Consider the following 54,770-nt stretch of genomic DNA (forward strand, 5'->3'; position numbering starts at 1 on the left):
TGCACTTGCTGTCGCACTTGCACTTGCTGTCGCACTTGCACTTGCTATCGCACTTGCACTTGCTGTCGCACATGCACCCGCCGTCGCACATGCATCCGCCGTTGCACATGCACCCGCCAGCTTGCCCGGATTTTTCAGACCAGTCGGAACCAGGAAACGTGCTCATCTAAAATCCTCCTCTCTAAAGTCTTGTCGGGGGACCAAAATTGCAGCAACTTCAGTCAGTTCATCATATGAACTTTTTTTTGCTCCACGTGGTCCAAACAACTACTAAACGTAAATCTTCCCCTTAACGGTACGAACCGGGTGATTTGCATGAGCAGAACCATATGGCTATGCTTCTATTGAATACAGGTTCATAGCCGAAAAGAAAGGACGGATGGGAAACAATGAGCACATTCCAAGCGATGGTATTGAAGGACGAGCAGTCACAGCCTGAAATCAGACAGCTGACCATGGAGGACTTGCCTGAAGGGGAAGTCACCGTCCGGGTAGCTTATTCCAGCGTGAACTTCAAGGATGGCCTGGTCGCCCTGAAGAAGCGGATGGTCGGCTCTTATCCGATGGTGCCGGGGATCGACCTCGCCGGGACGGTGATGGCGTCGGCGGACGGGCGCTTTGAGCCGGGCGATGAGGTGATTGTGACGAGCTACGGGCTCGGGACCGGGCATTTCGGCGGCTTCAGCGAAGTGGCGCGCGTGCCGGCTGATTGGGTCGTCCCGCTCCCGGAAGGACTGACGCTCAGGGAGTCCATGATTCTCGGAACGGCCGGCTTTACCGCGGCCCTTTCTGTCCTGCGGCTGGAAGAGAACGGACTGAAACCTGACAAGGGACCGGTCCTTGTGGCGGGTGCCACGGGCGGAGTTGGCAGCATCGCCGTGAATATTCTGGCCAAGCGGGGGTATGAGGTGGCGGCCAGCACCGGAAAATCGGATGAGGAGGCTTATCTGAAATCGATCGGGGCAAACCAAGTCATCCGCCGCAATGAAGTGGTCGACGAGGACGGGAAACCGGTCCGCGAAGAAATGTGGGCCGGAGCGGTCGACCCGGTCGGCGGAAAAACACTCCAGTATATCTTGAGCACGCTGAAGTACGACGGTTCTGTCGCGACTTCCGGACTGACGGGTGGAATTGAAGTCGGGACAACCGTCTTGCCGTTTATTTCGCGGGGCATCAACTGGCTCGGAATCGACTCCGTGCAGTGCACGATGGACCGGCGTCTGAAAGTGTGGGAGCTATTGAGCGGAGAATATAAGCCGACCGTGCTGGACGGCGACCTGGTCAATGAAGTTTCGCTGCAAGAACTGCCGGAGGTGCTCGCAGCCATCCTGGAAGGGAAGGTCAGAGGCCGTACGCTTGTAAAACTGTAACGAACGGGAAAGGGACCCATCCGAGGATGGGTCCCTTTCAGATTTCGGGAGGGTCTTGATAAAAATAGTTCGGAGTCAGCTTTTCATTGTTGTATGGCTTATGGAAGATATGCGTTGAGGCGGGAGACAACGGCGGGATGAGCCAGGACCAGTTTCCGGTGACGTCGCGGCCGTTTTTCCGCTCATTCTCCTCGAACTTCCTGAACTGTTCGGCAGCCGTATGGTGGTCGACTAAGGTGACGCCGGCCTGCTGATAGGAATGCAGAACGGCGATGTTCAGCTCGACGAGGGCCCGGTCGACCCAGAGCGACCGGTTAGAGGAAGTATCCAGACCAAACAAGTTCGCCACGGCCGGCAGGAGGTCATAGCGGTCCTCGTCCGCGAAGTTCCTCGCACCGATCTCCGTGCCCATATACCAGCCGTTGAACGGCGCCATCGGATATTCGATTCCGCCGATCTCAAGCAGCATATCCGAGATCATCGGGACGGCATACCATTTCAGACCAAGCTCACGAAATGCTTCATTGTCCGGATGAATGATCGGCACTTCCATCACGAGATCATCAGGAATCCGGAACAGTTCAGGCGCTTTCCTGTCTTCCCGAATGATGAGGGGGAGGACATCGAACGGCGTGCCGTCCCCCTGCCAGCCCAGTTTTTCGCACTGCCGGGTGAACCGCAAGGATGCCGGGTCGCCGGTCACCCCGTCGCCTGTCTCATATCCGGCGTAGCGGATCAGCTGGTGGTTCAGGACGCGGAGCGGGTCTTTCCTGTCTTTTCTCTGAGGGAAGACGGTAATCGTGGAGCGGATCTTCCCGCCGTTCGTGGCAAAGCGGATATGCTCCAGCAACTGTCCATACGCATCTTCTGCAGTTTGCACATGGCGTGCATCGACAACATGAAGGGTGTGCCATAGCAGGCGCCCGATGCAGCGGTTGCTGTTGCGCCATGCCATCCGTGCACCGTGCGTGAGTTCAATCGACGTGTGGACATACGAGCCGGTCGCTTCCACTTCAGCCCTTATTTCTCCGATCCGTTCTTCCTGCCGGTCCGCCGGGATTCCAAGTTCCGCGTAGCATTCCCGGATAAACTGTTCGGCTTTCGTCATCAGCAAGTTGTCCTTTACCGCCTGTTTCATTTACCTCAACCTCCATTACCCAAAGTGTAGCACGGGCATCCGGCCAAACTGTGGTGAGGCCGTGGAGGTTTGGTGAACTCTTCTCGGGACCCGGCCGTCCATCACATTTTGTCACCGATTCTCGATCTCCTGACCATACATTGAACAATCTATATTGTCAGGATATAATGATTGGATACGCCTTGTAAGCGGTTTATATCAGACGGGAGCGACACTGGGCAAATGGGTGTTACACGAAAAAGGAAACACATCACATTACTGACACAACTGACCATTCTCATCGTCACCGTCATATGCGTCAGTGCTCTGCTGATCATCGTCTTGTTTTCAACCATGCTTGACGATATCGTGGAAAGCTATATGGGCGAACAGGCGATGACTGTTGCCAAATTGACGGCACAGGATGAGGACATCATAAAGGCATTCGAAGATGAACAGCCGTCTGTCGCCATCCAGCCCATTGCGGAAGAAATTCGGCATATATCAGGAGCGGACTATGTGGTCGTCGCCAATGAAAAGGGCCTGCGCTACTCAAATCCCAATCCCGAGAATATCGGCGAACCGACTGCGACGAGCAACGACGCGGTTCTCAAGGAACACCGTTCGATCATTTATCGGGGGGAAGGCGTTTCGGGTCCCGCTATCAAAGCCAAGACGCCCATCCGGAACGAAGAAGGGGATGTGATCGGTGTCTCATCCGTTGGTTTTCTGATCAACCGGATCGAGGCCCAAGTACTCGATTACCGAAGGCACATCATTGAATTGTCGATCATCCCGCTTTTCCTGGGGATCGCCGGAGCGGTTATGATTGCAAGGAGATTGAAAAAGCTAACCTTCGGATTGGAACCGGAAGAGATATCCTATCTCTTTAAAGAAAAAGAAGCGACACTTGAATCGATTCTGGATGCCACGATTACTGTGGACAATGAAAAGAAAATCACATCAATGAACAGACGGGCCCGGGAATTGCTGGGCAATCACCGGCTTTCCGTGGAAAAGATCATCGACCAGCATCAACTGACGGCGTATATCGACCAGGTCATCACGACAAAGCAAAGCGCCAATAACAAGAAGCTGCTGCTCGACCAACAATTCTATGTGCTGGATGCATCGCCGATCCTTAAGGACGATGAAGTCGGCGGGGCGGTCCTGACCATCCGCTCCGTTTCGGAAATTGAGCAGTTGACCGAGGAGTTCTCGAAGATCAAGAATTTCTCCGAGAATATGAGAGCGCAGAATCACGAGTTTTTGAACAAGCTCAACACCATCTATGGGCTGCTCGTCCTGAAGGAATATGATCGGGCGATCAGCATTGTCTCTTCCGAAGTAAGCGATCGGCAAGATGTCATTTCATTTCTGATGTCGTCTGTCAAAGACCCTCTGATCGCGGCATGCCTGCTTGGAAAGGTGAACAGGGCCAAAGAACTGCAGGTCCAATTGGTGATCGATCCCGGAAGTGATTTGAGCAATGAGCTGGAAATGTCGAAATCCAATCAGTTTGTTCCAATCATCGGCAATGTCATCGACAATGCGATGGAAGCTGCCCGGAAAAAGAACCGGAGCGAAGGCAGGGTGAATGTGTCATTTACGGATTTGGGCAAAGAGATTGTGTTTGATATCGAAGATAACGGAGCGGGCGTGCCGGAAAATATGGTGGAAGAGATCTTCCGGGAAGGGTACACGACAAAGAGCGATGGAGATCACGGCATCGGCCTGGCTATCGCCAAAAATGCACTTGGCTCGCTTAACGGCCAGATTTATGTGGCTAAAAGCGAGATGGGCGGTGCGAGATTTACAATCGTGATTCCGCAGGAGTAAAGAGGTGATCACATGGCTGAAGAAAAAATCAATGTCATCATCATAGAAGACGATGAAGATGCGGCAAATATTTATAAGCAATTTACGGATGAGATAGAGCGATTCCATGTGGTTGCAACAGCCAGTACGGGTGAACAGGCTTTGCAGATATTGAAAGTCATTCAGCCCCAACTCTTGTTGCTGGATGTCTTTTTGCCGGACATGAATGGAATTGATCTCCTGAGGGAGATCAGGAAACAGTACCGGGGGATCGATGTCATCCTCATAACCGCTGCAAATGATACGAAAACCGTCAGTGAAGCGATTCACGGAGGGGCTTTTGGTTATTTGGTGAAGCCGGTGATTGTCGATAAGCTGATTGCGACCTTGAGGGAGTATGAAGTCTTCAGAGGACAACTTCGCAAGGAATCAGTCGTGAACCAGGAAAAAATAGATGTGTATTTTCGGAAAAGCCGACAACCGGCCGCTGCCCCGGAAAGTCCGAAAATGACTTATCCAAAGGGAATCGACAAACATACACTGAAACTGGTCAGGGCCGCGACTCAGGAAATGGTCGGAAGCCAGAGCGCGGATGAACTCAGCCGGATGGTTGGAATCAGCTATTCGACAATGAGAAGGTATCTTGAGTATCTGGTTTCCCTTGAAGAAATCGAGGTTGAAATCATTTACGGAAGTGTTGGACGTCCTGAAAGGAAATATAAGCGAGCAGCAAAATGAATCCCCATGCATGCTGATTTTCAGCAGCCCGGGGATTCATTTTTTAATCGTGAAAAATATGAAAACAATAAGAAAAAGGATTAATATACCCATTAAGATTTATATATATCCACCCCTAAAACCCACTGATAAAATAATCACATTACTGAAAGCGTTATCAATTCAGCTGCAATTCAGCGCTCCAGCTTTCAAACAATATTCATATACAGAGGGGGAAGGGAGTAAATGTTAGCACTGCTAGGCTTCTCGATGGTTGCAGTCTTTATGTATCTGATCATGTCGAAGCGGATGTCGGCTTTAGTCGCGATTATGGTGGTGCCGATCGTGTTCGGTATCCTGGGCGGCTTCCTGACCGAGCTGGGGCCGATGATGAAGGCCGGTGTAGAAAACGTCGCCATGACGGCAATCATGATCATGTTTGCCATTCTGTATTTCGGAATTATGATCGACACTGGTCTATTCGATCCTTTGATCGCCAAAATCCTTCAGATTGTAAAAGGGGACCCGTTAAAAATCGTCCTTGGGACAGCGGTGCTTTCGATGATGGTTGCGTTGGATGGGGACGGCACGACAACTTACATCATCACCTGTTCCGCATTGCTGCCTCTATATAAACGGCTTGGCATGAACCGGCTCGTCCTGGCAACCGTAGCGATGCTCTCGATGGGCGTCATGAACATGACACCTTGGGGCGGCGCATCTGCAATGGCCATGGCATCGTTGGGGCTGGACTCCTCGGAATTGTTTATCCCGATGATTCCTGTCATGGGCTTCGGCCTGGTCTGGGTACTCATTGCGGCATTCCTATTGGGCCGGATGGAACAAAAAAGGTTGGGTGTTGTGGAGCTTGAACCCGTAACCAAGAAAGAGGCGGATCTTCAGCTGGCGGCTGCAACTGCAACAGTCGGAAACGCAGATTATAAACGTCCAAAACTGGTATGGTTCAACCTGTCGTTGACAGTTGTTCTGATGGCATGCCTGATTATCGACTTTATGTCATTGGCTGTACTCTTCATGATCTTCTTCGGAATCGCTTTGCTCGTGAACTATCCGGAATTGAAGCTGCAGCAAGAACGGATTGCAGCTCATTCGCGAAATGCGCTGGCTGTCGTATCGATTGTTATTGCCGCAGGTATCTTCTCGGGAATTATGTCAGGCACTGAGATGATCGACGCGATGGCGCAAACATTGGTCGTGATCATCCCGGATGCAATGGGACCCTATTTGGCAGTGTTAGTGGCATTCATCAGTGCGCCATTCACGTTCTTCATGTCGAATAATGCCTTCTACTTTGGGGTTCTTCCAATTCTTGCTCAGGCCGGCGAAGCCTATGGAGTTAGCGCAGTGGAGATTGGCAGGGCGTCATTGATCGGCCAGCCGGTACACGTTCTAAGCCCCTTGGTGGCTGCAGCGCACTTGCTGATTGGTCTGGTCGGGACAGAATTCGGAGACTTGCAGCGCTTTGCGATGAAATGGGCGTTCGGAACTGTCACAGTCATGACAGTTGCTGCAGTTCTGCTTGGAGTCATTACAATCGGATAAATACAAAAAGACGATGAGCCGCGAGGGTTCATCGTCTTTTTTCCTTCTTGGATTCTTGAAAAGTTGCCCCTTCAGGCTTCGGGTTCTTCTTCCCGGTCAAACCACAATAGCTCTTGGTCATCCTCGTCTCCGTTGTAGTTGATGAGGATCTCTTCACCCATTTTGATGGACGTGTGGGCATAGAAGTCGAACGTATGGTTTTCGAAGCTGATCTCATAGGTCGCATTCGGCTCGTACGAATGGTTGAATAGCATCCCGTAGCCGAGAAGGATGGCGGTATGATTAAGGCCGTACTCAAATGCGTAGTCGGCCAGAAGCGTCTGCTCGATATGTTCATGCTGGTCATTCGGGTAGGCGATCACCGGGGCCTGGTGGATCAGCGTGCCTTTGTCGATATCGCACGTCGCAAATACCCCTCTATTGAATTCCCCGTCACTAAGTGTGGATGTTTTAATTTCGATCAAACAATTCACCTGCTCATTTCTGATTTTGTTTCATCCGGCGGATGGTCTATTTAAACTTAGAATGGTCGTCTGTATTCCACCAGTATACAGCAGATTGCATGGGGAAAGGGGGAAGATGGTCTCGGGTTTTCCGCGAAATGAAAAACGGCCATGCAAGGGGCATGGCCTGATGAGGTAGGATGTCGGGCTTAAGGCTGCAGGCTGCCGATCAGCTCCAGCTCGGCGACTTCTTTGGAATCTGCTGTGCCGTTCATGATCTCTTTCACATCACTCAGCGTCTCCTGCAGGCTGACGGATGCACCCGGCTTTTTGGTGAAAGCCTCGGCTACATAAAACGGCTGGGTGAGATAGGCTTCCAGCCGCTCGCCCCTGCGGTAGGTCTGCAGCTCTGATGCCGGTAACCGATCGATTCCGCCGGCTGCCACCAGGGAACGGAGCTCCCTGTAACGGCGGAGAAGTTTCAGGGCTTTCTGCTGAACGGTAAAGTGTTCCTGATTCAGATGGGCACCCTCGAGTACTGAGGAAACGGATCCCAGTGGACTGACGGCCGGATAGCGGTGCCTGGCCACCAGGTCGGCGTCGAACTGCCATAGTGTCTCAAGCGGGCCGTAAGGCAAATTTTCATCCACCACGTCACCGGTCAGGTCGACAAGGAACGTTGTCACAGAATGAATGCCGTTTTCCTGAAGATTCTCCTGCAGCTCCTGGATGCCTCCCGTGATGACATGGGTCCGGTCAGCGACGAAGATCATCTCCTGATCGCCGCCCAGCCCGATGATTTTCTGCTTGGTTTCTTCGATGTTATGGGTGATGATATCAACGTTCTCCGCAAGATCGTCCACTCCCTGATGCTCCCCTTCGGGCATCAGCAGAATTGTATTGTACCCATCCTGTTTCAAGCGGTAAAGCAGTTCTGCCAATACGACGAGCTGGCCCATCCCCGGACGTGCAACCAGACCGACCGTGCCGCCTTTTGCCAACGGCGCAAACAAATCCAGCGTCTTGATCTTCGTCTCAATCATCTCGATCTTCTCCCCCCTGATAATCAGATCATCCAATGTGCAATTGGCCAATGAAGCGAGCGCAGCAAGCGTCCGGACCTCTGCCCGCCCGACGGGTATCTTGCCCGTGCACAGGTTCGACACGGTGGCAGGACGCAGCCCGACCTGACGGGCCGCGCTTGTCAGATTCGGGACCTTCCTCCGCAGCAGACCGACATTCAATCGCAAGTCATCCATTTGAACACCCCTTTCTTACTTTGAAGTGTAAATCAACTTACGTCTTGGCGCAATATTAAATTACTCTAAGAAGAAAAATAGTTACGCTTAAACGTATCAATCTCTGCTTCATAAGAAAACACTCCCTCTCCAATATCATTCGGAGAGGGAGTGTTGCACTCAATACCCTTCTTCGCTGCCCTTCCTGACCAGGGTGAAAAAGGCGATCAGGCCGATAAGGGAGGTAGCGAAAAGGGTCGCTCCCATCGGGACGGCAGTGGCGCCCGCGATGCCGGAAAGCGGGGTGAAGGCCGCACCGAGCAGGCTCGGGAGCATGCCGAGAACGGCGCTGGCGCTTCCGGCGCGGCCTCCCTGTTTGGCCATTCCCAGGGTGAAGGTGCTGGTGATGATCATGCCCATCGTCGTCATGTAGATGAAGATCAGGATCACCAGCGACGCAAGCGGCCCTTTGATGATCGTCATGATCAGCAGGACAAACGTGGATGCCGCAGCGATGGTGACGGCTGCCTGCAGCAGCTTTTTCTCGGATACGATTCCGCCGAACCGCCCGATGATGAAGCTTCCGGTGATGATGGCCACACCGTTGATCCCGAACAGGATGCTGAACACCTGAGGGGACACGCCGTAAATCTGCTGGTAAACAAAAGGGGTGCCTGATACGTAGGCAAAACTCCCGCCATGCACAAATCCGACAACGAGCGCATAGCCGATGAATGACCGGTCTTTCAATAAGCTGCCCATCGTCTTCACCGAGGAACCGATGGAGCTTGGGATCCGGTTTTCCGGCGGCAGCGTTTCCTTCAGCTTCCAGGCCACAATCGCTACGATCAGAACACCAATCAGTGCCAGCGCATAAAAAATTGTTTCCCAGCTTGCCGAAGGAAATGAAAGAATCGCTCCCCCGAGCATCGGGGCAAGGACCGGTGCAACGGCATTAATGACCATCAGCAGCGAAAAGAATTTCGTCATCTCGCGTCCGCTGAAGACATCACGCACCACGGCACGGGAAAGGACAACTCCTGCTGCAGCGGTGAACCCCTGCAGGAACCGCGCAACGATGAGTACCGTGATATTCGGGGCGAGCGCGCAGAAGACGGATGCGAGGGCAAACAGGGAAGTGCCGATGATCAGCGGCTTTCTCCGGCCCTGAGCATCACTGATCGGGCCGACCACAATCTGCCCGAGTGCAAGCCCGATCAGGCAGGCGGTCAGACTGAGCTGCACCTGTGAGGCACCTGTTCCCAAGTCCCTGGAGATCTCCGGGAAGCTCGGCAGGTACATGTCGATATTAAGCGGGCCGAGTATGGCGAGGAGTCCGAGGACGAGCGCCAGTCCGATCCGGGTTTTACCCGTCGGATTATGTAGTATTTCTTGCTGCGGTTTTATACGTCATCACTCCTCATCTGGCCCATTATAAAAGAATCTTTCCCTTTTGTGTGAAGTTAAGTCACAAGGGAATATTGGCTGCGATCCTGATGCTGTATTTGTCCCTTTTATTGACAAACGTCCGCATCCCTAATATAGTTACCTAAGTTAATAGTAATTAAAAGGGAATTGGGAGGCGGGAATTTGGAAGGGATCTTTCGTCAATATCTGGCTGTTTACCGTCCGCTGATCACCAGACTGAATCAATTGCTGGAGCCGCATGGTCTGTCATATTCGCTGTGGCAGGTGATTTTCTATATTGAGCGTGAAGGACCGTCGACGCTCGTGGAGATTTCGAATTATTACGGGGTCGAAAAACCGTCAATCACGAGAAGGGTCCATCGCCTGGAAGAGCAGGACCTGGTCGAGCAGATCCCCGGGAAGGACCGGCGGGTCAAGGTCATCCGGCTGACGGAGGCGGGGGCGTCCGTTTACCGGGAGTGCCGGGAGAAGATTTCCGGGCTGGAGCGCGAAGTCATGGAAGGAATCGGGCAAGGGGAGCAGGAGCTTCTGCACCGTTTGCTGCCTGAAGTCAGAAAGAATCTCATGAGGAAAGGGGGAGCCGGGGATGAAGCCTGACGGCAAGCTTTGGACAAAGGACTTTATCATCGTATCCGGCGTCAACTTTCTCGTGACGCTCGTCTTTTACTTGCTGATCGTCATCATCGGCGTCTATGCAGTCGGTGAATACGGCGCCACGGCAAGCGAGGCGGGGCTGATCACAGGCCTGTTCATTGTGGGGGCGCTGGCCGGACGGCTGTTCACCGGCCGCAGTATCGAATCGCTAGGACGGAAAAGGACACTGTTTATCGGCCTGATCCTCTTTGCTTTGACAACCGCACTGTATTTCATCCAGCTGGGGATTCCATTTCTGATGCTGACGCGCTTTCTCCACGGAGCGGCGATGGGCATGGCGAGCACGGCGACGGGAACGATTGTCGCCCAGATCATTCCGCAGGCGCGCAAGGGGGAAGGGATCGGCTACTACAGCATGAGCGCGACCCTTGCGACAGCGATTGGGCCATTTATCGGCCTTTACATGAGCAGCTTGACCGGGATGACGGCCATATTCGGCCTCTGCCTCGCCGTCAGTTTTATCGGACTTGCGGTCGCGCTGTTCCTGCGGGTGCCTGAATCGGAGAACGTACCGGAAGTTCACGGGAAAAAAGGGTTCAGCCTTTCCGGCATCGTGGAACCGAGGGCCATTCCGATCGCGCTCGTGACGATGGTGGTCGCGTTTTGCTATTCAGGTGTTTTGTCGTTCATCAACAGCTATTCCATAGAGATTGACCTGGTGAGTGCGGCAAGCTTCTTCTTCCTCATCTATTCTGTCTCGGTCCTGCTGTCGCGTCCGTTCACCGGCCGCCTGATGGATGTGAAGGGGGCGAATGCCGTAATGTATCCGGCATTTGTCCTGTTTGCAGCCGGCCTCGTTCTGCTCGGGACCGCGCAGAACGGGCTGATGCTTCTTGCATCAGGCATCCTGATCGGTCTCGGATTCGGGAACATGCAGTCCTGTACGCAGGCGGTCGCAGTCAAGCTCACGCCGCCGCACCGGATGGGCCTTGCCACGTCGACCTTTTTCATCGCACTGGATGCGGGTCTCGGATTCGGTCCGTTTCTGATCGGATTCCTGATTCCGTACATGAGCTTCAGCACGCTTTATCTGATATTGGCGCTGGTCGTGCTCGTTTCGGCGCTGCTGTACTTCTCGATGCACGGCAAAAAAGAAAAGGCTGGCCTGCAGGTGGCCGGGCAATAACGGTCCCTGCGGTTTCCCCAATCAGCTGTTAGGTTTCGTCATTCGACAGTCTGATTTCGTCATTCACCTTCAGAATTTCGTCATTCGATGGCTGCGGGGCTGGCGAATGACGAAATCGTGGCCATGAATGGCGAGATTGAAGCCTTGAATGACGAAACTAAGGCAACGAATGACGAAACTGCAGCGTCGGACGGAGGCATCAGCCACTTTTGTCTCCCGTTTCCATCAATAAAACCACACCATCAAAAAAGAAGCCCATCATCTCGGGCTTCTTTTTCAATATGCCGGATTACTCCGCAGCTGCCGGGTTGATCTGGAGGTCGAGCTGGATCTTGATGTCTTTGCCGACGAGGACGCCGCCTGTTTCAAGGGCAGCGTTCCATGTCAGGCCGAAGTCTTCACGGTTCAGCTTTGACTCCGCTTCGAATGCATACACGTCCACGCCCCAAGGGTTTGTTCCCTTGCCGTTGTACTCCGCATTGAAAGTGACTGGCTTCGTCACGTCCTTGATCGTCATGTCACCGGTGATTTTGTAGTCATCTCCGTCTTTTTCGACTCGGGTGGAGCGGAATGTGATTTCCGGGTATGCCTCCGCATCGAAGAAATCAGCGGAGCGGAGGTGATTGTCGCGGTCTTCGTTTCCGGTATCGATGGAAGCGGTTTGGATTGTGAATTCCACGCCCGCGCCGGAAAGGTCTGTCAGGTCAGTTGCGCTTACGATAGCCGAGTATTCTCCGAAAGATCCGCGTACCTTGGATACCATCATATGTTTGACCGAAAAGCTGATGTTCGAGTGTGCCGTGTCGATTGTCCAGTTTGTCATGATCATAGATCTCCTTATTATCTCGAATTCGAGGTATTAATTTGAATTATAAAAGGAAGGCCGGGGCAAGTCAATCCTTTTATCTCGAATTAAAGATATATAATAAAATAAATCGCATCACCCTCAACAGGGCGATGCGATTTTCTTACAGAGACTGTTCAATATACGAACGCACTTCCTCGCCGGAGGAGAGGGACAGGATATGGTCGATCTTCGCTTCCATCTCCGACTTGGAAAGGCCGGCGATTTTCGCGCGGGCTTTCAGGATGGAAGAAGCGCTCATCGAGAATTCATCGAGGCCCATTCCGAGCAGGACCGGGATGGCGGCTTCGTCGCCCGCCATCTCGCCGCACATGCCGGCATGCTTGCCTTCCCGGTGGGCGGCGTCGATGACCATCTTGATCAGACGGAGAACCGCCGGGCTGAACGGTTGGTAAAGGTACGACAGCTGTTCGTTCATCCGGTCGGCGGCCATCGTGTACTGGATCAGGTCATTCGTGCCGATCGAGAAGAAGTCCACTTCTTTGGCGAACTGGTCTGCCATGAGAGCAGCGGACGGAATCTCGACCATCATGCCGAGTTCAATCCGGTCGCTGACAGGCACGCCGCCTTGTTCCAACTTCTCCTTCTCATCGAGGAAGACCGCCTTGGCGCGGCGGAATTCATCCAGAGTTGCGATCATCGGGAACATGATCTTCAGGTGCCCGTGTACGCTTGCCCGGAGAAGCGCGCGGAGCTGGACACGGAACATGTCTTCTTCCTCGAGGCACAGCCGGATGGCGCGGATGCCGAGGAACGGGTTCGCCTCTTCCGGAAGGTTCAGGTAAGGCAGTTCCTTGTCGCCGCCGATGTCGAGTGTGCGGACGATGGTCGGGCGTCCTTCCATCTGTTCCAGCACGCTTTTGTACGCTTCGTACTGCTCGTCTTCCGTAGGGAACTGGTCGCGGCCCATGTAAAGGAACTCCGTTCGGAACAGGCCGATGCCTTCTCCGCCGTTCTCGAGGACCTTTGCGACATCGGCAGGGGAGCCGATGTTGCCCGCCAGTTCCACCTGATGGCCGTCTTTGGAGCGGGTCGGCTCATGGACAAGCTGCGTCAGCTGTGCCTGCTCTTGGGCATACAGGCGGCGCTTTTCTTCGTATGCCTTGAGCGTGGCGTCGGACGGGCCGACGATCACTTCACCGGCCGTTCCGTCGACAATGACTGTCGTTCCGTTTTCCACCTGTGCCATGGCGGAGCGGCTGCCTACGACTGCCGGGATTTCAAGCGTTCTTGCGAGAATTGCGGAGTGTGATGTACGTCCGCCGATATCGGTCACAAATCCCTGGATGTATTCCGGGTTCAGCTGCACGGTGTCGGACGGGGTCAGGTCTTCTGCGATGATGACCGTCTGTTCGCGGATCATCGCCGGGCTCTGGAGTGTCACGCCAAGCAGGTGGGCTAGGATCCGCTTGGTGACATCCCGCACGTCGGCTGCCCGCTCTTTCATGTATTCATTGTCCATCGACTCGAACAGGGCGACAAAGCCGTCCGCGGTCTGCTTCAGCGCATGTTCCGCATTGACCTGTTCCGAGCGGATCTTCTCCTTGACCGGTCCGATGAGCTCGGGGTCGTCAAGAACGAGAAGGTGTGCACTGAAGATGTCCGCTTCGCTTTGGCTCAGCTGTTCGGACGCCTGCTTCCGGATGGTTTCAAGTTCCCCGCGTGCGGCGTCGATAGCCCGGTCCAGGCGCGCGCTTTCCGCTTCCGCGTCTGCCACGGTGACTTGTTCGGTCTGGAGGTCCGGATGCTCCAGCCGGAAGGCCTTTGCAATCGCGATCCCACCGGAGGCTGCGATGCCTTTGATCCGCTGTTCCATTCAGCCTGCCAGCCCTTCGGATTTCATGACTTCATCGATTTTGGCGATGGCTTCAGTTTCATCTGCGCCTTCTGCCTTGACTGTGATGGTCGCTCCCGATGCGACTCCGAGCGACATGACGCCGAGGATGGACTTCATGTTCACAGATTTGTCTTTGTAGATGAGCGTAATATCGGAAGAGAACGGTGCAAGCGAACCGACAAGAAGGGAAGTCGGCCGCGCGTGGAGGCCTTCGGAAGCACTGATTGTATATTGTTTTTCGACCATGAGTAATTCCTCCCAAATGAAGACAGTCAAAACGAATGACTGTTTTTGATTGTTTGTGAACGATTATGATGGATTTTGGAACCGATTTCAAGTAAAATGAGCTTAATCAACTTACGGATGGGTGATGAAACGTGCTGACAACTGAACGCCATGAATGGATCATGGGCTTGCTGAAACAACGACAGACTGTGAAAATCGCCGAGCTCATGGAAGGCACAGGCGCATCGGAGTCGACCATCCGCAGGGATCTGACGGAATTGGAAGCGATGAACCTCCTGGAGCGCATTCACGGGGGTGCCACAATCCGTGACCGGAATATCCAGGAACTGAGCGTTTCTGACAAATCCGTCAAAAACGAACCGGAAAAACAGCGCATTGCGGCACATGCCGCCGGGCTCGTCGAGGAAGGAGACTTCATCTTCCTCGATGCGGGCACGACGACTTTCCGGATGATCCCGTTCCTTGCGGGCAAGGGGACCGTCGTCGTGACGAACGGTCTGACTCATGTGGATGCCCTCATCGAGCACGGAATCACGACTTATCTGACCGGCGGCTACGTAAAGGGGAAGACGCGGGCACTCGTCGGTCCGCAGGCAACCGGAGCGCTTTCCGAATACCGCTTTGACCGGTGTTTCCTCGGGGCGAACGGCTTCGACCCGGAGTACGGCTACACAACGCCGGACCCCGAGGAGGCGGCCGTCAAGAAACTGGCCGCTTCACTGGCACGGCGGACTTATGTCATTGCGGACCACAGCAAGGCAGGTAAGGTCAGCTTCACCAAGGTCCTTCCGCTCGCTGGCGCCGCGCTGATCACGGATTCCCTGGATGCGGCGATGATGGAAGCCATTGAAAACGAAACAACTGTAAAGGTGGTGACGGAATGATCTACACATTTACGCTGACCCCTTCTTTGGACTATACCGTTTACCTTCCCGGCTTCAGTCCCGGGAAACTTAACCGTTCGGAAGAAGTTTACTACTATCCCGGTGGCAAGGGAATTAATGTCTCCCGGGTTTTGAAACGGCTTGGCACAGACAGCACCGCTGTCGGACTTGCCGGGGGCTTTACAGGCGATTATCTGGAGCAGTTCCTTCAGGGGGAAGGCATCCGGACGGAACTGATCCGGACGGACAGCGTCACCCGCATCAATGTAAAGATTAAATCGGATCAGGAAACTGAACTGAACGGCCCCGGCCCCGAGATCACGGAACAGGAGCGCCGCCAGCTGCTGGACCGTGTGAGACGGATGGAGCGGGGCGACTGGCTCGTGCTCGCAGGCAGGATTCCCGATTCGGCAGGGACGGACTTTGCCGTGGAGTTGGCGGGCATCTGCCGGGACATCGGCATCCGTCTCGCCGTCGATACATCCGGGCCCGCTCTTAAGCAACTCGCCGGCATGCAGCCTGAACTGATGAAACCGAACGAGCACGAGCTCGGTGAACTGTTCGGGACGGTAATCGAAACGAAGGAAGACGCCCTTCATTATGCCCGCCTGCTCGTGGGGCAGGGGGTCCGGCACGTCATCGTATCGATGGGCGGGGAAGGTGCGCTCTACGTTTCTGACACAATGGAAGCCGAGGCGCAGGCGCCGGAAGTCAACGTGGTCAATACCGTCGGCGCCGGCGACTCACTCGTGTCCGGCTTCATCGCCGCGCTCGAGTCCGGAAAGGGTGCGGAACACGCTTTCCGGTACGGTGTCGCAACTGGCAGCGCAACCGTCTCCCGTTCGGACCTGTGCCGGAAGGAAGATGCCGATGCGCTGGCTGAACAGGTAACGGTCACCCGATTGAACGGAGGAGAAAATCGATGAACATCACTTCTTTGTTGACGAAAGATACAGTGCTTCTCGACCTGGCGGCTACATCCAAGGAAGCCGCGCTCTCGGAACTCGTCGGCAAGCTCGACGAGGCGGGCAAGCTCTCGGACCGGGAAACTTTCATGAATGACATCCTTGCGCGCGAGGCGCAGAGCACGACCGGCATCGGTGACGGTATCGCCATCCCGCATGCCAAGTCCTCTGCGGTCCGCGAGCCGGCAATCGCATTCGGCCGCTCCGCCGAAGGAATCGACTATGACTCTCTCGATGGCCAGCCGGCCCATCTGTTCTTCATGATCGCCGCCAGCGAAGGGGCAAACAATGACCACCTCGAAGCACTTTCCCGGCTCGCGACTTTTCTCATGGACGGCAAGTTCCGGGAACGCGTCCTGAATGCGGCGACAGCCGACGAAGTGCTGGCTGCCGTGAACGACAAAGAGCGGGAGCTGGAAGAGCCTGAAGCACCGGCGGAATCCGGGACACCCGTGGAATCATCGCCGCAGGAAGCGGATGCGGCCCCTCAACACGGCAAAATCCTCGCAGTCACCGCCTGCCCGACAGGCATCGCGCACACTTATATGGCAGCCGAAAAGCTGAATGAACGGGCGAAGGAACGGGGTATTCCGATCAAGGTGGAGACAAACGGCTCGTCCGGGGTGAAAAACCGGCTGACGCCGGAAGAGATCGCAGAGGCGGACGTCATCATCGTCGCCGCCGACACGAAAGTGGAGATGGCCCGCTTTGACGGCAAGCCTGTCATCCAGACAAAGGTCGGCAAGGCGATTCATGAAACGGATGTGCTGTTGGACCGTGCCGTAACAAAAGACGCGCCGATCTACCATGCCGAAGGCAAGACGGATAAGGGTGATTCACCCGAGCCGAAAAGCGGCTTCTACAAGCACCTCATGAACGGCGTATCGAACATGCTGCCGTTCGTCGTCGGGGGCGGAATCCTGATCGCCCTGTCCTTCTTCTGGGGCATCAACTCCAGTGACCCGGCAAGCGATGAGTACAATGCCTTCGCCGCCATGCTGAACACGATCGGCGGCGGCAAGGCGTTCTTCCTCATGGTTCCGGTCCTGGCTGGATTCATCGCATCGAGCATCGCCGAACGTCCCGGCTTCGCGCCTGGGATGGTCGGCGGACTGATCGCCATCACCGTTTCCGGAGTGGAAGGGGCGGATGGCGGGTCCGGATTCCTCGGCGGGATCATCGCTGGTTTCCTGGCCGGTTATGTGACGCTTTTCGTCAAGAAAATGTTCGCCAAGCTTCCGGATGCACTTGAAGGGCTCAAGCCGGTCCTCTTTTATCCGGTGTTCGCCATCGCCATCACCGGCATCATCATGATGCTGATCAACCCGCAGCTGACGAAGCTGTACACCGGCCTGTCGTCGTTCCTTGAAGGGCTCGGCGGCACCAACCAGATCCTGGTCGGCCTGATCATCGGGGCCATGATGGCCGTCGACATGGGTGGCCCGGTCAACAAGGCGGCCTATACATTCGGCATTGCGATGCTGGATGCGGGCAACTTCAACTTTATCGCTGCGGTCATGGCCGCGGGCATGGTGCCGCCGCTCGGAATGGCACTCGCCACGACTCTCTTCAAGAAGCGCTTCTCTAAGCCTGAGCGAGAAGCGGGCAAGACGGCTTACGTGCTCGGCGCCTGCTTTATCACAGAAGGGGTCATACCGTTCGCGGCGGCCGACCCGGCACGTGTCATCCCCGCGTCCATCGGCGGCGCCGCGGTGACTGGCGCGCTCACGATGCTGTTCGACATCAGCCTGCGCGCCCCGCACGGCGGAATCTTCGTCATGGGCCTCGTTGACGGCGGTGTCATGAAGGTGCTCCTTTATGCGGCAGCGATCATCATTGGCGCCATTATCACCGCATTCCTCGCCGGCATGCTGAAAAAACCTGCGGTGCAGGCTGCGTGAACGTGAGACGTTGACATAGTCGGGTGAGACGTTGCGATATTTCATTGAGACGTTGACATAGTGGGCTGAGACGTTGCGATATTCCACTGAGACGTTGACATATCGGTCATCACCCCACGCAATCGAAAAAGGACAGTCCATCAAAACGGACTGTCCTTTTTCTGTTGATCCGATACTAGAATCGTACTGTTCAGCAAGTACTTCACGCCATACTTTTCCGCAAGCGTCCGGATAAAGCGGAGGAGTTCTTCTTCACGGGTGCCGCCAGAGGAAAAGCCGTCCAGAAGCCGCCGGTATTCCTGCTTTTCCTCTTCTTCCGCCTGTTTCTTAAAATAGCCCCACATATGCTGGACGGCATTCCGGACCGAACCGTCCGTGGGGGGAGTCCGGATGGCATCGCCGATCAGTGCCTCGATATCCGCGAGAGGCGGATCCCTCTTCAGCGTTTCCCTGATCTGTTCGTAATGAGTCTGACTGTGGTACATGACGCGGTATTTCTCACGGCTCCACAATTCCTCCATCAGGCGGCGGTCATTCTTGGAGAACCTCTTTCTGAGCGATACCATATTGGAGCACTCAGCCGATGTGCCGTTCGTCCAGAAGAGGGAAGCTATCGACAATGCCCTGGATCACCCGCTCGCCCTCTTCTTCCCAACGGGACTTGCGGCGGATCTGGCCATCTTTTTCATCTGGACTCTGGAACTGGTTGAGTCCGGTTGTCGCCAGCAAATCATCTCCTTCGTGGTCCAGGCCGACATTCATCACATGCTTGAGGACAAACGGCTGGCCGAACACAATCTGTGTATCGGGATCTTCCAGCATGCCGGAGATGACATCAAAAGGGATTCGGAGATAAATTGTTTCCCCGCCATCTTTATTCAGGATCCCGTCGAAAAGCGCCTCATCATAATCCCAGTTCCCGCCGAGCGTAATATTTTTCTCAAGCAGGATCGGATAAATGTCGCCAAACCGGGCTTGTTTGCCCTGAAGTTCCGTTTCCAGTTTCAGCATGATTCCACTCTCCTTTTCCATTCATTGGTTTTGTACTCTATTCCCCGTATTGCGGGAAATAACCAAAGTGAAAATGAGGAGGGACCGGAATTCGCCAATTTTCATCACGCTCCGGGTTATTTCCCGGGAAATGTCGAATGCCGCATTCAGTCCTGTGCCGCTTCCTTCAACACGGTCATCGAACGCTGTTTGCTTTCCTGGCTGAACAAGGGGGTGATCGCCATGACCTCATTCACCCCCATTGTGGATAATTCATCCATTCGGTGGCTGAGTGTTTGTTTTGAGCCGATCAAGTAGGTGGACAGGATATCTCTGACCTCCTGCTTTTCCTTTTCTGTCCCGACGCCGGTGAGAGCCTCTGATGGAGCGGGCAAGCGGCCCTGTAGACCACGGTGGAAGCCGAACTGCACGTGTGCCGCACTCCGTGCAATCCATGCCGCTTCGTCGTCGGTATCAGCCGCAAAAACCCGGGAAGCGGCAATGACGTATGGCGACACGGAAAAGGAAGATGGGCGGAAGCTTTCCCGGTACAGCCGGATCGTTTCCTTCATCTCGTCCCATTCCGCATTGATGAAGCGGGCAAAGGCATACGGCAGGCCGCGCTCGGCGGCAAGCTTGGCGGAGCCGGAGCCGGTTCCCAGTATCCAGGGGAGCGGCTTTTGGGCAACAGCCGGGGAAGCTCTCAGATAGCCGCTCATCGGGTGGCTTTCGGGTAATTCAACCTCGAGGTATTCAATCAGCTCATCGATCATCTCCGGAAACTGTTCCTTGTTTCGTGGCTTCGCATCGGTCAGTGCTTGGCCGCCCTGGAGCGCGATGGTAGGAAGATGAGTGCCGCCGGGTGCCTTGCCTACACCGAGGTCCACCCGGCCCGGGGCAAGCGCGCTCATCACCCGGAAATTCTCTGCCACTTTATACGGCGCGTAATGGGTCAGCATGACTCCGCCCGTTCCGATCCGGATGGTTTCCGTTTTTGCCAGCAGGTGTGCCGCGAGGATTTCGGGGGAAGACCCCGCGATCGTGTCCGAACTGTGATGCTCCGACACCCAGAACCGCCGGTAGCCGAGCCGGTCGGCATGACGCGCTGCCTCCACCGTACAGGCGAACCCCTCCTCGGCGGTCTGTCCTTCCGCCAGTTGTGTCTGATCCAGCATGCTTACTTCCATCTGTGCCGCCTCCTTTCTGCAAATGCTATCGGCCTGATACCAAATTTTCAACGAAAGTACACCGAAGAGAAGGGGTGCGGGCTGTATTTATCGAAAAAATTAAGTTACGATGAAAGGTATATATCATTCACTATACGAGGAAGGATCGGGATCAAAATGAGTGGGTTTCCAAAAGATGCGATGCGAGTACTGAAAGAAACAAGCCGGACATTTTATATTCCGATTACTTTTCTGAGGAAAGAGCTGAAGGCTTCCGTCGCCTCCGCTTATCTCGTCTTCCGGGCGATTGATGAAATCGAGGACCATGAGGAGCTTGGCAACGACCTTAAGCACTCCCTCCTCATGCAGGTGAGCGAGCTGTTCACACAGCCGTTCGACAATGAGCGTTACCTCGGAATCCTCGGTCCGGTCAGGGAACGGATGCCGGAAGTGACGCTCAGGCTCGCCGACTGGATGGAGGCCTGCCCGGATGATGTGCGGCCTCGTATTGCGGATGCGGCCCGGGAGATGGCCGAAGGCATGGCGAAGTGGGCGAAAGTCGGCTGGAAAATCCGCACGCGGGAGGACTTGGACGATTATACGTATTATGTGGCTGGGCTTGTCGGTGTGCTGCTGTCCGATCTCTGGGGCCACTATGCGGGTGAGAAAACGGACCGCGAGCTTGCGATCGGCTACGGGCGCGGCCTCCAGGCGGTCAACATTCTGCGCAATGAGAAGGAAGATATGGACGAGCGTGGTGTCCGCTTCGTGCCGGACGGATGGACGCGCGATGACCTGTTCACCTACGCGGAAGACAATCTCGCAAAGGCGGACCAGTATATGAAAGCGCTCGGCACAAAGAGCGTCATCCTGTTCTGCCGCCTGCCGCTGGCCCTTGCCCACAAAACGCTCGGCGCGCTGAAGGACGGGCGCGAAAAGATATCGCGTGACGAAGTGGTCCGGACGGTCGAAGAGGTCAGCGTAGACTGACGCCTCCGGAACCGGTACAGCAAAGACAGAAGGCGGTGTTGGCGATGGCCGGCTCAATTGAACAGAGAAAATCCGAACATATCCAGATTACACTGAATGAAAAAGTCACGGGTGACGCAATCACGACCGGTTTTGAGTCATACACTTTTATCCATAATGCCCTTCCGGAAATCGATTTTGCGGAGATTTCGACAGAGACAGAATTCCTGGGGCACGCCTGCCGGACACCTTTTTTGATCAGTTCGATGACAGGCGGGACGGCGCTTGCCGAAACGATCAACCGAAACCTGGCGGAGGCAGCCGAGGAACGCGGGTGGGCGCTTGCACTCGGTTCGACGAGAGCGCTCCTCGACAGTGACGGCCATCCGCCATCGTTTCTCATGCGCAAGTACGCGCCAAGCGTGCCGATCATCGCGAACATCGGCGCCGTCCAGTTCAACTATGGTTACGGAACCGAGGAATGCAGGCGCATCGTCGAGCTGACGGAGGCAGACATGCTCGTCCTGCACCTGAACAGCATCCAGGAAGTGATCCAGGACGGCGGAGATACAAACTTCAGGGCGCTCCTCGGGAAAATCGAGATGCTCTGTGCGGGTCTTGGCGTCCCGGTCGGCGTCAAGGAAGTCGGCTGGGGCATCGACGGAGAAACCGCACGTCAACTGACAGATGCCGGCATCGCGTTCGTTGACGTGGCTGGCGCCGGCGGCACATCCTGGAGCCAGGTGGAAAAGTTCCGCTCCGAGGATCCTGTGCGACGCGCTGCGGCGGAGGCGTTCAGTGAATGGGGCATTCCGACGGCAGACTCGGTCCGTATGGTGCGTCCCGAAATCGGCGGCCGCCCGCTTGTCGCAAGCGGCGGCATGCGGACAGGACTTGACGCCGCGAAAGCGCTGGCACTCGGTGCGGACTTTGTCGGGTTCGGCCGCTCGATCCTGAAGGAAGCGACGCAAAGCACGGAAGATGTGCTGGAATCGATGGCCGTGCGCGAGATGGAGCTCCGGATGGCGATGTTCGGCATCGGCGCATCGAACCTTCGCGAACTAATGGACACACCGCGGCTTGTTAGAAAAGATTTTTGAGTCAACGTTCCGGCTCCGGCCGGGGCGTTTTTGTTTGCAGCGGGCAGATTGTCAATATTTCAGTGAACTTAATCAACGTCTCACTCATGATTATCAATGTTCCAGCGCAATACGAGACACCGTGGCAAGATTTCTCGGAAAATGTAAACGCTTTATTGATATGTCTATTTATCTGTGGTATTCTGTACCCATAAATTCACAGCGGTCTCATGTGACTGATCCGATCAGGCATGGGGGCAAGAGCGGAGCCTGCGGGCTTTCGCTATGCCCTTATGCCTTTTTTCGTCCGGGAAAGGGGACCGCGCCATGTGACAAACCCGAAAGGTGGAATGTGCGGATGCTATCCAATCTGTTCAAGAAAAAAGACAAGGAAGAAAAAGTGCTTGCACCGGTCTCTGGACAACTGATGCCGATTGAACAAGTGCCGGATCCGGTATTCAGCGGCAAGATGATGGGAGAGGGAATTGCGGTCATGCCGGATTCGGGGAGCGTCGTCTCACCGGTTGACGGAACGGTCGTAATGGTTGCAGACACGGGGCATGCAATCGGCATCCGCTCAGCGCAGGGCACGGAATTCCTGATCCATATCGGACTCGAAACGGTCGCACTAAAAGGGGAAGGGTTCAATGTCCTGGTCCGTCAGGATGAAAAGGTGACGGCGGGACAGCCGCTGATCGAAGCGGACTGGACTTATCTCGGAGAAAATGCCAACAGTACGGTCACGCCGATCGTCGTGACGAACGGAGAAGGAAAAACGGTCCGGCCGGAAGCGGAAGGCACCTGCACGGCAGGGGAAACGGTGATCATGACGGTCACTGCCGGCTGAACCGGTTTTCGACTGGAGGAGGAGTCCGATGAAAATCAGCAAAATCCTCAACAATAACGCGGTGATCGTACGTGACGGGGACCGGGAAAAGGTCGTGGTCGGAGCGGGCGTCGCCTTCGGCAAGAAGCGCAACGATCCCGTCCCGGCCGACAAGATCGAGAAAGTATTCGTCATGACAGAGAACGAGCAGCTCAGCCAGCTCCTCGGCCGGATACCTGAAGAACATTTCACGGTGTCGGAAGCGATCATCTCGCGGGCGGAGAAAACGCTCGGAACCAAGCTGAACGAGCACATCCATCTCGTTCTGACCGACCACCTGTCGTTCGCCATTGAGCGGACAAAAGACGGCATCCACGTCAACAACAAGCTTCTCGGGGAGATCCGCCTCCTGTATCCGAAAGAGTACGGCATCGGGCTTTGGGGAATCGGCCATATCCGCGATACGCTCGGTGTGGAGATGCCGGTCGACGAGGCAGGGTTTATCGCGCTTCACCTCCATACGATGAAGCCTCATGGCGGAGACCTGAACGATACGATCCGCCAGGCGACCATCGTCCGTGATATGCTGCGCTCAATCCGCGCCTGCCTGCGGAACGAGATTGAGGAAGATGATATTTCATACCAGCGGCTTGTGACGCATCTACAGCATTCCGTCGCCAATCTTGGCAGGTATGATGCCCACACGCTCGACAGCGACATGGCGGAACTGATCCGCACCCGCTACGCGGATTCGTATCACTGCGCGAAAGTGATGGCCGCGGAAAGCATGAGGCTGCACGAAATCGATATACCGGAATCGGAACTGGCATATATTGCACTACACATCGAACGGCTCAGGAATCCGGAAAATCAGGGGGACATGACGAAAGGGGGAAATTGAAGATGAAAAAGTATTTGCAGAGGCTGGGGGGCTCCCTCATGCTTCCGGTCGCGGTCCTTCCGGCAGCAGCCATTCTGATGGGGATCGGCTACTGGATCGACCATGACGGCTGGGGTTCCGGCAACGTCTTCGCGGCGTTTCTGATTACGGCAGGGGACTCGATCCTGAAAAACATCCCGATCCTGTTCGCGGTGGGGGCCGCAATCGGGCTTTCCAGGGAAAAGGACGGGGCTGCGGCACTGAGCGGCCTGGTCGCCTACCTCGTGGTCACCTCGATGCTATCGACCAATTCGGTAGGACTCTTGACGCAAACAGACCCGGAAAACGTGGATATGGCATTTGGCCAGATTCAAAACGCATTTATTGGTATTCTTTCAGGGATCATCGCATCCATCATGTACAACCGGTTCAGCCAGGTGAAGCTGCCTGACTTCCTGGCGTTCTTCAGCGGCAAGCGGCTTGTGCCGATCATGTCGGCTGTGGCCATGCTGGTCGCATCGGCGGTCCTGTTCTTTGTCTGGCCGATCGTCTACGGCGCGCTCGTTGCGTTTGGCCAGTCGATCCTGGATCTGGGAGCGGCGGGTGCCGGAATCTACGGCTTCTTTAACCGCCTCCTGATCCCGACGGGGCTGCATCATGCGCTCAACGCCGTGTTCTGGTTTGACACGGTCGGCATCAACGACATCGGCAACTTCTGGAGCAGCACCGGCGAACAGGGCATCACAGGCCGCTACCAGGCCGGCTTCTTCCCGATCATGATGTTCGGACTGCCGGCAGCGGCGCTCGCGATGTACCACACGGCAAAGACCAAACGCCGCAAACAGGCGGCCTCGCTCATGCTGGCCGCCGGGTTCGCTTCGTTCTTCACGGGTGTTACCGAGCCGCTTGAGTTCTCGTTCATGTTCCTCGCACCTGCACTGTACGTCGTTCACGCGGCGCTCACGGGTCTGTCGCTCTTTATCGCGGCTTCGTTCCAGTGGACGGCCGGCTTCGGATTCAGTGCGGGCCTGATCGACTTTGTGCTCAGCCTGCGCATTCCGATCGCCAACATGCCACTCATGCTACTGGTGCAGGGACTGTTCTTCGCGCTTGTCTATTACTTCCTGTTCCGCTTCCTGATCCTGAAGTTCGACCTGAAGACTCCGGGCCGGGAAGACGATGAAATTGTTGAAGAGGAAGCAGAAACAGCAACAGGCGACGACAAGTTCAAGTCGATGGCAGCTAAGATCTACGACGGTCTCGGCGGCAACGACAACATCCGCAGTGTCGACAACTGCGCGACAAGGCTGCGCGTCGAAGTGGCCGACATGGACAAAGTCGACCAGAAGAAAATCAAATCCACCGGCGTCCCGGGCATCAATGTCGTCGGAAAGCACAACATACAAGTAATCGTCGGCACGAGCGTCCAGTTTGTTGCCGATGAAGTCAAAAAACTGCACAAAAAGAACGGATAATCAATACACGTACCAACGGAGGCGTTCCATATGCAAAAGTCATTTAAAATCACAGCACCCGAAGGGCTTCATGCCCGTCCCGCCACACAACTTGTTTCGGCGGTCAACTCGCTGGACGCTGACATCCAGCTGATCCACGGCAGCAAGTCGGCCAACCTGAAGTCCATCATGGGCGTCATGGCACAGGCCGTCCCGCACGGCGCGGTCGTCACAATCACCGCGGAAGGCGCTGAAGCCGAAAAGGCGATTGAAAAGGTGACGGAAGTGTTCGTCTCCCAGTCGCTCGGTGAAGAAACAGAATAAGAACGAAAGCGCTGCGGCAAATGCCGCGGCGCTTCTTTTTATGAAGAAGGGAATGAACCGGCATGTCCCGAAATGGAAGGAAGAAAGGTAAACAGAGGGGGATGCGAAATGTGGATCCAGCAGCCATTCGATGAGTTTTTGGGCTATACATACAACCGGTTGTCAGACGGGGAAGTCGAGGTCGGGCTTGAAGTGAAGGACCTGTACGTGAACAGTGCCGGTGTCATCCATGGGGGCATCATCTCGTCACTTGCCGATGTAGCGATGTCGAACCTGATCCCGGCCGATGATAACGGCGTCCAGCAGATGGTCACGGTCGATTTGAATGTATCTTTCCTGCGGGCGGCGAAAGGACAGTCGCTCCGTGCCGTGGCCCATCTGGAAAAGGACGGCCGCACGCTCGTCCATGCACTCTGCAAGGTCTATGATGAAGAGGGCCGCCAGGTGGCATCAGCCAAAGGGGTATTCTGCAGGATCTGAGGGAAAAGAAGTTGTGAGGTGATGGCATGCCCACATTCAAAAACGGTGACATTTGTCTTTATTATGAAGAGCAGGGAAGCGGGGAACCGCTGATTCTGCTTCACGGTCTCACGATGAACCATCTCCACTTCAGCGTGGACATGGCCCGGCTCCGCCGGCACTTCCGTGTGATCGCCATGGATGCGCGCGGCCACGGGAAATCGGACAAGCCGGATGCCTATACAATCGATGACCATATCGGTGATGTGCTTGCGCTCATGGACCATATCGGACTTGAAAAAACCGACCTGCTCGGTGTGTCGATGGGAAGCTATATTGCGCAGGGTGTTGCAATCCGGGCGCCGGAAAGGGTGGACCGGCTGATTTTGGTGTCGACGAAATCCCATGGGACCACATCTTCATCACAGGCACTGTTCGAGCGCCATGCGGAGGAACTGGAGGGGATGGACTTCCGGGAAAAGATGAATGCCGCCTCCAAGTACATGTTCCGCAACCTGATGGAAGTGGTGGACATCATGCAGAATGAGGATCTGAACGTGCCGCTTACGAGAGAGCAGCAGAAAGCGGCGAATGAAGCACTGAACGGATTCGACTTCAGGCCGGGACTCGGCAAGGTCCGGGCAAAGACACTCGTGATCGCGGGAAGCCATGACGGGCTCAATCCTCCCGAGGCCGGCCGTGAGACGGCGGCACTCATACCGGATGCCGTGTTCATGGAATTCCGGGAATCCGGCCATCTGCCGAACATCGAGGAGCCCCGGCTGTTTTATTCCGTCGTGAAGGAGTTTCTCGATGACGACGGGGGCAATCCGCCACAGGGTTGGTGACTTGCGGGTGTGAGTTTGAAGAAAACACTCCTGAGTTTGAAGAAAGCAGCCCTGAGCTTGAAGAAAACACCTCCGAGTTTGAAGATTACATCCGCTCCACCCGAGAAAAGACGTTCCGCCAGCCAATCCGGCTCCGGAACGTCTTTTTCTATTGCCGAAACCTAAATGGTTTAATGTTAAACTATTTAGTGTTAAACTAGTTGTAACATGAGGAGGGATTGAGATGACAGGAAGACTGCAGGGCAAGACTGCACTCATTACAGGAGCCGGTGGAGGAATCGGTAAAGGGATGGCGCTCGCTTTCGTAAAGGAAGGTGCAAAGGTCGCCATCGTGGACATCAATGAGGAGCTGGGGGCTAAAGCAGAAAAAGAGCTGCAGGCCCATTCTCCGGAGTCATTCTTCATCAAGGGTGATCTGATGGACCACCAAAACCTGTACAAGCTGATTGAGGAAACGGCAGCAAGGTTCGGTAAGCTCGACATTCTTGTAAACAACGCACATGCCTCCCGGCAAAAGCCGTTTGTCGAGACGACGCAGGAAGACTTGGATCTCAGCTTTGGAACCGGATTCTATCCGACCTTCTATCTGATGCAGGCGGCCTATCCTTACCTCAAGGCGTCAAAGGGGTCCGTCATCAACTTTGCTTCAGGCGCGGGTCTCACCGGTCAGGCAAACCAGGCGGCCTATGCGGCCGCGAAAGAAGCCATCCGTGCCATCTCCCGTAACGCGGCGAACGAGTGGGGTCCGGAAGGTATTAACGTCAATCTCATCTCGCCGATCGCCAACTCACCTGGTATTCAGCAATGGAAAGAGCATGAGCCGGAAATGTTCGAAGCCATGCTGGAGAAGATTCCGATGCGCCGGCTCGGTGAGCTTGAGGAAGACATTGGCCGCGTAGCTGTGTTTCTCGCGAGTGAAGATGCCTCTTATATCACAGGCCAGACCATCATGGTAGATGGCGGCTCGATTATGCTTCGCTGACTGCGTCAGCACGCAGAAAAAAATTGTCGCGCTGATTTGGTCATGCGCGGATTGTGGGAGGTTGAATACATGAAGGAAACGGACTTGTTCAGGCTGATTCATTCGACCGAGGCGGTCACAAACGAGATGGTCATCAGATGGACGAAGGCATTCCGTCATAACATCGGCATCTCACCGGTACTGGTTTTGTGGGAACTGAAGACAAACGGTCCTCAGAAGCAGTCGGTTCTTGCAGCCAAGCTCGGTTATACGGCTGCCGCCATTACCAACATTGCGGGGAAGCTCGTGAAGGAAGGGATGGCAGAGAGGCTCGCCGATGAGCAGGACCGACGGATGGTGCTGCTCTCGATTACGGAAAAGGGTGAGTCTGTTCTGCGTGAAGCGCAGGAGACCGGAACACGGCTTCGGTTGAATATGTTCAGTGTACTTTCCGAAGAAGAAGTGGATCAGTATCTCGCCATCAACAAGAAACTGCTGGCTGCCTTGGAACCGGGTGCAGAATGAAAAAGGAGCGGACTTAAATGGGACGTATGGAAGGAAAAGTGGTGCTGGTGACAGGCGGCGCGTCCGGAATCGGACTGTCGGCATCGATGCTGATGGCCAAGGAAGGTGCGAAGGTTGTCATCAGTGACTTTAACGAGGAAGGCGCGAAAGCGGAAGCGAAGAAGATCACCGAATCGGGAGGAGACGCTAAAGGCATTTTCCTGGACGCGGGTGACGAAGATTCGATCCGGGAAGCGGTCGAGTATACAGTGAAGGAATTCGGCAAGCTTCATGTCCTATTCAATAATGTCGGCGTCACTAACCTCAAGAAAGATCTGGACGTGGTCAACATGGACCTGGAGGAATGGGATCGGCTGATGGACGTGAACCTGAAGAGCGTCCTGCTCGGAACACGTTTCACCATTCCGCATATGGTTGAGGCGGGAGGCGGCTCGATCATCAATACGGCTTCGATGGCGGCATTCGCGGGTGACGCCACTCGCTCCGCATATGGAGCATCCAAGGCGGGAGTCGTGAATTTGACACGCTACATCGCAGCCCAGTACGGTAAGGACAAAATCCGCTGCAATGCGGTTGCTCCCGGATTGATCCTGACCCCTGCCGCAAGGAATAACATGCCACAGCAGGTTCTCGATATCTTCGGCAAGTTTAACGCCCTGCCTTACCACGGCGAAGCGGACGACATCGGCTACACAGTCCTGTTTCTTGCCTCCGACGAATCCAAATTCATCACAGGACAGACCATTCAGGTGGAGGGCGGGCATTACATGGCCAATCCTTCAATCGCGGATTTCCAGGCATTTATGGATCAGTCCGGCCAATAAGCGCCGGTTCTCCCCTTCCCGTGCAAGCAGGGAAGGTTTTTTTGTGCAGTCAAACAGAACTGATCTCTCTTTGTCCATTGTTTTCAGATAAACTGGGCGTTCAGGTATGATGAAAGTAAACAGGATGCACGGGGAGCGAGAAGGATGGAAATCGAGAAAGATGCATTGATCATCGATGAACTGATCGAGTTGCTGGAAAGCGGAAACATCCGGCCGGGCGGGAAGCTGCCGTCCGAAAACACATTGGCCGAGCAGTACCGGGTGCCCCGTTATACCGTAAGGAATGCACTCAATCATCTGGAGGAGCGGGGGCTGATCGAGTCCGTACAGGGAAAGGGCCGGTTCCTCAAGCCGGGACCGGCCAGGATTCGGATTCCGCTCAGCGGCAAGACGAGCTTTACGGAGAAGATGGGGGAACTCGGGCACACACTCGAGACGACCATTGTTTCGTGTGAACCGAGTGATAACGGGGAAGCGGCACGGATTCTTACTGCCGACCCGGATGATACCGTCTGGCGGATCGGCCGGCTGCGCGTGGTGGACGGAGAGCCGATCGCCATCCACTACTCCCATGTGCTCGAGTCGCGGTTTCCCGAAATCGGCACGGACGGACCGGGTATCCGGTCCATGTTCAAGTACTACCGGGAACATGGCTACGGGGATTTCGGGAGCGGCAGTGCCCTCCTGAGCGTTGTGTTCCCCTCATCCCGGGAACAGGAACTGCTCCGCTGCAGCCGTCTCGTCCCTCTCCTTGCCCTGGAGAGCAGCTGCCTGGACGGGCATTCCGGCGATACGCTGGAATACACGCGAATCCTGTACCGGAGTGATACCTTTAAATACGACATTTCCGACACACAGTGAAAACACTGAAAGGGGAGCAGAGCGATGCCTGAACAAGGAAAGAGAAGGGTTCTGTTGGATCTTGCTGTCTCACTCGACGGATTCATCGAAGGGAAAAATGGAGAAATCGACTGGTGCATCATGGAGCCGGAGATGAAATTCGAAGAATTCCTCGACGGAATCGGTACAATCCTCTATGGAAGGAAAAGCTATGACCTGTGGGGCCGGTATGTCCCGGAAGAAGGGGCATCCGCAGAAGAAACCGACTTCTGGGAACAAATCAACAGCAAGGAAAAGATCGTCTTCTCAAGAACGAAGGACGGCGATGATGCGGTTTACATCCGGGATGACATTCCTGGTGCGGTCGCGCAGCTAAAGGCGCAGACGGGAAAAGACCTCTGGCTGTACGGCGGAGCGGAGCTGATCACCACCTTTATCAACGAGGGGCTCGTGGACGAATTCAGGCTGTCCGTCCATCCCGTGGTGCTTGGCGAAGGCAAGCCGCTGTTCACGGATGTCAGAGAGCGGCTTGATCTGAAGCTTGCGGATACCCGCACGTTCCCGTCGGGCGTGGTCCAGCTGATCTACCATCGGAATTGAATACGAACAGGCAAGACGGATTTCCGGATAACCGGGGGTCCGTCTTTTTGGAGCTTAGGAAATGATAAAACTTCACTCTGTGGAAGATGATTATCCCCATATCGCCCACGTCGAGCTCCAGCGCCCAGCAACTAGCAAACTTCACCCTCCTCCACTGCGATAAGTCAACATCGGCCCGTACCTCGCCGTGTTTCCTTTATCTCATTACGAAGGGCTCCAGTTTGTACGTTGCTAAGCGGGCGCTTGCGCTTTTGATCTTTACATTTCTTAACACAGCCTTAACCCGCGCTAAGTTGTCGCCAAGTTAGGATGAAGTCAGCAGAGGAGGGAGAGTCCGATATGAAGCGGAGACGCATGACTGAAATCCTGATCGAAGGGAACCCGGAGCTGGCGGCCCGGCTCGCATCTGAAATCAGGCACCACTATCCCGTACGGGAACTGGTCGCCCCCCGGCAAGGCCTGACGATGATCAAAATGCGGGAGACGGCCAAACAGTCCCTGTTTTATCTGGGCGAAGTGCTGGTGACGGAAGCAAAGGTCGAAATCGGGGACCACATCGGCGTCGGCATCGTAGCGGGCGTCCGGGAAGAGCTTGCCGGAAATCTGGCGGTGATCGACGCGGCCTGCCGCGCCGGGCTTTCCGAGACGGCCGGTTGGAGCGCGATGCTGGAGGCGGAAGAGATCCGTTTGGCCGACAGGAAGCGCCGGGAACTGGCCGCGCTGGAAAAGACAAAAGTCCAATTCGACACAATGGAAGAGTGAGGGGAGAGCGCAATGCAACTCGATTCAGTGCATGACATCCAGAAAGTTTACCGTGAACTGCTGCAGTGCATGGCCAGGCCCGGGAAGATCGCGGACATCCGGGAATCGGCAGACAAGGCGGATTTTGTCCGGGAATGCCATCCGGCGACGTTCCTCGTGGTCCAGACGCTGCTGGACGCGGAAGTCACGTTCCATGTGCTCGGGGACCGTACCGACACCATCCGCCGGAAAATCGCGGATTACACGTTTGCCGCGCACACTACTGCTGAAGACGCGGATTATATCATCGCTCCGAAAGGGACAAGTGAGACGGAACTGCTTGAAGCGATGCGGGATTGCAAGGCCGGCACACTTGAGAACCCCCACCAGTCGGCCGCGTGGATCATCGAATCCGAAGCACTGGGGGGTCCGTCGGGCCGAAAGCTGTCGGGTCCCGGCATCCGGGATGAAGCGGAAGCTCCGATTGCCCTCAGCGAGGCATTTGTCAGTACCCGGAACCTGAAAGCGCACGAGTTCCCGACGGGCATCGACCTGATCTTTACGGACGGCGACGGGTACATCTCCTGCATCCCGCGCACGACGGCCATCTCGGCGAAGGAGGAATCGGCATGGGTTATGTAGCGGTCAAAGGCGGCACGGAAGCGATCGAAGCTTCCATCGACCGCCTCAAATACGAACGCCTCAAGGGCGGCAAGCAGGTGGAGGTATCCGCCATCCTTTCCTCGATGAGACTGCTCATCGACCAGGTCATGTCCGAGGCGAGCCTCTACTCTCCGGAGCTTGCGGCGCTTGCGATCAAACAGGCGGAAGGCAGCATGGAGGAAGCCGTATTCCTTCTGAGGGCACATCGCTCGACACTGCCGAGGCTGTATTACAGCGAGACGGTGGAACCGGAGCGGATGGCGGTGGAGCGTCGGATCTCGGCAAGCTTCAAGGACATTCCCGGAGGCCAGCTGCTCGGCGCGACCCATGACTATACGCATCGCCTGATCGACTTCTCCCTCCTCGATGAAAAGGAAGAAGAGCGGAACCAGTGGATGGAGCAATATGAAGCGGAACTGTCCGCACTGGAAAAGGCAACCGGCGACGGCACATATCCGAAAGTGGTGGAGTATCTGAGAAACGAGGGGCTGTTCGAGTCGTTCGAGCCGGACAACACCGAGCCGGATGACGTCACGAAGAATGTCTTCCAGTTTCCCGCTTCGCGCAGCGAGCGCCTGCAGATCCTCACGCGCGGTCAGACAGGCGCCGTGACGGCCCTCGGCTATGCGTCACTCAGGGGTTATGGCCAGGTCCACCCGACGGTCGGCGAAGTCCGCGTGGGCCAATTGCCGATTACGATCCCGGCGCACGGCGGCGAGGATGAAGATGATTCCTACTACATCGGATCGGTCCGGGCGACCGAAGTGGAGTCGTTCGTCCCGATGCCTTCAAAGGGACCGGACGGCAAGCAGGAGCTCCGGTTCGAGATCGGCTATGGCATCTGCTACGGGCAGAACGAAACGAAGGCGATCGCCATGAGCATCCTCGACCAGTGCCTGGAGCACCCTGGAAGCGATGCCCCGCCGCATGACGAGGAATTCGTCCTGACCCATGTGGACACGGTGGAGTCGACCGGATTCATCTCCCACCTGAAGATGCCGCATTATGTCACATTCCAGTCCAAGCTGGACAGCGTGCGCAACACGAGGAAAGGAAGGGACGGACATGAGAGCTGAACCGCAATTCGCCTTCCTCGATGAAGGCTCGAAAAAAGAGATACGCAGGGCGACACTGAAGGCGGTCGCCATCCCTGGCTACCAGGTGCCGTTCGCCTCGCGCGAAATGCCGATGGCACGCGGCTGGGGAACGGGCGGCCTGCAGCTTACCTGCTCGCTCGTCGGGAAAGAAGATGTGCTGAAGGTGATCGACCAGGGAGCAGATGAGTCGGTCAATGCCGTCAGCATCAAGAAACTGGTGCAGGCGACGACGGGCATTCCCGTAACCGAGCGGACGGAGGAAGCGACGCTCATCCAGTCCCGTCACCGGATTCCAGAGATCCCGATGACCAAAGACCAGATCCTCGTCCTGCAGGTGCCGATGCCGGAACCGCTCCGCAAGTATGAGAAAAAGGAATCCATCACGAAGCGGCTTCATGCCGAGAGCGAATACAGCGGAGCATGGCTCATGCTGTTCGAGCAGATCATGAAATACGGGCGGACGACGACGGGTGCCGATCACCCGGTGCTTGTCAATGGCCGGTACGTCATGGCGCCGAGCCCGATCCCCCGTTTTGATAATCAGAAGATGGATCACTCCGAAGCGCTCATTTTGCTCGGAGCCGGCAGGGAGAAGAAAATCTACGCTGTCCCGCCGTATACCGAGATCCGTTCCCTCGCCTTTGAGGACCATCCGTTCAAGGGGGAGGACTTCTCCGGGAAGTGCTGCCGCTTCTGCGGCGCGACCGGTGTCTTCCTGGATGAACTCTACATCGAAGAAACCGGCGTGACGGAGTACCAGTGCAACGACACGAGCCACTGTGCGGACCGGCTGGAGCGCCAGGGCGAAAAAGAGGTGCATCATGCAACAGTTTGAAGAACGTCCCCTATTGAAAGTGGAAAACCTGACCAAACAGTATGGCCCCGGATGCGGCGAATGCAGCCAGCCCGGCAGGCCGGGTCTCATCAAGAACTACTGCCCGTCCTGCGGCACAGTCTACGCCTGCAGCGACGTCTCGCTCAACGTGTACCCGGGGGAGATCCTCGGGATTGTGGGAGAGAGCGGAAGCGGTAAGTCGACCCTGATGCAATGCCTGTATTTTGATCAGGATGTCACGTCAGGCATGCTGACGATCGACGACCCTGAACTCGCGGGTGAGAACCTGTTCGACGTCTCCTCCCAGCGCAAGCGGTACATCCGCAACCACAAATACGGCATGGTCTACCAGAACCCGGTCAAGGGCCTCCGGATGGACTTTTCCTCCATCAGCAACATCGCGGAAAAGCAGATCGCCGCGGGCGGCCGGCATGTCGGCAAGATGCAGTCCGCCGGGGAACGTCTCCTCGACGTCGTCAGCATCCCGCTGTTCCGGATGAAGGAAGAACCGCGCAACTTCTCGGGCGGCATGCAGCAGCGTGTCCAGATCGCCAAAGCGCTTTCGAACGATCCGCCGATCCTGTTCCTCGACGAAGTGACGACAGGCCTTGACCTGTCAGTACGGGCAGCTGTCATCGACCTGATCAAGCAGATCCAGCGCGACCTGGGCATCTCGATGATTGTCGTGTCACACGACTTGGCCGTCATCCGGATGCTTGCAGACCGGACACTTGTCATGCTGAACGGCCGGGTGATCGAGTCCGGCCTGACCGATCAGATCCTTGAAGATCCAAATCACGCATATACCCAGCAGCTGGTTTACTCGCTGCTGTAGGGAGGACGAAGAGTATGCACATTCTGCATAACGGAAAGATCATTCTGGAAGACCGGACTCTTGAGGGGATGGCCGTTCTCGTCGACGGTGACCGCATCGCCGACATCGTCCCGGAAGAAGAAATCGGGCATTGGCCGGACGCGGAGCTGCTCGATGCAAACGGCGGGTACATCACGCCGGGGTTCGTCGACATTCATTCGGACTATATCGAGACGATCGCCTCTCCGCGTCCGACGAGCATCATGGACTTTAACATGGCGCTGCGGGAAGCGGAAAAAATCCTGATCAATCACGGGATCACGACGATGTTCCATTCTCTGTCCTTCTATAAGGAAGACATGTTCAGCCATAAGCCGATCCGGCAGCCGGAAAACGTCCAGCGGCTTGTCGATGCAATCAGTTCACTGCGTGACCGCCTCCACCTGATCCGCCACCGTCTTCACGCCCGGTTCGAGCTGGACAACATAGGCGAAGTGGACACGCTGATCCAAAACATCCGGGACGGCAAGGTGCATCTCCTGTCATTCATGGATCATACCCCGGGGCAGGGCCAGTACCGGGATCTTGAGGTCTACAGCAATACGCTAAAGGGCTACCGCGACATCTCGGACGATGAAGTGGGCGTCCTGATCGCAGAACGTGTCAGCCGGGAGCAGATGACGATCGAGCGCATCCGGGAAGTAGCCGAAATCGCAATTGACCGGGGAATCGCTGTCGCGTCCCATGACGACGACCACGAGGAAAAGCTGGAGCTTGTCCGCTCGTACGGCACGACGATCAGTGAGTTCCCGATCACATTGGACGTCGCCAAAAAAGCGAATGAACTCGGGATGGCCACGATCGTCGGCGCGCCGAACGTGCTGATGGGCGGCTCGCATTCGGGCAATTTGTCAGCAGCTGAAGCAATCCGGGAAGGCTGCGCGGATATTTTGTGCAGCGACTACTACCCGGCGGCGCTCCTTCATTCGATCTTCAGGCTGCACGACGAGTGCGGGCTTCCGCTCCACGAAGGATTCGCCAAGGTGACAATCCGTCCGGCACAGGCCGTCAACATGGAACAGGAAATCGGCTCGGTCTGCCCGGGGAAAAAAGCGGATCTGCTCATCATCGAGCGGATGGACGACGGCTACCCGATGCTGAGCGCGACGATGGTCAACGGCGTGGTCGTCACAAGGACGAATTACCGGAAAAGCTGAGAGGAGGGGGACAAATTGGTCATGCTCGAAGTGAAAGAGTTCGGCAAGCGGTTCACGAGCCATCATCTGAATACCACGAGGAAGGCAGTGGAAGGAATCAGTTTCAGCCTGGAACAGGGCGGATTCATCGGCATCGTCGGCAAGAGCGGAAGCGGCAAGTCGACGATCCTTAAAAGCATCTACCGCACCTATCTGCCCGACGAGGGAGAAATCTGGTTCGACTCGGAGCGGTTCGGGAGGATCAATCTGCTAAAGGCGGAAGAGCGCCAGGTGATCTGGCTGAGAAAGCATGAGATCGGCTATGTCTCCCAATTCCTGAACGTCATGCCGCGAACGACGGCAAGGGAACTTGTCGAGCAGGCGCTCCTCGGGATGGGTGAATCGCCCGAGGCGGCAACTATCAAGGCCGAGCAGTCGCTTCGCCATTTCGACCTGGACGAGCGGCTGTGGGACACCTTCCCGAACACGTTCTCGGGCGGGGAAAAACTACGGCTGAATATTGCTATTGCTACGGTGAAGAAGCCTCGCCTCCTCCTGCTGGACGAGCCGACCGCCAGCCTGGATTACCAGTCCAAGCTGAAAGTCCGGGAAGTGATCGAAAAGCTGAAGGCGGACGGCACGACGCTCGTCGGCATCTTCCACGACCTGGAGTTCATGGAAGGGCTGTGCGACTGCGTGTATGACATGAACGAAAAAGCCCTTCGCGGAATGCCGGAGGTGCAGCGATGAAAGCGGATCTTCATGTCCACAGCCGGTATTCCGACGGTGCCGATACGGTCCGGGAGGTTTTGGAGCGTGCTGTGGATGCAGGCATCACCCATATCAGCTTCGTCGACCACGACACGACAGACGGACTGGAAGAGGCGCTCGCCCTAGGTGAAGAGTACGGGGTTACGGTCATTCCGGGCATTGAAATCTCGGCCTATGACTTTAAACGCAACCGCAAAGTCCACGTGCTGGGGTACAACTACAGACCTGATGCGCGGCACACCAATGCCCTTTGCCGCCCGCTCCAGGAACGGCGTCACAGGCACACGCTCGAGCAGGCCGGAAAAATCCGGGAGACCGGTCTCCGGCTGGATGAGGAGCAGCTGATCGCCAAGGTTCCGGAAGGCGGTGTCGTCTACAAGCAGCACATCATGGATCTGCTGACGGATGCGCCGTTTGATTCGGCAGATTACCAACAGCTGTACCGCTCCCTGTTCAAGGACGGAGGACCCGCGTCGGGGGATATCCGGTACATCGACGTGTTCGACGCCGTGCGCGCCATCAAAGAGGATGGCGGCTTCGCGGTCATCGCGCACCCCGGACAGCTGGATTCGTATGATTTGATCCCGGAACTTGTGGCCGCGGGACTGGACGGAATCGAGCGTCACCACCTGGACCACACGGCAGAGGACCACGAACGGATCGACGGTCTGGTTGCGGAATACGGCCTGTTCACAACGGGCGGATCCGACTGCCACGGCCGGTACGGCACCCCTGTAAACATGGGGGAATTAATCAGTCCGGACAACGCGCTGTTAATGTCTTGTAAACATTCTTAAAACAGTCTAAAGAAGCGGGACAAACCATAGCCCTGCACCCCGGTTCCATGCTTCAATGAAGCTGAACCACGCAGGATCTGCATTAAGGAAAGGCCAAAACATCAGGAAAAGGGGATCGGATGATGAAAAAACGATTCGGGCTGCTGCTTGCGGCCGCAGCCACTGCAGCACTGTTGGGAGCTTGTTCGGAAGGAGATGCGCAAAGCGCAGACAAGGGAGACGACGTGGTCGACATCGTCTGGTATCCGAACGAATCCGGGAACGATCTGAAGGGTGCCCGTGATGCAGTGGGCGAAGCGGTCGGCGAAGCCACCGGCAAAGAAGTCAAGCACCATCTGACGACGGACTATGCCATCGCAATCGAAACAATCGTCAACAACAATGCCGAACTCGCCTTCATGGGTGCGCAGGGCTACATCGAGGCAAAGGAAGGCAACGAAGCCATCGAACCGCTGGCCGTGCCGACCGGCCCGTCCGGCACGCTCGATGACGCCAAGTACCATTCCTGGATCGCAGTCGAGAAGGAAAATGCCGATGAGTACAAAGACGGCGACGGCTATAAGATCGATCCGATCGAAGGAAAGTCGTTCTCCTTCGTCTCGAACAGCTCGACTTCCGGCTTTGTCGTTCCTTCGTCTTCGATTCTGAATCACTTCTCCGACAAGGGGCTGAGCGAGGAAGACCTGATGGAGGGAGGCCCGTTCTTTGAACAGGTCCAGTTCGGCGGCTCCCACCAGGGTTCTGCAGTCAACCTGCTTAAAGGAACCGTTGATGCAGCGGCATTCTGCGATACTTGCGTGGATAACTATGTGGAAGTGGCCGAAGGTGAAGAAAACACACCGGGATCGGTCTACCGAGTCAAGGACGGGGCAGCCGAGCCGTTCCACACCGTACCGGGAGAAGAGTTTGTGCTCATCAGCGTGACGCCTGTCCTGAACGCTCCGTTTGTCGCCAACACGGAAGTGCTGAGCGAAGAGGACTTCAACAAGATCCGAGATGCCTTCACATCTGATGAAATGGCTGAAAATGAGGATGTCTTCGTACCGGCAGACTCGGAAGCGTCCGGCCTCTTCAAGAAGACGGAAGGCGAGCGTTTCGTGGAAGTGGAAGACAGCTGGTTTGACCCGATCCGCGAGCTTTCCAACTGAGTTGCTGAGTTCCCGGCCCGCCGGAACGGCTATTTGCCGGCCGGCGGGTCATTGTGCCACGGCCATCCTATAAAGCAAAGGAGTTTTTTCAGTGCCATTACTGGAAGTGAACGGTCTGACGAAGTCCTACCAGCCGGGTAATCCGATTCTGAAGGATGTTTCGTTTTCAGTTGAAGCAGGGGAGTTTGTCGCGGTGATCGGCCCTTCGGGGGCGGGGAAGTCCACGATGCTTCGCTGCCTGAACCGGATGGTCGACATCGCAGAGGGACAGGTGTTCTTCGACGGCAAGGACGTCGGGGCCCAGAACAAGAAAGGCCTGCGGGATGTCCGCAAGCACATCGGCATGGTTTTCCAGCACTATAACCTCGTCCCGAGGCTGACCGTCATCGAAAATGTCCTGCACGGCCGCTTCGGGTACAAGTCGACCCTGCAGGGAGTCCTCGGACGGTTCACGGAAGCGGAAAAGCAGAAGGCGTTTGAGCTTCTGGAAAAGCTCGGCATCGCCGAACACGCCTATAAGCGGTGTGATCAGCTGAGCGGCGGCCAGCAACAGCGCGTCGGCATCTGCCGGGCACTGATCCAGGACCCGAAAATCATCCTCTGCGATGAGCCGATCGCCTCGCTCGACCCGAACTCGTCCAAGGTGATCATGGACCACCTGAAAACAATCTCCATCGAGTTCGGCATCACGTGCATCGTCAACCTCCACCAAGTGGATGTGGCGAAAGACTATGCGAACCGGGTCATCGGGCTGAAAAAGGGCGAAGTGGTCTTTGACGGACCGAGCCTCTTGCTGTCGGAAAGCTTCACCGATGAAATCTACGGCATGAAAACCGCCGTGGAGACCCGCGAACTGATCACTGTCTGAGGAGCCTGACAACATGAATGAAACCGTGCTGAAAAAACGAAAATTCCAGATGACGATGCTTTTCCTTGGGGTCATCGTCCTCACTTATCTGTCCGCATGGGTCACCGACTACGGCTTCGTCAGCAGTCTTGAAGCAGTTCCGGGGGCAATGGTGTGGATGGCCTCCAATCTGCTCGTGGACGGGGAGGCGCTCGGCAAACTTCCCGACATCATGGGCAAGCTGATCGAGACGGTCTTCATGTCGATTGCTGCCACAACGATCGCCGCTGCATTGTCGCTGTTCCTAGCGATCATGGGCTCGAAGACGACGATGGTGAACCGGGCGTTCGGTGCCGTGTCACGCTTTGTCGCCTCGCTTTCCCGGAACATCCCGGTCGTGGCCTGGTCGCTGATTCTTCTCCTTTCCTTCGGCCAGAACTCGGTGACCGGATTTCTGGCCCTGTTCGTCGGCACGGTCGGTTTCCTGACCAGGGCCTTTATCGAAACGATCGATGAAGCGGCACTCGGGTCTGTCGAGGCGCTGCGGGCGACCGGTGCGACGTACTGGCAGATTGTCAGCAAAGCCGTGGTGCCGCAGGGCCTTCCGCAGATGGTCAGCTGGGTGCTGTTCATGATCGAGACGAACATCCGAAGCGCCACACTGGTCGGCATCCTGACGGGCACGGGAATCGGCTATATGTTCGATATGTACTATAAGACGATGAACTACGAGGTGGTCGCGCTGATCACGATCACGATCGTGCTGTCTGTCATCCTGATTGAACTACTCTCGACGAGAATCCGGAAGGTGATCCTGTAAATGCAGCAGATAACCCGACAACCGACCGTCATCCGGCGAACCCGGGCGGGCAAGATCAACATCCGTTCCGGCAACCGGGTCAGCCTCGTCCTCCGTTCGACGCTCTGGACGCTCGGCGCACTGACGATCCTCGCCTTTTTCTTCTTCGACTACACCGGCTTCCGGCCGCTCCAGGCGATTCCGGAGACCCTCTATAACCTGAAAGCCATGTTCCTGGAGCCGAAGCTCAGCCACTTCGGCTGGGGCGAGGCGGCCATGCAGGTCGCCATCACACTCGGGCTCGGCGCGCTCGCCACGGTGTTCGGCGCGGTATTCGCCTTTTTCCTGGCGCTCGGCGCCGCGGAAAACCTGAGCGTCCCCTGGCTGTCCAAATCGATCCGAGTCGTCGTCGCGTTTGTCCGCGCGGTGCCCACGGTGCTCTGGGTCCTGATTTTCGCCATTGCGGCGGGACTCGGCAGTGAAGCTGCCGTCCTCGGAATGCTGTTCCACTCGGTCGCTTATCTTGTGAAGGCCTTCTCGGAAGCTTTCGAGGAAGTTGACCCGAAGATTCTGGAGGCGCTCCGCTCTACGGGCGCCGGCTGGTGGCAGACCGTCGTCCACGGCGTGCTGCCATCCACATTCACCTATCTTCTGTCATGGACCTTCCTCCGCTTCGAGATCAACTTCTCGGTGGCTGTCGCAATGGGTGCGGCCGCCGGAGCGGGCGGCATCGGTTTCGAACTCTTCATGGCATCCGGCTTCTACTTCGACCTGCGCGAAGTCGGCATGATCACGTATATGATCCTTATCGTCGCCATCGTGCTCGAAGTGTTCTCGACACGTCTCAAGAGCCGCGTCTATTCGGCGGGCTGATGCCGCATCATCCCTTCTCTTTGCGGAGAGGGGATTTTCTGATTTCCGACAGCTTTCGATTCATTTCCCGGGAAATATGGCGAGAAATCCCGAAAAAGATTGCTGTATAATGGGGGTCACCAACAACAAAAGGGGAGGATGAACGATGGGAACAATCCGCTGGTCACAGCTTCAGCAGGGGGACTGGGACCTCATCATCGCAGCGACGGACAAGGGGCTCTGCTGGATCGGCTCGGAAGGTCGCGGCTTCGATGAGCTCGAGGAGTGGGCAGGCGCGCGTCGCCCAGGAGCTGAACTGATCCGCGACGACAGAGCACTTGATCCGTACAGGAAACAGCTTGGCGAATACTTTGACGGCGGACGGACCGAGTTTGACTTGCCGGTCGATCTCGGAGGCACTCCGTTCCAGCAGAAAGTCTGGCAGGCGCTCCGGGACATTCCGTGCGGCGAGACAGTGACATACTCCGACATCGCGGAGCGCATCGGGCACCCGACCGCCGTCCGTGCCGTCGCCGCCGCCATCGGAGCCAACCCCGTCCTCATGCTTGTCCCGTGCCACCGGGTCATCGGCAAAAACGGAAAGCTCACCGGATTCCGGGGCGGGCTGTCGATGAAGGAGCGGCTGCTCGCGCTGGAAGCGGCAGAATAAGCGGACAAGGACAGCGAAAGACCAGGCAAAGCGGTTAAGAGTACAGGCGGAGATCACGAAAGACCAGGCGACTCCCCTGAGAGTCCATGCGGAGACAACGAAAGACCAGGCACTTTCATAAATGGACGCTTGTCCGGAATCAATCTCTGTGCTATTCTGATTGCCCGCTCCCTTTCTGTCCGCAGGCAGAATAAGGGAAATGAAACGCTACCATTTTCATCCTTTTCCCAATTATGGGGAAGGGTTTTTCTTTTGTCTTTGTATGGGAATATTAATCTCATTTTTTCAATTAAATTCCTGAAATACTTCTTGCTTATGCCCTTTTCCGACAGTATGATAAAAAAATGTGATGGCCGGGCGCCGTTGCAACAACTGTAAAAGGAGAGTGGCTGAAAATGGGCAAGTATACACGCGATGACATCTGGAAGTTTGTTGAGGAAGACAATGTGAATTTCATCCGCCTCCAATTCACCGACGTGCTTGGCACGATCAAGAATGTGGAGATCCCGGTCAGCCAGCTCGACAAGGCGCTCGACAACAAGATGATGTTCGACGGCTCTTCGATCGAAGGCTTTGTGCGCATCGAGGAGTCCGATATGTACCTGATCCCGGATCTCGACACGTGGATGGTGTTCCCGTGGACAACCGGCAAGGGCAAGGTCGCGCGGCTGATCTGCGACATCTCCAAGGCGGACGGCACGCCGTTCGAGGGGGACCCGAGGAATAATCTGAAACGCGTTCTGAAAGAGATGGAAGAAATGGGCTTCACCCACTTCAACCTCGGGCCTGAGCCGGAGTTTTTCCTGTTCAAGCTGGACCACAACCTGCAGCCGACGCTTGAGCTGAATGACAACGGCGGCTACTTCGACCTCGCGCCGACCGACCTCGGCGAAAACTGCCGCAGGGATATCGTGCTCGAGCTTGAGGAGATGGGCTTTGAGATCGAGGCGTCCCACCACGAAGTGGCACCGGGACAGCATGAGATCGACTTCAAATACGCAGACGCACTTGCCGCATGCGACAATATCCAGACGTTCAAGCTTGTCGTCAAGACGATCGCGCGCAAACATGGCCTGCATGCGACATTTATGCCAAAGCCGCTGTTCGGCGTCGCGGGCTCCGGCATGCACTGCAACATCTCTCTGTTCAAGGGCGACGAGAACGCGTTCTTCGACGAAGCAGGACAGATGAAGCTGAGCGAGACCGCCTACAAGTTCATGGCGGGCGTCCTTGAGCATGTCCGCAACTTCACCGCGGTCACGAACCCGACCGTCAACTCCTACAAGCGGCTTGTACCAGGCTATGAGGCGCCGAGCTATGTGGCGTGGAGCGCGCAGAACCGCAGCCCGCTCGTCCGGATTCCGGCGTCTCGGGGCCTGTCCACACGGATTGAAGTCCGTTCCGTCGACCCGTCCGCGAACCCGTACCTGGCACTGGCGGTCATCCTGAAGGCCGGCCTCGACGGCATCAAGCGGGACCTTGACGTCCCGGCGCCGGTCGACCGCAACCTGTATGAGATGACACCGGAGGAACTGGAAGAGGCAGGCATCGGAACACTGCCGACCGACCTCGACCATGCACTTAATGCCCTCGCAACGGATGAAACGATCCGCGAGGCGCTCGGCAGCCATATCTACAAAAACTATATGGACGCCAAGCGCATGGAGTGGGAGCAGTACCGCATAACCGTCCACCCGTGGGAGCGCGAGCAGTACATGAAGATGTACTGATACGCTACAATAAACCGCAGGAGGGATTGCGATGAACGAAATTTCGACGAAAGACCTGGAAGCACGACTCGATGCAGGCGAGCAGCCGAACATGATCGACGTCCGCGAGCACGAAGAAGTCGCGGCCGGCATGATCCCCGGCGCGGTCCATATTCCGCTCATGGAATTGCCCGAGAGGCTCGGGGAGCTGGACGCGGACAAGGAATACATCATCATCTGCCGCTCAGGCAACCGCAGCTCGATGGCGTGCAACTTCCTTGGCGGCAACGGCTACAACGTGACCAATATGACCGGCGGCATGCTGGAATGGGAAGGCGAAACCATCGCCTGACCGGACGGACCGGCGCACCTTTTTGGGTGCGCCGGTTTTTCTTATGGAGCGTGGATGGGAGTTCGCGACTGCAACCTGGGATTTCGCGACCGCAACTCGAAGTTTCGCGTCGGCAACGCGGGAATTCACGGCCGCAACCTCAAGATTCGCGGCGACACCATAAATTCACCCGCACCGCCCGTCTCCCGGTCCAAGCATAGCCGGTCCACCACCGGCGTATGATGGTGAAAAAGGCGGTGACCGTTACGCATGGGGAAGTTTAAGAAGCGGGTAGTGGTTCTTGCATTTATCCTGATCGCGTCGGCGGCGTTCCTGGCTTATGAGACGTTCGCGTCCGATCGCGACTTTTTCCTGCCGGAGCCGATGGGCGGGGTGAAGGTCGTGATTGATCCGGGACACGGGGGGCCGGATGGGGGAGCATCTTCGGGAGATATCATCGAAGGCGATATCAACCTGGCGATCGCAAAGGAGTTGGAGAAGCAGCTGAAGAAAAAAGGCGCGACTGTCATCATGACGCGCACAAAGAGCGGAGATGCGCTCGCGGAGCGGGAGCCGGGCAAGGATTTCCCGTCGATCCGCGCAAGGAAAATGGCGGACCTGAAGTTGCGTGAGCAGATTGCGCTTGATGAGGAGCCGGACATGTTCCTGAGCATCCATGGCAACGCGGTTCCGGAGGCAAAGTGGCGCGGGGCACAGGTGTTTTACCATCAGGAAGGGCATCCGAGAAGCGAACTGCTCGCAAAGGCGGTGCAGGGTTCTATCGTCGAGAACGTGAAGAACACGGAGCGGGAGGCGCTTGCCGTGCGGCAGGTATATCTGTTGAAGAAAGTGCCGACGCCTGCCGTGCTGATCGAGACCGGTTTCCTGAGCAATCCGGAAGAGCGGGGCCTGCTGACTGACAAGGGTTATCAGAAGAAAATGGCCACAGCCATCGCGGACGGCGTATCGGATTATCTGTCGCAGGACGTCCAGTGAGCCGTCTGCTCGATTCGGTATTTCCCTATGGTATAATGTAGGCAGAAATGACCGGATTGGGAGTGTCTGAAATTGATCAATGAACAACAAGTCCGGGAACTGGTCGGCGCGCTTCAGGACCCGTTCCTTCACCGTACACTGGACGAGACCGGCGGCATCACCGAAGTCTCGATCAAGGAAGAAAAAGAACACGTGAGCGTTAAGCTCGCGATTGCCAAGATCAACAACGCCGAGCAGATGCAGCTCCAGATGAAAGTCGTCGACACGCTGAAAAAAGCCGGCGTGAAGACGGTCGGCATCCGCTTCGAAGAACTGCCGGCTGAAAAGCTTGAAGAGTTCCGCGGCACTGCGGACGTTTCCGAGGCGCAGGATATCCTGTCCCCGCTGAACAAAGTGCAGATCATCTCCGTTGCATCGGGCAAGGGCGGCGTTGGCAAGTCGACGGTTTCCGTCAACCTCGCCGTCGCGCTTGCGCGCATGGGCAAGAAAGTCGGCCTCGTCGATGCCGATATCTATGGCTTCAGCGTACCGAACATGATGGGCATCGAGCAGAACCCGGTTGTCCGCGGCAATTCGATCATCCCGGTCGAGCGCTTTGGCGTGAAGGTCATCTCGATGGACTTCTTCGTCGACCAGAACGCACCGGTCGTCTGGCGCGGGCCGATGCTCGGCAAGGTGCTTGATCAGTTCTTCCGGGATGTGGAGTGGGGCGAACTTGACTTCCTCCTTCTCGACCTGCCTCCGGGCACTGGCGACGTGGCACTCGACGTTCACCAGATGCTGCCGACTTCCAAGGAACTCATCGTCACGACGCCTCACCCGACAGCTGCATTTGTCGCAGCGCGCGCGGGCGCGATGGCGCTCAAGACCGAACATGAAATTCTCGGCGTTGTCGAGAATATGTCGTGGTTCGAGTCCAAGTCGGGCGAGAAGGAATACGTCTTCGGCAAGGGCGGCGGCCCGAAACTGGCCGAAGAGCTCCGCACCGAACTGCTTGGCCAGATTCCGCTCGGCCAGCCGGACTGGGATGAAAACGACTTCGCTCCGTCCGTTTACGCCGAAGATCATCCGACAGGCAAGCTCTACGGCGAAATGGCCTCGAAGATCGTGGGGATGCTCGATAAGGGTGACAAGCCTGCGCAAAACGAAGGCCCGGTCAGCCCGTTTGACCCAAGGAATAACTGATTGATCCAAGCCGCTGCATCCTCCGGGTGCGGCGGTTTTTTCTTTCATCACTTTCAAAGAGGGATTCATCACTTTCAGGAGGCGTTTCGTCACTTTCAGGAGGCGTTTCATCACTTTCAGGAGCTCATTCATCACTTTCGCTGCCATAGCCCTTTCCTGAAAGAGGAGCGGAGCCCCTTTCCGTCGAATGTTTCGTCATGAAAGGATGACGCAGTATGGAAATCCGGCCTATAAGTGAACAGGAAGCGAAGGAGATCAAGGACTGGGCGTATCCGCCGCCGTATGATTTCTACAACATGAACGGAGAAGGGGAGCTCCATGGGTACGAGGTCATTTACGAAAACGGCCATCTCGTAGGCTTTTTCTGCACCGGAGAGGAAGCTCGTGTGCCGGCAGGATACGGGGCAGGCGCATATCCGGAAGAAGAAGGAATCATTGATATCGGCCTCGGGATGAACCCGGAGCGGGCTGACCGCGGGGGCGGGATGGCATTCCTCTCGTTCATCCTCGACCACCTTAGGACAACCCGGTCACCCGCCTCCTTCAGGCTGACCGTAGCGGACTTTAACGAGCGCGCCATCCGTCTATACCGGAAGGCCGGTTTCCGGGAGTCCGGAGCCTTCAGCCGGGAGAACACTCGCTTTCTCGTCATGGTGAAAAAGGAAATATAAAAATGGGGTTCCGGACGCAGCCGGAACCCCATTTAATTAAATATCAAGCGCGTGCCGGATCTGCCGGAAATGGTGTTCGTCATGTTCAATCATTTCCTCGAAGTAATGCACGAGCGTCATCCGGGTATCCCCGATTTGGAATTCACGGCTCCAATCGCCGGCCTGCAAATCGCGGAGTGCGCCGATCAGCTGCCGGCGGACAAAGACAAATTCCTCAATCGTTTCCTCCAGGCTGCGCAGGCGGCTCTCCTTTGCGGAGCGTGCATTCAGCACTTCCGCATCAGGTCCCTCCGGCAATGGCGCATCCCTGAAAAAATAGGGGAGCCGGTGTTCTAAAATAAATTGGTCCCAAGGCGCAAGATGGCCGGCGACTTCCGCGATCGTCCACTTGCCCTGACCAAGCGGCCGCCGCCATTCTTCTTCGGTCAATTGGCTGAGAGACTGCATGAAACGGACAGATTCTTCGTTATGCCACAAGATTTCTGATGCCTTCATGATGCTTCCCCCTTTGTCTTTAATTATAAAGAAAACACCAAAAAAGGACGATTCCGATTTTCTCCGGAACGTCCTTTTCCCTTTGTCAGCCTCCGCTTCCCATTCCTCCGCCTTTATCTTTTTTGTCGCCGCCACCGCCTGCGCCGCCGCTTTCACCACCGCCGCCGCCCTCTTTCTTGCCGGCTTCCTCGATGAGTTTCTTCCACTTTGATGCAAGAAGCGGGGAGTTGATCGTCTCCTCGGCAACTTTCTGCATCTCCTTGCGCATATCAGAGGATTTCATGACTTCACCGAGCGTCTTCTGCATCTCCGCCTGACCGAACAGGGACTCCAGGTCCTTCTGGAATTCCGGATCCTTCATGAGCTCCTTCATGACGTCTTTCTGCTGTTCCTGCATCGACTTGGCGATGGTTTCCTTGAACTTCGGGTCCTCGAACTGCTTTTTCCAGAACTCTTTACCCTTATCCGACAGCATCGTTTCCTCGATCGAGGTCTTGACTTCCTCCTGCTCGAGGGCGACCATGTCCTTGAACTCCGGGTCGGAGAGAAGGTCGCGGATCGCTTTTTTGCCGTCCTCGGTCTGGAGGGCATCAGTCACCATTTTTTTCGTCTCTTCATAGTTCGGGGCGGCCTGCCCGCCTCCGCATCCCGCAAGCAGGAGAAGAGCGAGTCCGGCCGGGAGGAACCGCTTCACACGCATCAAATCCTTTCCCGCCATCGTTTCAATTATTGTTCACATTTTGGTGCAGACTATGCACGCGCAAAATAGATTTTTCGGCCCATCGTTGATACACTGATGAATGGAAATGAAAAACGGAGGCTTAATCTGACGTGACAATACGCAACTGGTTTAAATTTTTCCTCAACGCACTTTTGATCGGGGGCGGCATCACCGGCCTCGTCGGTCTGATCGTGCGCTGGAACGATACGTTTTCTCCATTCATCCAGTCCGGGGAATATGGCGAATTCATCGCAGCATTCCTATGGATGGTCTTTCTCGGTTTCACGATGAGCGTAGTGGCACAAATGGGCTTTTTCGCTTATCTCACGGTCCACCAGTTCGGCGTAAACATGTTCCGCTCCCTGACCCTCTGGAATTGGGTCCAGATGCTCATCATTGCGGTCGTTTTGTTCGACCTGATATTCTTCCGCTTTGACATCACGCAGGGTGATGGAAGCAGGACCGCCCTTTACCTCATGCTGCTCTTCTTCCTCATCGCCGTACCTGCGCTGACAGCTTGGCTGAAAGTCAAGATGACCGGCAAAAAGCACGTCCTCATTTCGGCGCTTTTCTTCATGATCGTCATCACGACGCTTGAATGGCTTCCGGCACTGATGGTCCGGAGCGGCAACATTGACCAGTGGGTCACGATCCTGTTGTTCCCGCTTCTTGCCGTGAATATGTACCAGCTGCTCATGCTGCCGAAGTACAATGCCAAATCGGAACAAGATATCAAAAAACGCCAGGAGCGCCGCGAAGCCCGCAAGCGGGCGGAAGGCGCATCAGACAAACCGAAGAAAAAGAAAAAACGGACCGCCCAGTGATGGGGGACCGCATCGACACCCGGCTCATGCCGGGTGTTTTTTATCTGTATTAAGGGAACTTCCTTTCCTTTGTCTCCAACCCGAACAGCACGTCTTCGATCGCCAGGAATTCATTGGCCGACAGAAGTTCCGTTACTTTTTTTAGGTCCATCCGTTCTTCCTGATGATGTTGGACGGACAAAATCAGCCCTTCCCGTTTTTTCGGCAGCTTGCCGCCATCCCACCGCATCGTCGACCCGAGCGCGTTTACTTCGGCCTCGAACAGTTGCTTTTGGAGTGTTTTCGGGAATTCTTCGTCTGTCGTGCGGAAATAAAGCGGCTTGCGCCCGAAGTGGTCTTCAAACACGGCAATCTGCTCATCCAGCAGCTTAGGCTCATCTTCGTAGCGTTTGCCTTCCGCTCCGAGGAGGGCGACCGGGATGTTCCGGTCGATTATCAGCTCGACCAGATCCGGAGAGCGCTCCAGCCAGGCCGGATCGGCGAAGATAAGCGGATAAGGCGTCTTCAGTTCCTCGAGCCATGCCTTCACTTCAGTATCGCCGAATGACAGGTCGACTGTCAGTGCGGCACCGTGGCTCCCCTGTATGATCACATCCGGTTCCTGGGTGATGTTAAAGACGGGAATGAGCGGCCCGCCGTCCGAAGACCGGACGAGCACAAATGCGGTGAACAGGAAAAACAGCCCAAACAGCAGCAACTTCTTCAATCGGGGGCGCCCCTTTCCTTGAAACTCGCTCTTATCAGCTTATGCGTGGCAGGGGACGGGCATGAGCAAGCAGGAATGGGTATGGAAAACGGGGAAATCGGCAAGACTGACACAGGTTCCGCCAAACAAAAAAATAGGGTTGAAACGTATCGGCGTCCTGTGTATAATGATATCTGTCGGTACGATATTTCAATATTCCGCAGTAGCTCAGTGGTAGAGCAATCGGCTGTTAACCGATCGGTCGTAGGTTCGAGTCCTACCTGCGGAGCCATTTTTATTTTCACCTATATTATGCTTCCATAGCTCAGTAGGCAGAGTGCTTCCATGGTAAGGAAGAGGTCGCCGGTTCGAGCCCGGCTGGAAGCTTACGCAAAAACGCTTGTCCCATAAGGGATTGAGCGTTTTTTTGTTAATTGAGAAATAGATGACTTGTTGACACCTCAAAGGATTCTTAATTTGGACCGTCGAATTATGAAAGGAAAGTGATTTGTTCTTTTAAACAGAAAAGCAAATTCGATAATCAGATGCGGTAATTTTCATCTCGAATTAGAAATAGAACGTCAGCACACACACTGTCTACCTGATGAAGAACGATGGTATCTCTCATTGGCTGCGCCTCACCAAGCATGAAGCAGTAAATACTGTCCACGGCCCATCCTTAAGAGGAGGGGGAATCCCGTCCTTTTTAACAAAGAGGTGTGAAGTATTGAGAAGAGGAGACGTTGTATTCGTCCAAGGCAAGGGGATCATCTCTCAAATCATTCGTTATTTTGATAAAGGCAAGTTTAGTCATTGCGCAGTAGTAGCGTCACACGACATGGTTATTGAAGCAGATTACAATACAAGGGTCGCCCTAAGGAGATTTCAGGTAGATAAATACAACATCATCGAAGTGATCGATTTAGGTCTCACATGGGAACAGAGATCATCGGTATACAAATCAGCTATGGGTCACATCGGCAAGAGATATGACTACGTGCAATTGCTGTGGTATATGATCAGGAAGGTATTTAGAGTCAAAGGTCACAACAGACTGAATAATCCCAAGCACTTGATCTGCTCAGAACTTGTTTTTTTAGTACTCGATGAGATGGGAGTACTTGACGAACTGAAGATTAGAGATAGCTTTTTTCGCGGAATAGATCTTACTCCAAATGAATTGTATGACTTGGTTCGCTATGTTGCGAAAAGCAAGCCCTTAAAAATCCCGACACGATAAGGGGCCATTACATCAAGATTTGAGGAAAGTCGATTAGAGACATGGTGCGGAAGAGGTTGCCGGTTCGAGCCCGACTGGAAACTTACTCGAAACGCTTGTCCCATTTGGGGCAGGCATTTTTTTGCTCTAGATCTACCCTTGGATGAGGTAGCTATTCAACTATTTTTAGCAGAAGATTGGGCGAATTGGAGAGAAAAAGTCGGAGAGAAAAGCCGAACCCCCTTCTATTTAAGTGATTCCACTAAATAATGGTATGATTAACGAAAGAATTGAAGGAGCAATTTGAAGTTTAGAAGAGTGGGGGGCGCTTGAAATGAGAAAAGGTATTTTAATGGTCATGCTAACAGCAGCAATATTGATCTTGGGGGCTTGCAACAATTCTTCTGCGGAATCGGACCATGAAACAGAACATCAGCCATCAGCCGGTGAGGCAGCCTCGGCTATAAAGGAAGGCTCATCGCATGAGGAGTTAAACACCGAACAAGAAGGTACAGCATCAGACAGCACTATAATCAATCATAAGAATGATCAGGAGAAAACGGTCAGCCGTGCCAGCGGAGACAGTGAAGCTGCGGACAGCAAAAAGGAGGAATATCTCCAGAGACTCAAAGACACCAAAGCCGAAGCGGATCAACTCAAGGAAACTGATTCATCAACTTTCGCCCTTAAAAAGGTGGCCAACGACAAATGGGAAATCTGGGATGACTTGCTGAATGAGATCTATGGGGTTTTGCAGGAGCAACTGCCGCAAGATGAGATGGACCGGCTGAGAGAAGAACAGCGGAATTGGATAAAGTATAGAGATGAAACTGCGTTGGAAGAATCACAGAAATATAAAGGCGGAACTCATGAGCACCTGGAATACGTAACGGTTTTAGCCCGTCTTACAGAAGAGCGGTGCATTGAATTAGTTGAGGTTTACATGATGTGATAACGGCCGGTCGCCGGAAAGCGCCTTTTCAATATGGGCGTTTTCTTGTTTCAGCACACTTTTCTAAAAGGATGCAGACTGATATGCTACTTTTTCGATTGATAAACGAGTAAAGAAGGACGGGGTAGTCGATGGACAAGTCACGATTCTCAATCACATTTTACATAATAGCGATCATCCTGCTGCTCGCGATTGTTTCTGACCTGTTTAATCTTAATATGATGGCTGTATTTCCTTTAATGGTTGAATGGGCCACAAAATTCATTTTGCCTTGGATCATCTTATATTGGCTGGTGAGGCTTGTCAGAAGCATCGAGAAGAATTGAACCTGGGCGGAAGCTTACAAGGGATTTCCATTCAACTAACGAAATAGAGTAAATATCCTATTTTAGCGGAGGTCTTTAATGGAGAATCCCATTTTAAAACGAATCGGAACTGTATTTATCCCGGTGAGCAACATCGAGGAAGCGAGAGATTGGTACTGCGACATTTTAGGGTTGCAAGCTGACGGAGAGATTCATTTTGGCCACATCTACGTTATTCCGATGGAAGGTACAGGGATTGTGTTGGACAGCAAAATCTTTGCGGAGGATCGGGTGTTCCAGACACCTCCCTTTCATATCCTTACCGAAGACATTGAAGAAGCATTTAACTATATGAGTAACAAAAATGTGGAACTGGTCACGCCGATCGAACATGATCATTACTTTAATTTCAAAGATCCGGACGGAAATGTTTTGATGGTATGCAAGTGTTAAAATGAGCGATGGGATAGTAGTATTGTTTGGTCAAAAGGAGTGTCGGACATGGATACGGTTGAACGTCGCCTCAAGGAACTGGACCTGGAGCTTCCGGAGGCGGTGGCGCCTCTGTACAGTTATGTGCCGGTTACAATCCATCGGGGGACGGCATACGTGAGCGGCCAGGTTCCACGGATTAATGGGAGTGTGCCGTATCCGGGAAAGGTCGGCAAAGACGTGACTGTGGAACAGGCCCGTGAGCTGGCTGAGTACTGCGTGCTGAAAGGGCTCAGCGCACTGAAAGCAAAAATCGGAAGTCTGGACCGGATGGAGCAAGTATTGAAGGTGACCGGCTTTGTCCAGACGGGACCCGAATTTTATGAACCGTCGAAAGTCATCGATGCGGCTTCCGAGCTGCTGGAGAAGATTTTCGGCGAGAAAGGGCGTCATGCCCGCTCGGCAATCGGAGCGGCTGAGTTGCCCGACAATACGCCGGTTGAGATTGAATTTATCTTTGCGGTGGATCTGCAAGAAAAATGATGCGCTTGTCCCATTGGGGCAGGCGTTTTTTCGGATTGTGATCCATAAAAAAAAACGCCGCCCTGTGGGCAGCGTGAACTGAACCCCGAACTACGGACACTTTAAAAAAGTCCCGGTTCGGGGTTTTTGCGTGGTCAAAAACTCCGCTATACTGAACACAAAGTTGAACGGAGGAGATTTTCAATGAGCCGCCAACCTATCAATGAATCCATTCGCCGACTTCTCGAGGACAATCCCAATGTCCTTCATGTAACGGATAAGACCATACAATACTCGCCTGAATTTAAATTGAACGCCGTGAAGGCCTATCAGGAAGGCAAGACGCCATACGAAATCTTCCTGGAGGCAGGGTTGGATCCCAAGCAGATTGGGACGGATATACCTAAACAATCGCTAAAGCGATGGAGGAAATCGTATGACGCCCTTGGCGAGGAAGGACTGTTGTCTGAGCGTCGGGGCCGCGGAAGCACTGGCCGGCCGGTAACACGAGATCTGTCTGCGGAAGAACAACTGAAAAAGGCACAGGCTAAGATCAAGTATCTAGAGGCTGAACTGGAATTGTTAAAAAAGTTAGAGGCAGCCGAGAGGAGGCTGAGGAAGTAAGGCTTACACCGGGAGAGAAATATGCATTGATTGAAGAAGTGATCCGGACGTTTGGGCTCAAGAGAGCCGTCGCCTATCTATGCAGGGTCGCGGGAGTCCGCCGTCAGGGTTACTATGAATGGCTGATCCGCCGTGATTCACGCGACCTCCGTGCGGAGGCGGATTATGAGGATGCCCTTCTACTGATCGAGATCCAGGAACGGAAGAAAGGGAAAGCAGGATACCGCACCCTACATATGATTTTGAGGAATGAATATGGCGTAGTCATGAACCACAAGAAAATCCTTCGCCTCACTGGCCTCTTCGGCCTTCATGCCAGAATCCGGAGAGCCCATCCCTACAGGAAGATGGCGAAGGCGACGCAGGAACACCGTACGGTGTCTAATCACCTGAATCGTGAGTTCCAACAGGATGAGCCGGGCAAGGTCCTCCTGACTGATATTACCTATCTGTATCACGGCAAAGGCCAGCCAGCCTACCTTTCCACGATAAAGGATGCGGCGACCAAGGAAATCCTCGTCCATGAACTGACGACCAGCCTTTCCATGCCAATCGTCTACCGGACGCTGGACAAGCTTGAAGGAGCTCTTGGAGAGAATCTTCATCCGGAAATCGTCCTTCATTCAGACCAAGGGTTCCACTACACCCATCCCGAGTATCAGAAACGCATCAAGGACCTGAACATCAAACAATCAATGTCCCGAAAGGGAAATTGTTGGGACAATGCGCCGATGGAATCCTTCTTCGGTCATATGAAAGATGAAATTGACTACAGGCAATGCCAAACCTTCGATGAGCTCAAACTACTGGTGGATGAGTATGTTTACGAGTACAACAACCACCGATATCAATGGAATCTAAAAAAGATGACTCCGGCACAATACCGGAGTCATCTCATCGCCGCATAAGCAGGGTCTTTTATTAAGCTGTCCGCTTTATAGGGTTCGGTTCA

Annotated in this window: 59 protein-coding genes and 2 tRNA genes; 48 read left to right on the plus strand and 13 right to left on the minus strand. The window is 55.2% G+C overall.

Annotation, left to right across the window (positions count from 1 at the left end; genetic code table 11):
* Positions 1–389 precede the first annotated feature (389 nt).
* Complete coding sequence (locus DZC51_RS08145; RefSeq protein WP_157294890.1) at positions 390–1,370, plus strand: acrylyl-CoA reductase family protein; 981 nt, start codon at positions 390–392, stop codon at positions 1,368–1,370.
* Positions 1,371–1,407: 37 nt separating this feature from the next.
* Here DZC51_RS08145 and DZC51_RS08150 read toward each other — a convergent pair whose 3' ends face one another.
* Positions 1,408–2,508, minus strand: a complete 1,101-nt coding sequence (locus DZC51_RS08150) for a nitric oxide synthase oxygenase (protein WP_157294891.1) — start codon at positions 2,506–2,508, stop codon at positions 1,408–1,410.
* Positions 2,509–2,730: 222 nt separating this feature from the next.
* Here DZC51_RS08150 and DZC51_RS08155 point away from each other — a divergent pair, with 222 nt between their 5' ends.
* The 3 genes from DZC51_RS08155 to DZC51_RS08165 all read left to right on the plus strand — a co-directional run bounded on the left by DZC51_RS08155 (position 2,731) and on the right by DZC51_RS08165 (position 6,585).
* Positions 2,731–4,326, plus strand: coding sequence for an ATP-binding protein (locus DZC51_RS08155; RefSeq protein WP_157294892.1), 1,596 nt, complete (start codon positions 2,731–2,733; stop codon positions 4,324–4,326).
* A gap of 12 nt (positions 4,327–4,338) precedes the next feature.
* Positions 4,339–5,043 (plus strand): response regulator, encoded by a 705-nt coding sequence (locus DZC51_RS08160; protein ID WP_157294893.1) that lies wholly within the window; start codon positions 4,339–4,341, stop codon positions 5,041–5,043.
* Positions 5,044–5,268: 225 nt separating this feature from the next.
* Positions 5,269–6,585, plus strand: coding sequence for a CitMHS family transporter (locus tag DZC51_RS08165; protein ID WP_157294894.1), 1,317 nt, complete (start codon positions 5,269–5,271; stop codon positions 6,583–6,585).
* A 71-nt stretch (positions 6,586–6,656) separates the two neighbouring features.
* Here DZC51_RS08165 and DZC51_RS08170 read toward each other — a convergent pair whose 3' ends face one another.
* From DZC51_RS08170 to DZC51_RS08180, 3 genes are all read right to left on the minus strand, one after another.
* A complete protein-coding gene (locus DZC51_RS08170; protein ID WP_157294895.1) occupies positions 6,657–7,049 on the minus strand; it encodes an SET domain-containing protein in 393 nt (130 codons plus the stop codon).
* A gap of 188 nt (positions 7,050–7,237) precedes the next feature.
* Positions 7,238–8,287 (minus strand): ATP synthase beta subunit C-terminal domain-containing protein, encoded by a 1,050-nt coding sequence (locus DZC51_RS08175; RefSeq protein ID WP_157294896.1) that lies wholly within the window; start codon positions 8,285–8,287, stop codon positions 7,238–7,240.
* A 159-nt stretch (positions 8,288–8,446) separates the two neighbouring features.
* Positions 8,447–9,655 carry a Bcr/CflA family efflux MFS transporter gene (locus DZC51_RS08180; protein WP_157294947.1) on the minus strand — a complete coding sequence of 403 codons (1,209 nt, stop codon included), beginning with the start codon at positions 9,653–9,655 and terminating at the stop codon, positions 8,447–8,449.
* Positions 9,656–9,856: 201 nt separating this feature from the next.
* Between DZC51_RS08180 and DZC51_RS08185 the strand changes: the two genes are divergently transcribed.
* Together DZC51_RS08185 and DZC51_RS08190 are read left to right on the plus strand one after the other, a co-directional pair.
* Positions 9,857–10,291, plus strand: coding sequence for a MarR family winged helix-turn-helix transcriptional regulator (locus DZC51_RS08185; RefSeq protein ID WP_157294897.1), 435 nt, complete (start codon positions 9,857–9,859; stop codon positions 10,289–10,291).
* On the plus strand, positions 10,281–11,474 hold the full coding sequence (locus DZC51_RS08190) for an MFS transporter (protein ID WP_157294898.1): 1,194 nt from the start codon (positions 10,281–10,283) through the stop codon (positions 11,472–11,474). Before DZC51_RS08185 ends, DZC51_RS08190 begins: the two co-directional genes overlap by 11 nt.
* A 289-nt stretch (positions 11,475–11,763) precedes the next feature.
* On the opposite strand, the gene DZC51_RS08195 is transcribed toward DZC51_RS08190, so the two are convergent.
* The 3 genes from DZC51_RS08195 to DZC51_RS08205 form a co-directional block, all read right to left on the minus strand.
* Entirely contained in the window at positions 11,764–12,297 is a 534-nt protein-coding gene (locus tag DZC51_RS08195) for a YceI family protein (protein WP_157294899.1), read from the minus strand.
* A gap of 145 nt (positions 12,298–12,442) precedes the next feature.
* Positions 12,443–14,155, minus strand: coding sequence for a phosphoenolpyruvate--protein phosphotransferase (ptsP, locus tag DZC51_RS08200; protein WP_157294900.1), 1,713 nt, complete (start codon positions 14,153–14,155; stop codon positions 12,443–12,445).
* A complete protein-coding gene (locus DZC51_RS08205; RefSeq protein WP_157294901.1) occupies positions 14,156–14,422 on the minus strand; it encodes a phosphocarrier protein HPr in 267 nt (88 codons plus the stop codon). It lies immediately after the preceding gene.
* 131 nt (positions 14,423–14,553) lie between these two features.
* Here DZC51_RS08205 and DZC51_RS08210 point away from each other — a divergent pair, with 131 nt between their 5' ends.
* Genes DZC51_RS08210 through DZC51_RS08220 form a run of 3 tightly spaced genes read left to right on the plus strand, consistent with a single transcriptional unit; the run spans position 14,554 to position 18,172 of the window.
* Entirely contained in the window at positions 14,554–15,306 is a 753-nt protein-coding gene (locus DZC51_RS08210) for a DeoR/GlpR family DNA-binding transcription regulator (RefSeq protein ID WP_157294902.1), read from the plus strand.
* Positions 15,303–16,232, plus strand: coding sequence for a 1-phosphofructokinase (pfkB, locus tag DZC51_RS08215; protein ID WP_157294903.1), 930 nt, complete (start codon positions 15,303–15,305; stop codon positions 16,230–16,232). The genes DZC51_RS08210 and pfkB overlap by 4 nt, the downstream gene beginning before the upstream one ends.
* Entirely contained in the window at positions 16,229–18,172 is a 1,944-nt protein-coding gene (locus DZC51_RS08220) for a PTS fructose transporter subunit IIABC (RefSeq protein WP_157294904.1), read from the plus strand. Before pfkB ends, DZC51_RS08220 begins: the two co-directional genes overlap by 4 nt.
* A 140-nt stretch (positions 18,173–18,312) precedes the next feature.
* Here DZC51_RS08220 and DZC51_RS08225 read toward each other — a convergent pair whose 3' ends face one another.
* From DZC51_RS08225 to DZC51_RS08235, 3 genes are all read right to left on the minus strand, one after another.
* Positions 18,313–18,738 (minus strand): DUF1722 domain-containing protein, encoded by a 426-nt coding sequence (locus DZC51_RS08225; RefSeq protein ID WP_157294905.1) that lies wholly within the window; start codon positions 18,736–18,738, stop codon positions 18,313–18,315.
* Between the two features lie 10 nt (positions 18,739–18,748).
* Complete coding sequence (locus tag DZC51_RS08230) at positions 18,749–19,183, minus strand: YugN family protein (RefSeq protein ID WP_157294906.1); 435 nt, start codon at positions 19,181–19,183, stop codon at positions 18,749–18,751.
* A 146-nt stretch (positions 19,184–19,329) separates the two neighbouring features.
* Positions 19,330–20,349: an LLM class flavin-dependent oxidoreductase gene (locus DZC51_RS08235; RefSeq protein WP_157294907.1), complete on the minus strand. Its 1,020-nt coding sequence runs from the start codon at positions 20,347–20,349 to the stop codon at positions 19,330–19,332.
* 156 nt (positions 20,350–20,505) lie between these two features.
* Between DZC51_RS08235 and DZC51_RS08240 the strand changes: the two genes are divergently transcribed.
* The 31 genes from DZC51_RS08240 (at position 20,506) to DZC51_RS08390 (ending at position 47,039) form a co-directional block, all read left to right on the plus strand.
* On the plus strand, positions 20,506–21,318 hold the full coding sequence (locus DZC51_RS08240) for a squalene/phytoene synthase family protein (RefSeq protein ID WP_157294908.1): 813 nt from the start codon (positions 20,506–20,508) through the stop codon (positions 21,316–21,318).
* 44 nt (positions 21,319–21,362) lie between these two features.
* Positions 21,363–22,397, plus strand: a complete 1,035-nt coding sequence (gene fni / locus DZC51_RS08245; RefSeq protein ID WP_157294909.1) for a type 2 isopentenyl-diphosphate Delta-isomerase — start codon at positions 21,363–21,365, stop codon at positions 22,395–22,397.
* 337 nt (positions 22,398–22,734) lie between these two features.
* A complete protein-coding gene (locus DZC51_RS08250) occupies positions 22,735–23,223 on the plus strand; it encodes a PTS sugar transporter subunit IIA (RefSeq protein ID WP_157294910.1) in 489 nt (162 codons plus the stop codon).
* Between the two features lie 28 nt (positions 23,224–23,251).
* Positions 23,252–24,103 carry a PRD domain-containing protein gene (locus DZC51_RS08255; protein ID WP_157294911.1) on the plus strand — a complete coding sequence of 284 codons (852 nt, stop codon included), beginning with the start codon at positions 23,252–23,254 and terminating at the stop codon, positions 24,101–24,103.
* 2 nt (positions 24,104–24,105) lie between these two features.
* Positions 24,106–25,557, plus strand: a complete 1,452-nt coding sequence (gene nagE, locus DZC51_RS08260) for an N-acetylglucosamine-specific PTS transporter subunit IIBC (protein WP_157294912.1) — start codon at positions 24,106–24,108, stop codon at positions 25,555–25,557.
* Positions 25,558–25,587: 30 nt separating this feature from the next.
* Positions 25,588–25,860, plus strand: a complete 273-nt coding sequence (locus tag DZC51_RS08265) for an HPr family phosphocarrier protein (protein WP_157294913.1) — start codon at positions 25,588–25,590, stop codon at positions 25,858–25,860.
* 108 nt (positions 25,861–25,968) lie between these two features.
* Positions 25,969–26,340: a PaaI family thioesterase gene (locus DZC51_RS08270; protein ID WP_157294914.1), complete on the plus strand. Its 372-nt coding sequence runs from the start codon at positions 25,969–25,971 to the stop codon at positions 26,338–26,340.
* 26 nt (positions 26,341–26,366) lie between these two features.
* Positions 26,367–27,167: an alpha/beta fold hydrolase gene (locus tag DZC51_RS08275; protein WP_157294915.1), complete on the plus strand. Its 801-nt coding sequence runs from the start codon at positions 26,367–26,369 to the stop codon at positions 27,165–27,167.
* 223 nt (positions 27,168–27,390) lie between these two features.
* Positions 27,391–28,149, plus strand: a complete 759-nt coding sequence (locus DZC51_RS08280; RefSeq protein WP_157294916.1) for an SDR family NAD(P)-dependent oxidoreductase — start codon at positions 27,391–27,393, stop codon at positions 28,147–28,149.
* Positions 28,150–28,218: 69 nt separating this feature from the next.
* A complete protein-coding gene (locus DZC51_RS08285; RefSeq protein ID WP_157294917.1) occupies positions 28,219–28,653 on the plus strand; it encodes a MarR family winged helix-turn-helix transcriptional regulator in 435 nt (144 codons plus the stop codon).
* A gap of 17 nt (positions 28,654–28,670) precedes the next feature.
* On the plus strand, positions 28,671–29,477 hold the full coding sequence (locus DZC51_RS08290; protein ID WP_157294918.1) for an SDR family NAD(P)-dependent oxidoreductase: 807 nt from the start codon (positions 28,671–28,673) through the stop codon (positions 29,475–29,477).
* Positions 29,478–29,621: 144 nt separating this feature from the next.
* The gene (locus DZC51_RS08295; RefSeq protein ID WP_157294919.1) at positions 29,622–30,338 is read left to right on the plus strand and encodes a GntR family transcriptional regulator; all 717 of its coding nucleotides are present in this window, start codon (positions 29,622–29,624) and stop codon (positions 30,336–30,338) included.
* Positions 30,339–30,362: 24 nt separating this feature from the next.
* Complete coding sequence (locus DZC51_RS08300; protein WP_157294920.1) at positions 30,363–30,917, plus strand: dihydrofolate reductase family protein; 555 nt, start codon at positions 30,363–30,365, stop codon at positions 30,915–30,917.
* 339 nt (positions 30,918–31,256) lie between these two features.
* Positions 31,257–31,679 (plus strand): phosphonate C-P lyase system protein PhnG, encoded by a 423-nt coding sequence (phnG, locus tag DZC51_RS08305; RefSeq protein WP_157294921.1) that lies wholly within the window; start codon positions 31,257–31,259, stop codon positions 31,677–31,679.
* 12 nt (positions 31,680–31,691) lie between these two features.
* On the plus strand, positions 31,692–32,300 hold the full coding sequence (gene phnH / locus DZC51_RS08310) for a phosphonate C-P lyase system protein PhnH (RefSeq protein ID WP_157294922.1): 609 nt from the start codon (positions 31,692–31,694) through the stop codon (positions 32,298–32,300).
* Positions 32,288–33,397 (plus strand): carbon-phosphorus lyase complex subunit PhnI, encoded by a 1,110-nt coding sequence (locus tag DZC51_RS08315; protein WP_157294923.1) that lies wholly within the window; start codon positions 32,288–32,290, stop codon positions 33,395–33,397. The genes phnH and DZC51_RS08315 overlap by 13 nt, the downstream gene beginning before the upstream one ends.
* On the plus strand, positions 33,387–34,253 hold the full coding sequence (locus DZC51_RS08320; protein WP_157294924.1) for an alpha-D-ribose 1-methylphosphonate 5-phosphate C-P-lyase PhnJ: 867 nt from the start codon (positions 33,387–33,389) through the stop codon (positions 34,251–34,253). The genes DZC51_RS08315 and DZC51_RS08320 overlap by 11 nt, the downstream gene beginning before the upstream one ends.
* Complete coding sequence (locus DZC51_RS08325) at positions 34,240–35,088, plus strand: ATP-binding cassette domain-containing protein (RefSeq protein ID WP_157294925.1); 849 nt, start codon at positions 34,240–34,242, stop codon at positions 35,086–35,088. Before DZC51_RS08320 ends, DZC51_RS08325 begins: the two co-directional genes overlap by 14 nt.
* 14 nt (positions 35,089–35,102) lie before the next feature.
* Positions 35,103–36,284 carry a phosphonate metabolism protein PhnM gene (gene phnM, locus DZC51_RS08330; RefSeq protein ID WP_157294926.1) on the plus strand — a complete coding sequence of 394 codons (1,182 nt, stop codon included), beginning with the start codon at positions 35,103–35,105 and terminating at the stop codon, positions 36,282–36,284.
* 15 nt (positions 36,285–36,299) lie between these two features.
* A complete protein-coding gene (locus DZC51_RS08335) occupies positions 36,300–37,013 on the plus strand; it encodes a phosphonate C-P lyase system protein PhnL (RefSeq protein WP_157294927.1) in 714 nt (237 codons plus the stop codon).
* Positions 37,010–37,831 (plus strand): PHP domain-containing protein, encoded by an 822-nt coding sequence (locus DZC51_RS08340; protein WP_157294928.1) that lies wholly within the window; start codon positions 37,010–37,012, stop codon positions 37,829–37,831. Before DZC51_RS08335 ends, DZC51_RS08340 begins: the two co-directional genes overlap by 4 nt.
* Positions 37,832–37,953: 122 nt before the next feature.
* A complete protein-coding gene (locus DZC51_RS08345) occupies positions 37,954–38,979 on the plus strand; it encodes a PhnD/SsuA/transferrin family substrate-binding protein (protein WP_198304085.1) in 1,026 nt (341 codons plus the stop codon).
* A gap of 91 nt (positions 38,980–39,070) precedes the next feature.
* Positions 39,071–39,847, plus strand: a complete 777-nt coding sequence (phnC, locus tag DZC51_RS08350; protein ID WP_157294930.1) for a phosphonate ABC transporter ATP-binding protein — start codon at positions 39,071–39,073, stop codon at positions 39,845–39,847.
* A 13-nt stretch (positions 39,848–39,860) separates the two neighbouring features.
* Positions 39,861–40,646 carry a PhnE/PtxC family ABC transporter permease gene (locus tag DZC51_RS08355; protein ID WP_157294931.1) on the plus strand — a complete coding sequence of 262 codons (786 nt, stop codon included), beginning with the start codon at positions 39,861–39,863 and terminating at the stop codon, positions 40,644–40,646.
* A complete protein-coding gene (locus tag DZC51_RS08360; protein ID WP_157294932.1) occupies positions 40,647–41,498 on the plus strand; it encodes an ABC transporter permease subunit in 852 nt (283 codons plus the stop codon).
* 145 nt (positions 41,499–41,643) lie between these two features.
* A complete protein-coding gene (locus DZC51_RS08365) occupies positions 41,644–42,147 on the plus strand; it encodes a methylated-DNA--[protein]-cysteine S-methyltransferase (protein WP_157294933.1) in 504 nt (167 codons plus the stop codon).
* Between the two features lie 395 nt (positions 42,148–42,542).
* Entirely contained in the window at positions 42,543–43,877 is a 1,335-nt protein-coding gene (glnA, locus tag DZC51_RS08370) for a type I glutamate--ammonia ligase (protein ID WP_157294934.1), read from the plus strand.
* Positions 43,878–43,908: 31 nt separating this feature from the next.
* Entirely contained in the window at positions 43,909–44,208 is a 300-nt protein-coding gene (locus DZC51_RS08375; RefSeq protein WP_157294935.1) for a rhodanese-like domain-containing protein, read from the plus strand.
* Positions 44,209–44,457: 249 nt separating this feature from the next.
* Positions 44,458–45,183: an N-acetylmuramoyl-L-alanine amidase gene (locus DZC51_RS08380; RefSeq protein WP_157294936.1), complete on the plus strand. Its 726-nt coding sequence runs from the start codon at positions 44,458–44,460 to the stop codon at positions 45,181–45,183.
* A gap of 72 nt (positions 45,184–45,255) precedes the next feature.
* Positions 45,256–46,368 (plus strand): Mrp/NBP35 family ATP-binding protein, encoded by a 1,113-nt coding sequence (locus DZC51_RS08385; protein WP_157294937.1) that lies wholly within the window; start codon positions 45,256–45,258, stop codon positions 46,366–46,368.
* A 215-nt stretch (positions 46,369–46,583) separates the two neighbouring features.
* Entirely contained in the window at positions 46,584–47,039 is a 456-nt protein-coding gene (locus DZC51_RS08390) for a GNAT family N-acetyltransferase (protein WP_157294938.1), read from the plus strand.
* Positions 47,040–47,075: 36 nt separating this feature from the next.
* On the opposite strand, the gene DZC51_RS08395 is transcribed toward DZC51_RS08390, so the two are convergent.
* Together DZC51_RS08395 and gerD are read right to left on the minus strand one after the other, a co-directional pair.
* Complete coding sequence (locus DZC51_RS08395; protein ID WP_157294939.1) at positions 47,076–47,534, minus strand: DinB family protein; 459 nt, start codon at positions 47,532–47,534, stop codon at positions 47,076–47,078.
* Between the two features lie 85 nt (positions 47,535–47,619).
* Positions 47,620–48,234, minus strand: a complete 615-nt coding sequence (gene gerD / locus DZC51_RS08400; RefSeq protein ID WP_157294940.1) for a spore germination lipoprotein GerD — start codon at positions 48,232–48,234, stop codon at positions 47,620–47,622.
* A gap of 131 nt (positions 48,235–48,365) precedes the next feature.
* On the opposite strand from gerD, the gene DZC51_RS08405 reads away from it, so the two are divergent.
* Positions 48,366–49,079 (plus strand): KinB-signaling pathway activation protein, encoded by a 714-nt coding sequence (locus tag DZC51_RS08405; RefSeq protein ID WP_157294941.1) that lies wholly within the window; start codon positions 48,366–48,368, stop codon positions 49,077–49,079.
* Between the two features lie 49 nt (positions 49,080–49,128).
* On the opposite strand, the gene DZC51_RS08410 is transcribed toward DZC51_RS08405, so the two are convergent.
* Positions 49,129–49,785 (minus strand): polysaccharide deacetylase family protein, encoded by a 657-nt coding sequence (locus tag DZC51_RS08410; protein WP_157294942.1) that lies wholly within the window; start codon positions 49,783–49,785, stop codon positions 49,129–49,131.
* Positions 49,786–49,981: 196 nt separating this feature from the next.
* Here DZC51_RS08410 and DZC51_RS08415 point away from each other — a divergent pair.
* The 7 genes from DZC51_RS08415 to DZC51_RS08445 all read left to right on the plus strand — a co-directional run bounded on the left by DZC51_RS08415 (position 49,982) and on the right by DZC51_RS08445 (position 54,726).
* Positions 49,982–50,056 (plus strand) — tRNA-Asn (locus DZC51_RS08415).
* A gap of 22 nt (positions 50,057–50,078) precedes the next feature.
* Positions 50,079–50,151, plus strand: a tRNA-Thr gene (locus tag DZC51_RS08420).
* Positions 50,152–50,491: 340 nt separating this feature from the next.
* The gene (locus DZC51_RS08425) at positions 50,492–51,004 is read left to right on the plus strand and encodes a C40 family peptidase (RefSeq protein WP_232524093.1); all 513 of its coding nucleotides are present in this window, start codon (positions 50,492–50,494) and stop codon (positions 51,002–51,004) included.
* 313 nt (positions 51,005–51,317) lie between these two features.
* Entirely contained in the window at positions 51,318–51,935 is a 618-nt protein-coding gene (locus DZC51_RS08430; RefSeq protein ID WP_157294944.1) for a lysozyme inhibitor LprI family protein, read from the plus strand.
* A gap of 404 nt (positions 51,936–52,339) precedes the next feature.
* Positions 52,340–52,693, plus strand: coding sequence for a VOC family protein (locus tag DZC51_RS08435; RefSeq protein ID WP_157294945.1), 354 nt, complete (start codon positions 52,340–52,342; stop codon positions 52,691–52,693).
* Between the two features lie 48 nt (positions 52,694–52,741).
* On the plus strand, positions 52,742–53,215 hold the full coding sequence (locus tag DZC51_RS08440) for a RidA family protein (RefSeq protein ID WP_157294946.1): 474 nt from the start codon (positions 52,742–52,744) through the stop codon (positions 53,213–53,215).
* 183 nt (positions 53,216–53,398) lie between these two features.
* Positions 53,399–54,726 (plus strand): IS3 family transposase gene (locus tag DZC51_RS08445; RefSeq protein WP_370513675.1). Its coding sequence is split into 2 segments (ribosomal slippage): positions 53,399–53,786 and positions 53,786–54,726, totalling 1,329 coding nucleotides; the frame shifts between segments, so codons are not numbered across the junction.
* Positions 54,727–54,770: the final 44 nt, after the last annotated feature.

It is taken from the genome of Bhargavaea sp. CC-171006 (assembly GCF_009761675.1).
Taxonomy (GTDB): domain Bacteria; phylum Bacillota; class Bacilli; order Bacillales_A; family Planococcaceae; genus Bhargavaea; species Bhargavaea changchunensis.

Bases quoted from the DNA above. Each gene is read 5' to 3' on its own strand.
- DZC51_RS08145 (WP_157294890.1), top strand. From the start codon at position 390: ATGAGCACATTCCAAGCGATGGTATTGAAGGACGAGCAGTCACAGCCT.
- DZC51_RS08150 (WP_157294891.1), bottom strand. From the start codon at position 2,508: ATGAAACAGGCGGTAAAGGACAACTTGCTGATGACGAAAGCCGAACAG.
- DZC51_RS08155 (WP_157294892.1), top strand. From the start codon at position 2,731: ATGGGTGTTACACGAAAAAGGAAACACATCACATTACTGACACAACTG.
- DZC51_RS08160 (WP_157294893.1), top strand. From the start codon at position 4,339: ATGGCTGAAGAAAAAATCAATGTCATCATCATAGAAGACGATGAAGAT.
- DZC51_RS08165 (WP_157294894.1), top strand. From the start codon at position 5,269: ATGTTAGCACTGCTAGGCTTCTCGATGGTTGCAGTCTTTATGTATCTG.
- DZC51_RS08175 (WP_157294896.1), bottom strand. From the start codon at position 8,287: ATGGATGACTTGCGATTGAATGTCGGTCTGCTGCGGAGGAAGGTCCCG.
- DZC51_RS08190 (WP_157294898.1), top strand. From the start codon at position 10,281: ATGAAGCCTGACGGCAAGCTTTGGACAAAGGACTTTATCATCGTATCC.
- DZC51_RS08195 (WP_157294899.1), bottom strand. From the start codon at position 12,297: ATGACAAACTGGACAATCGACACGGCACACTCGAACATCAGCTTTTCG.
- ptsP (WP_157294900.1), bottom strand. From the start codon at position 14,155: ATGGAACAGCGGATCAAAGGCATCGCAGCCTCCGGTGGGATCGCGATT.
- DZC51_RS08205 (WP_157294901.1), bottom strand. From the start codon at position 14,422: ATGGTCGAAAAACAATATACAATCAGTGCTTCCGAAGGCCTCCACGCG.
- pfkB (WP_157294903.1), top strand. From the start codon at position 15,303: ATGATCTACACATTTACGCTGACCCCTTCTTTGGACTATACCGTTTAC.
- DZC51_RS08220 (WP_157294904.1), top strand. From the start codon at position 16,229: ATGAACATCACTTCTTTGTTGACGAAAGATACAGTGCTTCTCGACCTG.
- DZC51_RS08225 (WP_157294905.1), bottom strand. From the start codon at position 18,738: ATGGTATCGCTCAGAAAGAGGTTCTCCAAGAATGACCGCCGCCTGATG.
- DZC51_RS08230 (WP_157294906.1), bottom strand. From the start codon at position 19,183: ATGCTGAAACTGGAAACGGAACTTCAGGGCAAACAAGCCCGGTTTGGC.
- DZC51_RS08235 (WP_157294907.1), bottom strand. From the start codon at position 20,349: ATGGAAGTAAGCATGCTGGATCAGACACAACTGGCGGAAGGACAGACC.
- DZC51_RS08240 (WP_157294908.1), top strand. From the start codon at position 20,506: ATGAGTGGGTTTCCAAAAGATGCGATGCGAGTACTGAAAGAAACAAGC.
- fni (WP_157294909.1), top strand. From the start codon at position 21,363: ATGGCCGGCTCAATTGAACAGAGAAAATCCGAACATATCCAGATTACA.
- DZC51_RS08250 (WP_157294910.1), top strand. From the start codon at position 22,735: ATGCTATCCAATCTGTTCAAGAAAAAAGACAAGGAAGAAAAAGTGCTT.
- DZC51_RS08255 (WP_157294911.1), top strand. From the start codon at position 23,252: ATGAAAATCAGCAAAATCCTCAACAATAACGCGGTGATCGTACGTGAC.
- nagE (WP_157294912.1), top strand. From the start codon at position 24,106: ATGAAAAAGTATTTGCAGAGGCTGGGGGGCTCCCTCATGCTTCCGGTC.
- DZC51_RS08265 (WP_157294913.1), top strand. From the start codon at position 25,588: ATGCAAAAGTCATTTAAAATCACAGCACCCGAAGGGCTTCATGCCCGT.
- DZC51_RS08270 (WP_157294914.1), top strand. From the start codon at position 25,969: ATGTGGATCCAGCAGCCATTCGATGAGTTTTTGGGCTATACATACAAC.
- DZC51_RS08275 (WP_157294915.1), top strand. From the start codon at position 26,367: ATGCCCACATTCAAAAACGGTGACATTTGTCTTTATTATGAAGAGCAG.
- DZC51_RS08280 (WP_157294916.1), top strand. From the start codon at position 27,391: ATGACAGGAAGACTGCAGGGCAAGACTGCACTCATTACAGGAGCCGGT.
- DZC51_RS08285 (WP_157294917.1), top strand. From the start codon at position 28,219: ATGAAGGAAACGGACTTGTTCAGGCTGATTCATTCGACCGAGGCGGTC.
- DZC51_RS08290 (WP_157294918.1), top strand. From the start codon at position 28,671: ATGGGACGTATGGAAGGAAAAGTGGTGCTGGTGACAGGCGGCGCGTCC.
- DZC51_RS08295 (WP_157294919.1), top strand. From the start codon at position 29,622: ATGGAAATCGAGAAAGATGCATTGATCATCGATGAACTGATCGAGTTG.
- DZC51_RS08300 (WP_157294920.1), top strand. From the start codon at position 30,363: ATGCCTGAACAAGGAAAGAGAAGGGTTCTGTTGGATCTTGCTGTCTCA.
- phnG (WP_157294921.1), top strand. From the start codon at position 31,257: ATGAAGCGGAGACGCATGACTGAAATCCTGATCGAAGGGAACCCGGAG.
- phnH (WP_157294922.1), top strand. From the start codon at position 31,692: ATGCAACTCGATTCAGTGCATGACATCCAGAAAGTTTACCGTGAACTG.
- DZC51_RS08315 (WP_157294923.1), top strand. From the start codon at position 32,288: ATGGGTTATGTAGCGGTCAAAGGCGGCACGGAAGCGATCGAAGCTTCC.
- DZC51_RS08320 (WP_157294924.1), top strand. From the start codon at position 33,387: ATGAGAGCTGAACCGCAATTCGCCTTCCTCGATGAAGGCTCGAAAAAA.
- DZC51_RS08325 (WP_157294925.1), top strand. From the start codon at position 34,240: ATGCAACAGTTTGAAGAACGTCCCCTATTGAAAGTGGAAAACCTGACC.
- phnM (WP_157294926.1), top strand. From the start codon at position 35,103: ATGCACATTCTGCATAACGGAAAGATCATTCTGGAAGACCGGACTCTT.
- DZC51_RS08340 (WP_157294928.1), top strand. From the start codon at position 37,010: ATGAAAGCGGATCTTCATGTCCACAGCCGGTATTCCGACGGTGCCGAT.
- DZC51_RS08345 (WP_198304085.1), top strand. From the start codon at position 37,954: ATGAAAAAACGATTCGGGCTGCTGCTTGCGGCCGCAGCCACTGCAGCA.
- DZC51_RS08355 (WP_157294931.1), top strand. From the start codon at position 39,861: ATGAATGAAACCGTGCTGAAAAAACGAAAATTCCAGATGACGATGCTT.
- DZC51_RS08360 (WP_157294932.1), top strand. From the start codon at position 40,647: ATGCAGCAGATAACCCGACAACCGACCGTCATCCGGCGAACCCGGGCG.
- DZC51_RS08365 (WP_157294933.1), top strand. From the start codon at position 41,644: ATGGGAACAATCCGCTGGTCACAGCTTCAGCAGGGGGACTGGGACCTC.
- glnA (WP_157294934.1), top strand. From the start codon at position 42,543: ATGGGCAAGTATACACGCGATGACATCTGGAAGTTTGTTGAGGAAGAC.
- DZC51_RS08375 (WP_157294935.1), top strand. From the start codon at position 43,909: ATGAACGAAATTTCGACGAAAGACCTGGAAGCACGACTCGATGCAGGC.
- DZC51_RS08380 (WP_157294936.1), top strand. From the start codon at position 44,458: ATGGGGAAGTTTAAGAAGCGGGTAGTGGTTCTTGCATTTATCCTGATC.
- DZC51_RS08390 (WP_157294938.1), top strand. From the start codon at position 46,584: ATGGAAATCCGGCCTATAAGTGAACAGGAAGCGAAGGAGATCAAGGAC.
- DZC51_RS08395 (WP_157294939.1), bottom strand. From the start codon at position 47,534: ATGAAGGCATCAGAAATCTTGTGGCATAACGAAGAATCTGTCCGTTTC.
- gerD (WP_157294940.1), bottom strand. From the start codon at position 48,234: ATGCGTGTGAAGCGGTTCCTCCCGGCCGGACTCGCTCTTCTCCTGCTT.
- DZC51_RS08430 (WP_157294944.1), top strand. From the start codon at position 51,318: ATGAGAAAAGGTATTTTAATGGTCATGCTAACAGCAGCAATATTGATC.
- DZC51_RS08435 (WP_157294945.1), top strand. From the start codon at position 52,340: ATGGAGAATCCCATTTTAAAACGAATCGGAACTGTATTTATCCCGGTG.
- DZC51_RS08440 (WP_157294946.1), top strand. From the start codon at position 52,742: ATGGATACGGTTGAACGTCGCCTCAAGGAACTGGACCTGGAGCTTCCG.